The sequence below is a fragment of the Nocardia amikacinitolerans NBRC 108937 genome (genome assembly GCF_001612615.1).
Lineage (GTDB): Bacteria > Actinomycetota > Actinomycetes > Mycobacteriales > Mycobacteriaceae > Nocardia > Nocardia amikacinitolerans.
Map to the genome: position 1 here is coordinate 1 of NZ_BDAU01000023.1, position 42,633 is coordinate 42,633.

The following is a 42,633-nucleotide window of genomic DNA, read 5'->3' on the forward strand; positions in this document are numbered from 1 at the left end:
CCGTCCCGGCGGCACCGTGCCAGGCTGCGCAGGATTCCTCGCCGCGCCCGTCCCGGCGGCACCGTGCCAGGCCGCCCATGGCCACTCGCCGCGCACCCGCTGCCGTTCTGTCGGCGCCGTGCCGGGGCGTCTCGGGCGACTCGCCGTGCACCTGCTCTTGTCCTGTCGGCACCGTGCCGGGGCGTCTCGGGCGACTCGCCGTGCACCTGCTCCCGTCCCGTCGGCACCGTGCCAGGCTGCGCAGGATTCCTCGCCGCGCCCGTCCCGGTGGCACCGTGCCAGGCCGCCTATGGCCACTCGCCGTGCACCCGCTGCCGTCCTGTCGGCACCGTGCGGGGCGTCTCGGGCGACTCGCCGCGCACCTGCTGCGGTCCTGTCGGCACCGTGCCGGGGCGTCTCGGGCGACTCGCCGCGCACGCGCTGCCGTCCTGTCGGCACCGTGCCGGGCCGCCCAGCGCCCACTCGCCGCGCACCCCTGCTGCGGTTCGATCCGATCTCTTCGAGAACCTGGAGGAGGCCGATCAGCTCGCCGATCGGATCGCCGTGCTGGACGGCGGCCGTTGCGCTCGTCGGCTGCCGCGGAGTGCGGCATCGCTGGCGCCTGGCATGGGCTGATCACCTCGCCGGTGTCAGCTCGGCGCGGCCACCGCCTGGGGTCTGCGGCGCTCGGCCGTAGACGGATCGAGCGCGGGCTGTCGACCAGCCGTGGTCCGAGCAACCGGTGAGTCTGTCGAGCCGCCGGGGGCGCGGTGTCCAATGGCAGGAAGGCGGAGTCCGCATTCCGATCGGCGGGCTGGCCGAGCTCGCGTTCCACTGTGCGGCGTGCGGCTCGGCGGGCGAGACGGCCGGATTAGGTGCGCTGTCCCTCGGCCTCTATTGCTCGGGCACGAGGGCGCCGGAAAGTGCCGGGCGTGGCGATGGCACCAGTGGACATCCGCGAAGTGCCGCGAGTTCCGACCGCCGGTGACCGGTTCGCCGAGCGCGGCCCGAGCGGGCGTGGATCGTTCGCACCAGACCCGCGCGCGGGTGTTTCGGATTGGGTGGGACGATTGCGGGATGTCTGTGGTTCGTCGTCCTCCTGTGGTGGCGGATCTGACGTTGGTTACGGCGGGGGCGATGACCGCCAACGTCGCCGGCTATCTGCTGCAACTGTTGGCCGGGCGGTGGCTCGGCGTCACCGGGTACAGCGAGTTCGCGAGTCTGCTGGCGGTGCAGCTGCTGTGTGCCGTGCCCGCGCTGGCGCTGCAGAACGTGGTGGCGCGCGAGCGGGTGCGCGGGGCCGAGGTGTCGGCGCTGCGCGGGTTGCAGTGGCGATGCGCGCTGATCGTCGCGGTGGTGGCGGCCCTCTTGGTCCCGGTGGTGACGGTCGCGCTGGATGTGGGTGTGGTGGCGTGCGCCGGTGCGCTGTGCGCCGCGCCCGCGCTGGTGCTGCTCTCCGGTGAGCAGGGGATTCTGCAGGGCGGCAGGCGCTTCCGCGAGCTCGCGGTGGTCCTCGGTTCGGCGGGTGTGGCGCGGGTGGCGCCCGCGCTTGTCGTGCTCGCGTTCGGCGGCGGGGCCGGGGCGGCGTTGTGGGCGGCGGCGCTCGGGCTGGTCGCGGCGGCGATCTTCGCGCGCGTTCTTGCCGGCGCGCCGACGGCGGAGAGCGAACCCGGCGAACACACCGTCGGCGTGCTCCCGGTGCTGCGGGCCGCGCAGGTGCAGGCCGCGCTGATGGCGCTGTCGTCGGCCGACCTGATCGTGGTGCGGATGGTGCTCGACGAGGTCGACGCCAGCCGCTACGCCCTCGGCGCCATCGCCACCAAGATCGCGTTCTGGCTGCCGCAGGCGGTGGGCGTCGTCCTCTACCCGCGGATGGCCCAGCCGACCCACTCCGCGCGCGCCATCCGCGACGCCCTCGCCGTGCTCTCCGCCATCGGCATCGTCGCGGTGCTCTGCGCCGCCCTCGCCGCCCCGATCGCCCCGCTGCTGGCGGGCCAGGACTACGCGCCGATCCAAGGCCTGCTCTGGCTGTTCGCCCTGCACGGCGCCATCCTCGCGGTGTTGCAAGGCGCCATGCTCTCCGCGATCGCCGTCGACCGCACCGCCCTGGCCGCCGTCACCTGGATCGGCCTCGCCATCGAGGTCACCCTCATGGTCTCCTTCGCCCGCACGGTCCCGTCCCTCATCGTCACCGCCGTCTCCGTCGCCGCCGCCACCACACTCGTCGTCGCAGTCGTCGTCCTGCGCACCGCCGCCCACACCCAACCCGCCGAACCCCAACCCGCAGCGGACTGAGGTCCCTGCGCATCGAGCGCTCGTAGCGCCGCACCGATCGCGCTGCACGCCGCACCGACCCACCATCTGTCGCCGACGGCGAGGCTTGCGGTGGCTGCCGCGCCGACCCGCCGTCCATCCCGGCTGCTGCGTCAGACATGTGGCAGGAGGTCGGACGCGGCCCGAAGCTGATCGAATGCTCGCCGCGACCGGCCTTGGTCGAGGAACTTCTTGATATGCGCGGAGCAGCCCGCGCTGGCGTCGACGCTGGTGTCGACTCCGAGGTCATAGATTGCGTGAGCGTGGACCGATTCAGCCTGTTCGGCCGCGGATCCGACGGGCCGGTCGCCGCGCTGCTGTTCGCGGCGCTGTAGCTCGGCGAGAGAGCAGTGGACGCCGACGAAGACGACATCGATGCCAGCGAAGACGGTCAGGCAGTCGCGTAATCGCCAGGGCTCGCTCAGAACGTGGTCCATGATGATGTCGTTGCCCGCCAGAGCCATCCCGGCGACCGCTCGGTGGAACCCGGCTCGTGTTCGTCGCAAGACATCGGTGAGTGCGGCCGTGTCGAGTTCGTGGGTGCGTATTTCCGAACGCATCGCGCCGATCATGTCGACGCCCATGTGGAAGAAAGGCTGCTCTAGATCGCTGAGCAGTTGACGTGCGAGGCTCGTCTTGCCAGAGCTGGAGACGCCGTTGAGAAGAATGACCTGACCAGGTGCGGTTTCGTGCTCGGCGACTCGCCCAGCGAAACCGGCCGGGATTCGGTGTGCTGGTGGACCGCGAGTTGCTGTATCTCCGCCAACGCTGGGACGGCGACGACGTTCCCGGCGCCGACTATCCGAGCGAGATCACCAACGGCTACCGCACTCGCCAGGTCGAAGTGCGCGATACCGGCGAAGCGGTCCGGACCGGCCTCGACGACTTCCACTCAATCCGCCGATCGACCTATGGGATCCAGATCTGGCCGATCAGCAGATCACGGCGGAGGAGTTCGAGAAGGCTTGGGACAGTGCCGTTCCCGCACCGGAGGCTGGTACAGCTGAGGGCCGTGCTCGGCAGAGACGAAGACGGCTCCCCGACCAATCAGGCCGGGGAGCCGTTTCAGAACCGCTGGAAACTCAGAGGTTCTTCTTCACGTTGATCTGCTCGGTCGGAGCGTCATCCGCACCGCGCGGCGCACCACCACGCGGGGGAGCGGCCGAACCGCTCGGCGGCAGGTTGCCACCGCGGACCGGGCGGGCGGGGGCGGGCGCGTTGCCGCCGCGAACACCGAGGATCACGCCGACGATCGCCAGGATCACGCCGAGCACGCCGAGCACGATCGGCATGATGCGGCCGTACAGGGACAGGCGGTCGATGTTGTCCTGAGCCACCGCCATCTGCGACTCGATGGTGTTCTCGTCGAAGATGATGTTCGACTTCAGCGCGGTGACGTCCGGCTTGTCGCCGCTGCGCGCGTAGAACAGGTGGAGCTGCTCGCCGCCCTTGATGACGGTGCCGGTCTGCGGCTCGACCCACAGGTCGCGGGTGTTGGTGTAGAAGCGGGTCATGGTGACCGGCTCTTCACCCTCGAGGCCCCACTTGGCGGCGGGCAGCGAGAGGCGGTTGGTCGGCGCCTGCACGACGTCCCACAGGTTGGTGACCGGGATGGTCTGCTGGAAGTGGTAGACCTTCATGCTGTTGATCTCGGTCTCTTCGACGAAGTTGATGTCGAAGGTCTTGCGCGCGTTGATGTCGAAGTACGGGTACGACTTCTTCTCGGTGCCGATCGGGAAGCGGTACTGCAGACCGGTGTGCTGCACGGGGTCGGCGATGCTCTCGCCTTCCTTGTTGACCGTGGTCGCGATGGAGCCGTTGGGCTCCTTGTCGACCGGCATGCCGGTCTTGCGGTCGATGGTCACCCGGTCGACGACCGCGGTGAGCAGGCCGGTGTCGCCCTGCTTGTCGATCCGCCGCAGGGTCTGACCTGCCTGAACCGTCATCTCCGTGGCGTTGGAAGGCTCTTCGACCGTGAGGAACCGCTGCGAGATCAGCGGAACGTTGGAGTCCACCTTGGCCGCGCCTTCGGGCGCCGTCAGCGACCGGGAGTCGAGCACCAGGCTCTCCGAGCCCTGCTGACTGTTCGCGATGGTGGTGATCTCGAGATCGAGAGGAGTCTTGGCCAGTTTGTCGACGGTGTACGTCGGGATCATCAGCGCCATCACGATAAGCAACGCGCCGAGACCCACGAGCAGGCAGGCCACCGTCCTTCTGGTACCGGCACTCAGTGCCATGCAAACACTCCTCGTCGTAGAACACAGGTCGGTGCGTAGTACTGCGGGAATCCCGCGGCACTTCGTGAGCCCCGACACTAACAGTCCTTTGGCGTACCATGCGGTGCCGAGGCCGGAATCCGACCAGAAATCGCCCGAGTTTAGCGCGAAAAGTGAAACGAGTAGTTCTCACCTGGAGAATTCCCCGGCAGACTGGAGTTCGATGACCGCCACCCTCGCCGCCCGAACCGCGGCCGCGAACCCCGCGCGGACGCGCGGCTTCGTGCCCGCGTTGGAAGGAATGCGTGGGATGGCTGCGCTGGGCGTCCTGGTCACGCACGTCGCCTTCCAGACCGGCGCGACCGGAATGCCGGTGCTCGGCAGAATCTGGGAACGCTTCGACATGGCCGTCGCGGTGTTCTTCGCGCTCTCCGGATTCCTGCTCTGGCGCCCGCACGCCACGGCGGCCCGCGACCTCGGCGCGGCGCCTTCGGTCGGCTACTACCTGCGACATCGTGCCGCGCGCATCCTGCCCGCCTACTGGGCGGTGGTCTGCTTCGTACTGCTCTTGCTGCCGAGCGCCGCCGATACCGCGGGCTGGCGGGTATGGGCGTCCAACCTGGCGCTGACGCAGGTCTTCGTGCCGCTGACGCTGACGGATGGGCTCACGCAAATGTGGAGCCTCTCGGTCGAGGTGGCGTTCTATTTGGTGCTGCCGCTGTTGGCGTTCGCGATCGTCCGGTTGCGGGGGAAGTCGGCGCGCTGGCGAGCGCCGGCGGTGCTGGCATTGGGGCTGGCGAGCCTGAGTTGGAATTTCATTCCGGTGCCGACTCCGGACGCGATCCACTCCGACAACTGGCTGCCCGCGTATCTGCCGTGGTTCGCGGCGGGCATGCTGCTCGCGGAGCTGGTCGATGATGTGCATCCGCTATCAATCTGGCGGCGCATCGCGGGCAACCAGCTGCTGATGTGGACCGTCGCGCTGATCGCCTTCCTGCTCTCGTCCACCGATTTCGGCGGACCCGCGGGACTCACCCGCGCCGAACCGTGGCAGTACGCCGCGAAGATGGCCCTCGGCGCGATCATCGGCTTCGGCCTGCTCGCGCCGCTGGTGCTCGGCGATCGGAAACATCGCTGGCTGGAGTCTTCCGTCGCGGCAACCCTCGGCCGCTGGTCCTACGGCGTCTTCCTCTGGCACCTCGCGGTGCTCTCGATCGTCTTCCCGGTGTTCGGCATCCTCCCGTTCGCCGGCAACTTCGTCTACGTCCTCGCCCTGACCGTCGCCCTCACCTTGCCCGTGGCCGCGGCCAGTTACGCGCTGGTGGAGGAACCATCGCGGAAGTTGGCTCGGCGGATGGATCGCCGGAAGACCGAGCGGAAAGACGCGGCGGTCGCCGCGGAGGAGCAGCCGATCAGCCCGAAGGGTGTGCCGGACCCGGCGCAGGTCGGAGCGCCCTGAGTCCGGACGATCGGTCCGCGGGGTGTGCTTGACCTGGGCAGGTTGGGGTGCTTCGAGTTCGGCCGATCGGTCTGCGGGGTGTGCTTGGCCCGGGCAGGTCGGGGCGCCTCGAGTCCGGCCGATCAGTCGGCGGTGTGCCGGACCCGGCGCGGGTCGGAGCGCCTGGAGTCCGGCCGGTCAGCTTGTGGGGTGTGCTTGGCTCGCGCAGGTCGGGGCGCCCTGAGTCCGGCGGATCAGTCCACGCTGTGTGCCGGACCCGATGCGGGCCGGGGCGCCTGAGTCGGGCCGATTCACACGATCGGCTGAAACATGACCGACCCTCTGCGGGCGTGTACGCCTCCGCGCAAGTCGCATTCGCTGCCACACAACCTTTGCACGCCTCGCATAGGCACCGGCTATGTGAAGCGTGTGGAACATATGTGGGATCGCGCAGGCGGCGGGACAGCAGGCTGTTTTGCCGGTGCGGTGTGGCTCAGCGGCGGGGTGGGAGGGCGGCGAGGCCGACGGCGATTACCGCGATGAGAGCGGGGAGTTGGACCCAGAGGGAGTGGCCCATGTAGCCGTCGGGGGCGCGCCATGGGCCGGTGGACAGCGCGGCAGCCGAGAGGGCGGTGCCGATACCTGCTGTCGCGGCGAGGAAACGGGTGGTGTGGCGGTCGGCGAACTGGGTCGCGGCCAAGCCCGCTGCCGTCAGCGCGGTTCCGACGGGGCCCGCGATGATCGTTGCGCCTGCCACAAGGCCGACTGCGCCCACGGCACGGTTCCGCCAAGGCCGCGGCGGGGTAGCTGTGTCTGCGAGGGAGTCGACCGAAACCCGGCGCCCCCGAGGCACCGCCAACAACGCCAACGGCACCAACAACAGCAACCCGCCGAAGATCCCCAGCCGGTACCACCGATCCACCGGGAACGAAATCGTGATCGGCCCCGCGGCGTCCGCGGGCAGCAACCACCCCTGCTGCCACCCGTCCACCACGACCGGCTCGAGCGAACGCCCATCGGCGGTGTGCGCCTCCCAGCTGACGTTCGTGCTCAACGGCAACACCAGCAGCCGAAGATCCGTGGCGGGTGCGATTGGCTGGAAGTCGGTGCGGTTCAAACGCAGTCGATCGACGGAGAACAATTCCGTAGGCGCCACAACAACTTCCGCGCGACCCTCCCGCACCGGGAGGACTTCGTCGGAGCACGCCCGAGCGGAAACCGGTGCTCCGGAACGCAACTCGCCCACCGTCGCCGTCACGGAAGTGCGCACCGTGCGTCCGCCGAGAGCGATCGTCGGCCCGGCCTCGCACGGCACGGTCACCTCGCGATCCAGCCCGGCGGGCGCGGGGTAGTCCGGCCCGAGCACCGCGACTTCGGCGATGCCGGGCGGTTGGGTGAGGGCGAAGCCGAGCGCGGTCTTGTCCAGCACCGGCTTCCAGCTCTGCACGCTGAGCTCGATCCGGTCGGTGACCGTCGGATACAACGAGATTCGCGTCGCTTCGCCGGGGTCGACCTCGCGGACCTGCGGACCGTTGCCGAGGTTCACCGACACCGAGGTCGGCGCGGCGGGCAACCCGCCGAGCGACGGGGTGATGTCGAGGCCGGTGACCAGCGCGGGTTCGGGCAGTTCGATGGTGAGAGTCGGCTTGGGGTCGGTGATGTCGCGCACCGAGTCTTCCGGCGCGGTCCAGCTCGTGCGCGGATCGCCGTCGGTCGCGGCGAACGCGGACCCGCGCAGGTCGCCGACATCGGCCTTGCCGCGCGCCACCGGCCTGCTGCGGTCGGTGAGCAGCGCCTCCAACGCGGGACCCTGCCGGGTGCGCACGGTGAGCTCGGGGACGACCGTCATGGGCACGGGCGAGTCGAGGGTGCGGTCGAAGAGTCCGGGCTCCTCCGGCGCAAGCGCCAGCCCTTTGCTGCACCGAACCCGGTCCGGCGCGTCGAAACAAGCGCTGCGACCGGGGAATTCCTGGCCGAGGTCCCAGGCCGTCACCTGCGCGTCCTCGGGAGTGGGCGGCAGTACGGTGTGGTGCCGGATGTCCACGCGGACCGGGGCGTCGCGGACGGTGTAGTCGTCGAGAGTCAACTCGCTGATACCGAATTGGCCACCGCCGGAACCGCCTTCGGTCCGGATGGCGGTGATGGTCAGCCACTCGGTGCGTCCGGCGGGCAACGAAATGGACACCTGCGCACCGGGTTCGGTGATCCGCGCCGAGACGCTGCCGTTGTCGGTGCGCACCTCGACCCACTTCACCGGATCGCCGATCGCCGCCGAACTGGTCGTCAAACGCAGCAGCCCGGAGCTGATCGGCTCGTCCAGATCGAGCCGAAGCCATTGGCCCACAGCACGTTCCGTGCCGTTGCTGATCCATGCGGTCGAGGGATCGCCGTCGACGACCGCGGCGGTAGAACTGCCGGGCGCCGCGCCGCCGAGCTGGGTGGCGTCGGCGGCCGAACTGGACGCGGTCACGGTCGCACCGGACCATTCCCCGCGCACCAGCTCAGCGCCGGGCACCGCGTAGTCGGGCACCAGATTGTGGGTGCGCCGGGCGTCGTCGGGCGCGCGCAGCGCCGAATTGTGGTTGTCGACCTTCCCGAAGTCGGCCTCCCGGTCCATCGGCGTATCGGTGACTGTCACCGGCCCGATCGGCAGACCCGCGCGTGCGGCGTCGGAGGCGAGCAGCGTCGGGCCCGGTGCCGCGCCGTCGCGGTCGAGGCGCTCGAGTACTTCCGGCCCGCCCTGCACCACCGGTACGTCCGCGAGCGGAACCGTGTACGCACCGGGGAACGAGTGGGGAGCCCCGGTGCCGGAACGGATTTCGACGTCGCTTCCCGCGGGCGGACGCGGCTCGACCCGGTAGATCTCGACCGCACGATAAGCCGGTCGCAGATCCCCGTCGGCGACCAAATCGTCGGCGATGACGTTCGTTTCGATCGGCGATCCGAACTCGGCCACCTTCGTCAGCCCGGGCGACCCCTCGATCGCACGGTGCGCGAGCAGCGGCCTGGTCGACCGCGAGGTCTCGGGGTCGAGATCGTTGCGCAGCACCAGAATTCCGATGCCTTGGTCGGCGAGCGTCGTCGCCAACCCCGCCGACGGGCGTCCGTCCGCGATCAGCCGCTGCACCGAGTCCATCGCGCGAATGGTGCCCGGCGGGTTCAGCGGCACGGCGTCGCGCACCGCCCACGGCGTGCTCGCCAGTGCTTGCAGCGGCTCGTCGCGGGTCAGTCCCCAGACTTGGCTGCCGAAGGGCGCACCGGGCACGACCAGCGCGCGGGTGTCGGCGGCGTTCTCGGCCAACCAGTCCGCGGTCTGCTGCCAGTAGGCGGGCACCTCGTCGTAGGCGCCGCGAGGGGCGAGCTTGCCGGTCCAGGCCAGCGAGGTGGAGAGCGCGAGCGCGGTGAGGATCAGTCCGGCGACCGCGACCATCCTGTTGCGTTCCGGATGGGCGAAGGCGTTGCGCCACATCGGAAGCGGCACCGAGGCGGGGAGCGGCACCCGCGCGAGCAGATGCGCGAGACCGAGCACCAGCGGAATGCGGATCAGCGGCTCGAGTTTGTGCACGTTGCGCAGCGGTGCGCCGGTCGAATCCAGGAAGACCCGCACCGAGTCCGCGAACGGGCCGGAGAGCTCGCCCACGTAACCCGCGCAGATCCCGACCAGCCCGACGAGCAGGATCAGCGCCAGCCGCCCGCGATACGGCATCGACCGCATGGCGAGCCCGGCCATGCCCGCGGCGGCGAGCAGACCGGTGGCCAGCACTGCGGCGGGTTGGGTCACCAGGACCGCGCCCGCGATGCGTTCCGGCGAGACGAACGGGGTCCAGCTGTCGGTGCCGCGCAGCACCTCCGCCAGCGACGCCCACTGCGTGGTCACGCCGGAGGATTCGATGTAGTCCAGGAACGGCGGACTGACCCGGCCGAGCAGAAGAAGCGGCACCGCCCACCAGAAGGTGGCCAGGACGAGCAGCGGAATCCAGGCCGCCGTGAAACGCCACCAGCGCTTGTTGGGCTTGTACGAAGCCCACCAGAGCAGCGCGGGCAGGAACGCGGCGACCGTGGCCACGGCGTTCACCGCGCCCATCAACGCGAGCGCGAGCGCACTGCCCGCGGGCGAGGCGGCGCCGCCCCGCTTGCGTCGTCGATACGCGGTGCCGAGCGCGGCGGGAGCCAGCAGCACCCACGGCGCGAGCACCATCGGCAGGGTCTCCGAGGAGATCGAGCCGAGCGTGGTGAGCACGCGCGGGGACAGCGTGTACGCGACCGCCGCGATGATCCGAGACCCGCGGCTGCCGAGACCGAGCGCCTCGCAGAGCCGGACGATCCCCCAGAACCCGGCGAGCAGCAGCAGCGCCCACCAGATCCGCTGCGTCACCCAGGCGGGCAGGCCCAGCAGATCTCCGGCCGAGAAGAACGCGCCGTGCGGGAAGAAGTACCCGTAGGCCTGATTCTGCACTTGGCCCATCGGGGCCTGGCTGCTCCACAGGTGCGCGGCGCGGTCGAGGAAACCCAGCGGATTCTGCGCCAGGTCGTACTTCGTGTCGGCGACCGTGAGTCCGGGCGCCTGCAAGAAGGTGAGCAGGAACGCCACGACCACCGTCGCGGCGAACCATCGTCTACCGAGCGGCGCGGCCTCGGACGGACCCGAGGCCACACCGGAGGAGCCGAGCGAGTCGGCGGGTGAAGCGGAGGTCAGCGGCTCAGCGGCTGCCGTACTCAACGTTGTTGAGCAACGAGGAGTCCGCGTCGCCGCTGCGGTCGATGTCGGGGCGCGTGTTCTGCTGCACCGCCGCGGTGATGACGAACACCGCGATCGCGCCGAGCACGGCACCGGCAACCGCACTCGCAACACCAGGAACAGCAAACTTCATCGCGGCTCTCCAATACATCGGGACAGGCAATTCCGGGTCAACCTACCGCATGATCGGCGCTCAGGGTGAGCAAGGTGACAATCCGGCGTCTCACAATATCGGAAGTAACCGGGATTACTCCGGCACCGCGCACCCGAGGCCGCCGAGGAAGGTGCGCAGCTTCGCGGTGGTCTCGTCCAGTTCGGACCGCGGTTCGGAGGCCGCGACGATGCCGCCGCCCGCGTAGGCGCGCAGCGCTCGGCCGTCTGCCGACAGTTCCGCGCAGCGGATCGCCACCACCCATTCGCCGTCGCCGTGCGCGTCGCACCAGCCGACCGCCCCGCCGTAGAAGCCGCGATCCTCCTCGACGTGGTTGATGGTGTCGAGGGCCAACACGGTTGGCGTGCCGCAGACCGCGGGCGTGGGATGCAGCAGCAGCGCCAGATCGAGCGCGGTGGTCGACGGATCGCGCAGGGTGCCGGTGATCGGCGTGGCCAGATGCCACACATCGTGCGTGTTGACCAGCTGCGGTCCATCCGGGATGGTCAGCTCGGCGCAGACGGGTGTCAGCACCTGCCTGATCCACTCGATGACGAACGCGTGCTCGTCGCGGTTCTTCGTGCTGGTCAGCAGGTTTGCGGCCTGCGCGGCATCCGCGTCCGGATCGGCGCGGCGCGGCAGGGTGCCCGCCAGCGGACGCAGCGTCACGGTCGCGCCGTGCCGTGCCACGAGAACCTCCGGCGTCGCGCCGAGCAGCGTCGCGCCGGTGCGACCGGCGGGCGAGAGATCGACCGCGTAGACGTTGGCGTGCGGGTGCCTGGTCAGCAGCTGCGCGGCGACCAGTTCCGGATCGAGCGCCCGATCCGCCTCGGCGAGCACCGAGCGGGCTGCGACCACCTTGCGCAGCGGTTGGTCTGGATCGTTCAGCTGCTCGACGAATTTCGTCACCCGCGCGATATGTTCTGCGGGACTTGGTATTTCGGTGACCACGCGCACCGAGGGCAGTTCGGGCAGCGCGGCGGGACGCCACGGACCCGCGGTGTGCTCGGCCCGCTCCGGCGCGGCGAGCGCGGCGGGTCGGTTCGGATCGAACGGTAGCGCCCCGACGACGATCTCCGCCGCGCCGTCCCGCAAGGCTTTGCGAGCCCGGTTCGCGTCGTCGAAGGCCGTCCGGATCCCGGTCGCGCGCATCACGCCACCGGGCTGGGCGAGCAGGAATCCGTTCATGACCCCTCGACCATAGCCGCGCGCGACGGCCGCGGGCGCGCGTGAGCGACCGAGATCACGGGTCAGAATTCGCGCTGCGGTTCCTTGCCGGGCGGAACCATCAGCACCGGACGGTGGCAGTGTTTCAACACCGCGTCGGCGACGCTGCTGTGCAGCAGTGCGCGAATGCCCGTGGCGCCGCGGGTGCCCGCGACGATGATGTCGACGTCCAAGTCGTCGGCGCATTCGACGATGGCGTTCCAGATGGTCGTGGTGCATTCCGCGGTGCGTGCCTCGGCGTTCAGTCCGGCGAGCTTGGCCAGGCGCACGCCTTCGGTGTTGATGTTGCGCGCGTCGACGTAGGCGATGTCCTCGATCTCCTCGTCGGGCACCCACTCGGGTTGCATCACACCCGACAACCCCGACAGCCGAGCGGCCTGGCGCACCATGGGTTCCCAGGCCGTCAGCACCACGGCTCTGTTCGCGGAGAGAAACCGACCGGCGTATTCGATGGCACGCTTGGCGTTCTCGGAGCCGTCGTAGGCGATGAGCATCAGATCGCAGGGCACGGTGACCTCCTGGTCAAGTCTCCTGGCTATGGAACCGACACTACCCCCGCGCAACGGCCCCCGGCGGCTGCGGCGCGCAGGGATAATCGGCCCTGAGAGCACGGTTGAGCAGCGGAAACCGGGAGCGCGATGGACCGGACGATCGAAGCGGTGTTCTACGGCAGGCACGAGGCTGATCCGCGGGCGCTGCTGTATTTCGAGTGGCGCGAGCGTCTCGAATCGGGGTATCTGGTCGCGGGGTTCGAGTCGGCGGTTCGGGCGTTGGCGGGGGCTGAGGAAGTGGATGCCGAGGGGTGTTGGAGATTGTTGGGGGAGATCGAGTCCGCGGGGCGGGATCCCGGGTGGGGGTATGAGGAGGGGGAGTTCGGGGCGGCTGGGCTCGTGTCGAGCGGTGCCGCGTCACGCGGTTTCCTCGCGAAGGACGAACTCTTCGACCGCGTCTACGGCGGCTGGCTGGGTCGGTGCGTCGGGTGCGTGCTGGGGAAACCGCTGGAGAACGGGTTCGTGTGGACGCGCGAACACATCCGTGCCTATCTGGAACGGGCAGGCGCGTATCCGCTGACGGACTACGTCCCCGCCCTGCTCCCACCCTCGCCACGCTTCCCGCTCAACCCGACCTGGCCGGTGTCGGCGCGCGGCCGCATCGATGGCGCTCCGCGCGACGACGACATCGACTACACCGTCCTCGGACTCCATCTCCTCGAATCCCGCGGACTCGACTTCACCGCCGACGACGTCGCGCGACTGTGGTTGGAACGCCTCCCCTTCCTCCAGACCTACACCGCCGAACGCGTCGCCTACCGCAACCTCGTCGACGGACTGCGTCCGCCGCGGACAGCCGAAGTCCGCAACCCGTACCGCGAGTGGATCGGCGCCATGATCCGCGCCGACATCTTCGGCTATGTCAGCCCGGGCGACCCGGAGCGCGCCGCTGCCCTCGCCGCTCGCGAAGCGGCCGTATCCCACACGGGGAACGGTGTTTTCGCGGCCATGTGGGCGGCAGCTCTGGTCGCCGCGGCCTTCACGGCGCGGTTTGCTTCCGGCGGTACGTCCGCTCCCCGTGGGCCTGGTGACGGGGCTGTGGACGGTGGCCCCGGCCTGGACATCGCGACCGGCGAGCAGGCGGTTGGGGTCGCAGGGCGTGGTTCCGCCTGGGATAGCGCTGACGAGCAGGACGTGGATCTCCAGGCAGCAGTCCGCGATCACGGGGCGGGACTCGGGGAGGGCTCCCCAGTCCTGCCGGAGGGCCATGCGGGCGCGCTCTTTTCGGACTCTGCCTCCGCCGTCGTATCGGCCCTCACAGCCGCCCAGAACGTCCTGCCACGTCGTTCCCGTCTGGCGATCGCTCTCGCGGAGGTCCGCGCCGATTTCGACCGCGGTCTCTCCTGGGAACAGGCTGTGGACAACATCGACGCCAGGCACGGTGGATACAACTGGGTCCACGCCATACCCAACGCATGTCGGGTCGCCGCCGGGTTACTTTGGGGCGCGGGCGATTTCACGCGAACGATCGCTTTGACCGTTCAGAGCGGGGCCGATACCGATTCCAGTGGAGCTACCGCCGGTTCGGTCGCCGGAATTCTGGTGGGTTCGAACGGAATTCCCGCGCATTGGATCGACCCGCTGCACGACATGTTGCACAGTGCGGTCATGGGTTATGACGGAGCGCGCATTTCGGAACTGGCCCGTCGTACGTGCGCGCTGGTCTGAACGGGGTCGGGTGCGGTCGGATGGCTTGTATCCGAATCGGTGAGCAGCACAAGGTAGACGGGAATTCCGTGCGTTCCGGTCGGATGCTGCGGTTGGTTGACGGTTCCCAATACCGGGGGTGCCCAAGGGGGTGCACCTACTAGTGGTTTCGCCCAATGTTGCGGGTGCCCAAGAGGTTTGCCTACCCAGGTTTTCCTCGGAGCAGTGCTGGGCGCGTCGTGTGCCGTACCCGGCTTACCTCCCGCAGTTCGGTGGGTGGGTTCGGGTTCCGGTGTGGTCATCCGGCTGTGGTTGCGTCTAGGGAGGGCAATCCGGAGGTTGGTCTAGGCAGGGCTTCTGGTCGTCCATAGGCGCAACCACCATTTGACTACCGTCGATAGAGAAATGGCGGTTGCCCCAAATCGACGGTAGTCAAATGGCGGCTATCTGATCTTGAACAGCCACCCTTTGACTACCCTCGATTGTTCAGTCCCCTAGACACCGCACGGGCGGCTGCCGCAGGCGCCCGCAGGTATGCGATCAGCACCCCGCGAAACACCTGCACCCTCCTCGCACTACCGTTGACCTATGCGGAAGACGCCTCTCGTCCTGCTCGCACTCTGCGCCGCGGTCGCTACCGCCTGCTCCAACGGCGAAGCCCCGGCCCCCGCCACGTCGCGCGCCGAAACCCCCGAAACGACGGTGGCCGCCCCGGCCGCTCCGCCCAGTCCGGCACAGCGCGACTGCGGTGCCGAGTACCTCGCGAAGTTCACCCCGAGGCAGAAGCTCGCGCAGCTGCTGACCGTCGGCGTGACGGGGGGCGCCGACGCGGCGAACGTGGTGCGCACCGAGCAGGTCGGCGGCATCTTCATCGGCGGCTGGACCGACCGGTCGCTGATCTCCGGACCCGCGCTGGACGAGGTGAAGGCGGCCGCGATCACGCCGCTGATGGTGACCATCGATGAGGAGGGCGGCCGCGTCTCGCGGGTCCGCGACATCATCGGTGCGGTCCCGTCGGCCCGCGTCACCGCGCAGACCATGACACCCGAGCAGTTCTACGACGCGACCGTCACCCGCGGCCGCGACCTGAAGGAACTCGGCATCACGGTCAATTTCGCCCCGGACGTGGACGTGAGCAGCCAGCCCGACGACACCGTCATCGGCGACCGCTCCTTCTCCGACGACCCCGAGGTGGTCACCCGCTACGCCGACGCCTACATCCGCGCGATGCGCGAGGTCGGCGTCGGCACCGTGATGAAGCACTTCCCCGGCCACGGCTCCGGATCGGGCGACTCGCACACCGGCGCGGTGCGCACGCCGCCGCTGGATCAGCTCCAGACGGTCGACCTGGTGCCGTTCCGCAACCTGATCGGTTCGGGCGCGGCCGTGATGGTCGGCCACCTCGACGTCCCCGGCCTGACCGAGCCGAACGTGCCGGCCAGCATCAGCCCGCAGGTCATGTCGCTGTTGCGCGAGGGCACGGGCTACGGAGCCGCCCCGTTCGACGGCCCGATCTTCACCGACGACCTCGGCGGCATGGCGGCCATCAGCGCGCGCATGACCATCGAGGACGCGGTCGAATCCGCGCTGGTCGCGGGCGCCGACAACGCCTTGTGGATCACCACCGACGCCGTCCCGACGGTGCTCGATCAGCTCGAGCAGGCGGTGGCGAGTGGACGCCTGCCCGCCGCGCAGGTCGACCGCTCGGTGCTTCGGATGGCCGCGTACAAGGGCGCGCTACCGCCCTGCTGAGGTCTGGCGCCCGCACACCTTCGTATGACGTACAGGCGGCCACCCCGCCGCGCCCCGTAGTATCGCTGAGTTTCCGCTGACGGTCCCGCCATCGGCGATGCCGACCGGCCCACCCCCGTCGGACGGCATTCGCCCCGGCGGCTCGCCGTGCAGGCGGGGGGAGGCGCTGGCCCGTTTCACCGCACAGCTGACCGCGGCGACTGGTGAGCAAATCCGTCCGGCGGAACTTACCTTGGAGTAATATAAGAGATTCACCATGCGGTAGGAGAGTGGATGGCGGGCGGAACGAAGCGACTTCCTCGGGCGGTTCGTGAGCAGCAGATGCTCGACGCCGCGGTCGAGGTGTTCGCGCGCAAGGGTTTCCACGATACGTCGATGGACGCGATCGCCGCCGAGGCGAAGATCTCCAAGCCGATGTTGTACCTCTACTACGGCTCCAAGGACGAACTGTTCCGCGCGTGCATCCAGCGCGAGGGCATGCGCTTCATCGAAGCCGTCGCACCCGCGGGCAACCCGCTGCTGACCCCGCATGAGCAGGTCCGCACCGCCCTCGAGGGCTTCCTCGGATTCGTCGACCGCAACCGCAAGTCCTGGCAGGTTCTCTACCGTCAAGCGATCGGGCAGCAAGCCTTCGCCTCCGAAATCGACAACGCCCGAGAGCGGGTCATCGAACTCACCGCGAAGCTGCTCGAATCCAGCGCCAAGCACGCCGAACCCGGCACCAACTTCGATGTCGTCGCGGTCGCCGTCATCGGCGCGGGCGAGGCCATCGCCGACCGGCTCGCCAGCGGCCGCATCGAGGTGGCCGAGGCCGTCGACCTGCTCGACGATCTGGCCTGGCGCGGTCTGGCCGGTCGCAAGAAGCCGGAATAGACCGTCATCCCGTTTGCCAGCCGCGCGCCGCTCTGCCACTCTCGGTCGAGATCACAGCTGGAGGGCCGTCGAGGCTCGGGGACAAACGGGGAAAAGTGTTCGGGATGCTCAGGCCGTGCTCGCACGGCGCCGAAAAGTATGGAATCGACGCGGCCGAATGGCGGGCGCACATGTGCGGGCTGTGTCTCGGCCTGCGCGACGGGCACGGCCAGCTCGCGCGCACAGCGACCAACACCGACGCGATCTTGCTCAGCGTATTGACCGAAGCGCAGCTGCCCGCACCATCGGCGCGCACCACCGCGGGACGCTGCCCGCTGCGCGGCATGCGGCGTGCGGAGGTCGCCGCGGCCGATTCGCCGGGCGTCCTGCTCGCGTCGACCGCGTCGCTGCTGCTCGGCTCGGCCAAACTGCGAGATCACGTCGCGGACGGTGACGCGTCGCGGATCGCCGGGCGGCCCATGGCGCGGATGTCGACGCGCTGGGCGGACAGCGCTCGCAGGCAGGCGGCATTGATCGATTTCGACGTGGAACCGCTTGTCGCCGCGATCGATTCACAGCAACTCGTGGAGAGCCGCGCCGCTGCCCTACGGCCCGCGCCTCGCCCGGCGACGGGTACCGCCGAGCCGAGAGGAATCGGCGGGCGTCGCGACGTACGCGCGGGCATATCCGACCGAAGTCCGTCTGCCGTATTCGATCCCAGCACTGCTTCCGGGGAGCTGCCTGTCTCGCACGATCGCAGTGCTACTTCCGGGGAGCTCCCTGTCTCGCTCGATCGCAGCACTGTTTCCGGGGAGCTGCCCGTCTCGCTCGATCGCAGCACTGTTTCCGGGGAGCTGCCCGTCTCGCTCGATCGCAGCACTGTTTCCGGGGAGCTGCCCGTCTCGCTCGATCGCAGCACTGTTTCCGGGGAGCTGCCCGTCTCGCTCGATCGCAGCGCCGCTTCGGGTGAGCCGCTCGTCACGCTCGATCCCAACGCTGCTTCCGGCGAGCCACTCGTCATGCTCGACCCCGGGGCTGCTTCCATCGAGCCGCCCGTCACGCTCGACGAACTCACGGCCCCGGCCGCCCTGTGCGCGGCCGAACTCTTTGCCCACACGGCGATTCTGGCGAATCGCCCCGAGAACGCCGACCAACTCCGCACCGCGGGAAGGCATTTCGGCCGCATTGCCCACCTATCCGACGCCATCGCGGATTACGACGACGACACCGCGCACGGCCGCTTCAATCCGCTCGCCGCGACCGGCACCACCCTCGCCGAGTCGTACGAGCTGGTGCGCGAATCCGACGCGGAGCTGCGCAGGGCCCTCGCCGCCGCCCGCCTGGCCGACGTCCCCACCATCCGCTGGATGCTGCTGGATCCACTGCATGCGCTGGTGCATCGGCTCGGCAAAGGCATCGGCGCGGTACGAGCCCACGCCTGCAACGTATCTCGCGCAGACGACGCACCGGTCCACCTGTCCGGCACCGGCAGTCGTCCGTCGTCGCCTGGTCGCCCGGAGGTCAGTCAGGGGTCCCGCGCCGACTGCACCTGCGCCCATGAGCCTGGCGCTGACAGCCTTTCGTCGTCGCCTGTTCGCCTCCAGCTTGGTCAGATCTCTCCCGCCGATTACACCTGCGCCCATGAGCCTGGCACTGACAGCCTTTCGTCGTCGCCTGGTCGCCTCGTGCTCGGTCAGAGGCCCCGCGCCGACCACACCTGCGTCCACGAGTCGGGTACCGACGGCCCCTCGTCGTCGCCTGGTCGCCTCGGGCTCGGCCAGATCTCCCACGCCGACCACACGTGCACCTGCGAGCCGCGTACCGGCAGCACGTCAGGCCCGGCCCCCGTCGTGGCGACTCGTCTCGACCACCAGCACACTTCCTTCCTCGGCGCGCCAACTCTCACCGAGCACCCGGACACCCCCGCCCTCGGTACGTCGACGTCTTGCCCCACGTGCTCCGAAACAGCCCACCATCCCCGCGCGCACCGCACCGGCCACCGCCCCCCAACGCGCCGCCCCAACCTCGGCCAAGCCCTCACCATCGTCCTCGGCGTCTACTGCACCGGCTACGCCTGCTGCGCCGACCACACCAGCCCCTGCACCGGCGAGCGCAAGGACGCGTGGTGGAAGAGCTGCGATTGTGGTTCCTGCTGCGACTGCGGCGAGTGCTGCTCCGGCTGCGGCGATTGCTGCAGTTGCGGCGGCTGCTGCGACTGCTGACGAACACGAAAACGCCCCCGAATCACAGCGATTCGGGGGCGTTCGTGAAGCGGGCTCAGCGCAACGTCGCCGTCAGATGCGGGAAACCCTTCTTCGGGTGCAGCAGCGAAAGATCCCAGCCGCCCTCGACCTGGTCCGCGTACACGTTCACCGTGGCGGGCAACAGGATCGGCTTGCCGAACTTCACCGTGTAGGTGGCCTTCTCGGGAATGCGGCCCTCGATATTGCTGAGGACGTTGGCCGCCGACCACATGCCGTGCGCGATCGCCTTCGGGAAGCCGAACGCCTTGGCGCCCAACGCCGAAGTGTGGATCGGGTTGTGGTCACCGGAGGCGTTGGCGTACCGGGTGATCATCTTCTGATCCACCCGCAGCGCCCGCAGCGGCGGCGGGGGCACCTCTTCCGGCTTCGGCTCGCCCTTGGGCTGATCCGACAGCGAGGTGCGCTGCTGGTGCAGAAAGGTGGTTACCTGCCGCCACACCTGCTCGCGACCCACGCTGACCTCGGTAATCGCGTCCACCAGCAGGCCCTTCGGATGCTCCCTCAGGTTCTCGATGTGGGTGCGGAAGTCCAGCGGCTCGCTCACCGAGATCTCGCGGGTGCGCTCGATCACGTTCTGCGCGTGCACCGCGCCCACCGCGACGAACGGGAAGTCGCGCGCCACCACCAGCTGCATGGCCAGCGGGAAGCTCAGGATGAACGGGTAGGTCAGCGGCAGCGAGTCGCCGAAGCGCAGGCCGGTGGCCCGGCAGTAGGCGGCCAGGTGATCAGGATCCACCTTCACGCCGTCGAGCCGAATGACCCGGTCCGGCAGCGTGGACTTGCGCGCCGAAAGCAGCGGCACCGGAACGGCCCCCAGCGCTGCCTTCACGAAAAGGCTGCTGTTCTTGGGCGTTTCGGTGAGCGTGATGGTCTCGGTCATCATGCTCCGATCAAGCTCTGGCCGCAGACCCGAACCACGTTGCCGTTCACCGCGTTCGAGGCCGGGCTCGCGAAGAACGCGATCGTCTCGGCCACGTCGACGGTCTGACCGCCCTGCAGCAGCGAGCTCATCAGGCGACCGGCCTCGCGGGTGCCGAGCGGGATGGCGGCGGTCATCGCGGTCTCGATGAAGCCGGGCGCCACCGCGTTGATGGTGATGCCCTTCTCCGCCAGCTTCGGCGCCTCGGCGTTCACCATGCCGATGACGCCTGCCTTGGAGGCGCCGTAGTTGGTCTGGCCGCGGTTGCCCGCGATGCCCGCGATGGAGGACACGTCGATCACGCGGCCGCCCTCCTTCAGCACGCCCTTGGCCACCAGGCCCTCAGTGATGCGGTGCGGCGCGGCGAGATTCACGTTGATGACCGAGTTCCAGCGGCCCTCGTCCATGTTGGCGAGCAGCTTGTCGCGGGTGATACCCGCGTTGTGCACGATGATGTCGATGCCGCCGAAGCGCTCGGTGGCGAACTCGGCGAGCTTGTCCGCGGCGTCGGGCGCGGTGACGTCCAGCGCGAGCGCGGTGCCGCCGACCTTGTTGGCGGTCTCCGAGAGCGCATCGCCCGCGGCGGGGATGTCGGCGACGATCACCTTCGCGCCGTCACGGGCGAACACCTCGGCGATGGTCGCGCCGATGCCGCGCGCGGCGCCGGTGACCACGGCGACCTTGCCCTCCAGCGGACGGTCCCAGTCGGCGGGGGCGGTGGCGTCGTCCTTGCCGACCCGGATGACCTGGCCGTCGACGAACGCCGACTTGGCCGAGAGCAGGAACCGCAGGGTGGACTCCAGGCCGGTCGCGGCGGCCGAGGCCTCCGGGTGCAGGTACACCAGCTGGGCGGTGGCGCCGCGCAGCAGTTCCTTGGCGACCGAGCGGGTGAAGCCCTCGAGCGCGCGCTGGGCGATCTGCGCGTCGACACTGCCCGCCAGCTCCGGCGTGGTGCCGATGACCACAACGCGGCCCGACTGGGTGATGCTGCGCATCGCGGGCTGGAAGAACTCGAACAGCTGGGAGAGGTCCTCGATCGAGCCGATGCCGGTCGCGTCGAAGACGAGCGCGCCGTACTTGGTGCCCTGGCTCAGCGAGTCGGAGAAGGTGTAGTCGGACAGCAGCGCGCGCACGGGCTCGGCGACGCGGCCCTTGCCGCCGATCAGCACCGGGCCCGCCAGCGGCGGCTCACCCTTGACGTAGCGGCGCAGGTTCGCCGGCTGCGGCAGACCCAGCTTGCTCGCCAGGAACTGGCCGGGGGCGGAGTGGACGAACGATCCGTAGAGGTTGGGTGCACCCTTGCTCTTGGCTGCCACTGTTCCTACCTTTTCTGTCTCGAATTTCGCGGATGTCTGGTTCGCCCCTGGTGTTCCGCACGTTTCCGCGTGGGCCTGGACTGCGTGGCAGGCACCGCGCGGTGGGCGTGTCAGCGCACATTTGCGGGGTACGGTGTCGACAACAAACTTACTCCAGAGTAAGTTTAATGTAAACCAACGCACGGGGCACCGATCTGCGCGAAACATCCGTGCGCCGGACCATCCCACGAGACCCTTGGAGACTCGAGTGACAAACAAAGCCCGTTCAACCAAGAGCACGGCCAAGACCGCGAAGGCCCCGCGTCCGGTCGCGATCGTGGGCGGCAACCGGATCCCGTTCGCTCGCTCCGACAAGGCGTACGCCCACGCGTCCAACCAGGACATGTTCACCGCCGCGCTGGACGGTCTGGTGAGCAGGTTCAACCTGCAGGGCGAGCGGCTCGGCATGGTCGTCGGCGGCGCGGTCCTCAAGCGGGTCGGCGAGCACGGCATGATCCGCGAAAGCGTTCTGGGCAGCAAGCTTTCGCCCTACACCCCGGCGCACGACCTGCAGCTTGCCTGTGGCACCGGCCTGCAGGCGATCGTCACCGTCGGTGACGCGATCGCGGCGGGTCGCATCGACGCGGGCGTCGGCGGCGGCACCGACACCACCTCCGACGCGCCGATCGGCGTCAGCGAAGGCATGCGCGAGTGGATGCTCGACGCCAACCGCGCCAAGACCAACAAGGACCGCCTCAAGCTGGTCGGCCAGTTGCGCCCGAGCATGCTCGGCATCGAGATCCCGCGCAACGCCGAACCGCGCACCGGCCTGTCCATGGGTGAGCACGCCGCCATCACCGCCAAGGAGTTCGGCATCGCGCGCGAGGCGCAGGACGAGCTGGCCTACCTGTCGCACAAGAACATGGCCGCCGCCTACGACCGCGGCTTCTTCGACGACCTGATCACCCCGTTCCTCGGCCTGACCCGCGACGACAACCTGCGCCCGAACTCCTCGATCGAGAAGCTCGCCACCCTCAAGCCGGTCTTCGGCAACAAGCTGGGCGACGCCACCATGACCGCGGGCAACTCCACCCCGCTGACCGACGGCGCGTCCGCGGTACTGCTCTCCAGCGACGAGTGGGCCGCCGAGCGCAACCTGCCGGTGCTCGCCCACCTGGTCGACTCCGAGGTCGCCGCGGTCGACTACATCCACGGCCCCGACGGCCTGCTGATGGCGCCCACCTACGCGGTGCCGCGCATGCTGGCCCGCAACGGCCTGACCCTGCAGGACTTCGACTACTACGAGATCCACGAGGCCTTCGCCTCCGTGGTCCTCGCGACCCTGCAGGCCTGGGAATCCGACCAGTACTGCAAGGAGCGCCTCGGCCTCGACGGCGCGCTCGGCTCGATCGACCGCAGCAAGCTCAACGTCAACGGCTCCTCGCTCGCCGCGGGCCACCCGTTCGCCGCCACCGGCGGCCGCATCGTCGCCTCCACCGCGAAGATGCTCGCCGAAAAGGGCTCCGGCCGCGCCCTCATCTCCATCTGCGCCGCGGGTGGACAGGGCGTCGTCGCCATCCTGGAGCGCTGACGCATACCGCTGAAGGCGGCATCTACCGGGTGCCGCCTTTGGGTTTCTCCTGCGGTGCAGGGTTTTTGATCTCCGCACGACCTGGAATTTCGTGCGGCCGTCGGCGGTGCGGGTGATGGTGGCGGCCAGCCTTGCCCGCTTCGTACACGTCGGCGCGGGCGATTCGGCGGGACCGGTCATTCGGTGACGCCCAAGGTGAGTCCGACCACGTTCGCGACCGTGGCGACAGTCGCGATGCCGGTGCCGCCGCTGCCATGCTCGATCTCGCGAATCGTGCGGGTCGAGGTCCCTGCCAGTTCGGCGAGTTGCTCCTGCGTCAGCCGATGACGGCGCCTCGCGGTTCTGATCGCCTGTCCGATGTCCTCTTTGTGTCTGGCATGCCGTCCTTCCGTCGGCAGGATGCTGCCGAATTGGCGGTTCCGCAGTCAGGCCGAACGGGCGCCGAAGTAAATCGGCAGTATCTCGCCGAAATCAGCCTGAACGGATCCGCCTGCCTGCGCGCTGGGCACAGAACGGCAGCATGCTGCCGATTCGACTTCGACCCGTCGACGCGTCCGCCGCCATGACGACTTGTCGGAGACGCTCCCACACAGCGGTTGCACTCCTCGCATAGGCACCGCCTGTGTGAGGCGTGCGAACGGTTTGTGGCATCGGGCTAGTTCGGGGGCAGCTCGTAGTGCCCGCCGAATGCTTGGCGCATGGCCGACAGGAGCTTGTCCGCGTACAGCGACTCGCCGCGCGAGGCGAAGCGGGCGAAGAGGGCGGCCGAGAGGACCGGGGCGGGGACGCCGATGTCGATCGCGGCGTCCACGGTCCAGCGGCCCTCGCCGGAGTCCGAGACTCGGCCGCCGAACTCGTCGAGGTTCGGGTCCGCGTACAGCGCGCCGGCCGTCAGATCCAGCAACCACGAGGCGACCACAGACCCCCGCCGCCACACTTCTGTGACTTCCGGCACATCGATGTCGTACTGGTAGTACTCGGGGTGTTCCAGCGGCGTCTCCTCGGCGGAGAACTCGCCCTTGTGCGCGGCCCCGTAGTTGGCTTTGTGCAGGATGTTGAGGCCCTCGGCGTAGGCGGCCATGGCGCCGTACTCGATGCCGTTGTGCACCATCTTCACGAAATGGCCAGCCCCGGCGGGGCCGCAGTGCAGGTAGCCCAGCTCGGCGGTGGACGGATCTCCGGTGCGGCCGGGGGTGCGCGGTGCGGCGTCGAGGCCGGGTGCGATGGACTTCAACAGCGGATCCAGGTACTTCACCTGCTCGGCCTCGCCGCCGATCATCAGGCAGAAGCCGCGGCTGAGGCCGAAGACGCCGCCGGAGGTGCCGATGTCCAGGTAGTGGATGCCCTTGGGGGTGAGTTTCTCGGCCCGCTTGATGTCCTCGTGGTAGCGGCTGTTGCCGCCGTCGATGACGATGTCGCCCGGTTCGAGCAGCTCGGCGACCTGATCGATCACGGCGCCCGTCGCGCCCGCCGGGATCATCACCCATACAACCCTGGGTTTCTCCAGCATCGCCACGAATTCCGGCAGGTCGGTGCTGCCCCGGAAATTTTCGCCCAGATCGGCGCGTAGTTCCTCGATGTTGCGGAGCTTGCGCTCGTAGCCGACCGCGGTGTGCCCGTCCCGGACGACGCGGCGGACGATGTTCGCGCCCATCCGCCCGAGGCCGATCATTCCCAACTGCATACCGTCCATCTCCCTCGTGGGTGCGAGCTGTCTGGCGGGTCGTCCTCGATTCTCCACGGAAGGTGTGTAACGCGGGGTGCGCTGCTCCGATAAACAGATCGGCTCCGCGCAGTTGCCAGACCCCCGACCCGGCAACTGCGCGGGGCTCTTCCGCGTTCGAGGCGGTTCATTGCACGAGGTTTGCTGCGCGTCCGAGCTCGAGTTCGGTACCCGGCGCGGACAACTATCGTGGATGACGACCCGCACCGTGCGCGGTCCACAAATACACCTTCATCGGGGAGGGACGGTTCGTGACCAGCGAGTCGAGCACCGGACACCGCGGCCGCAGCCGACAGCAAGATGGCGAGGTCGGCCTCCGTCATCACCTCGAATCGAACCGCGAACCGCTAGATGAGGCGAAGACCACACAACTTCCCGTGACCCAGCCCGGCCAGCAGCCGCCGGCGGACTCCACGCACACCATGCCCTTGCGGGTGCCCGCGCAGGAGGCGGGTGCGGGGAGTGCCGGGGAGGACAGCTATCCCACGCAGGCGATGTACGTCGGGGAGGGGCGTGACGGTGCGCGGGGACACGAGCCTGCGCGTGCGGGTGGTGGTGCGTGGGGGGCCGATGGGGGGCAGGTCAGCTCCGATCAGGCGATGAACGTCGGCCAGGGTGCGTGGGGGCACGAGTCGCCGCGCGGGGGTGATGGTGCGTGGGCGCCCGATGGTGGACAGGCGAGCCGCGCCGATCAGGCGATGAACGTCGGCCTGGGAGGCGATGACGCGTGGGGACACGAGCCGTCGCGCGGGGGTGATGGTGCGTGGGGGGCCGATGGTGGGCAGGTCAGCCCCGACCAGGCGATGAACGTCGGCCAGGGTGCGTGGGGACACGAGCCGTCGCGCGCGGGTAATGGTGCGTGGGCGACCGACTCTGAGCAGGCGAGCCGCCCCGATCAGACGATGAACGTTGGCCAGGGCCGCGATGACGCGTGGGGGCACGAGCCGTTGCGCGGGGGCAATGGTGCGTGGGCGCCCGATGGTGGGCAGGCGAGCCGCCCCGGCCAGGCGATGAACGCCGACCAGGGGCGCGATGACGCGCGGGCGAACAACGCCGCGCAGGCCAGTGGTCGGTGGGGAGCCGATGCGGGGCAGGCGAGCGATGATGCGTGGGGGAGCGACCCTGCGCAAGGTGACAACAGTGTCTGGGGGACCGACGCGAGCGAGGCAGGTGCCGGGCAGGAGGGCCGCGCCGCTCAGTCGAGGAATGCCGCACCCTCCGGGGTGTGGACCGACGCGTGGCAGGAGCACAACCCCACCGAGGCGATGAACGATGGCCAGGCGAGCGGCGGCGCGTGGGCGAGCGATGCCGCGCAGTCGGGCCGCCCTGCTCCGGCCGCGAGCGCTGGGCAGTCCAGCGGTGGTGCGTGGACCGACGCTTGGGAGGAAGGCGGTCCCACCAAGGCTGTGCAGGACGGCCGGGCGAGTGGCGGCGCGTGGGCGAGCGATGCCGGGCAGTCGGGCGGCCCTGCTCCGGCGGCGAACGCTGGGCAGTCCAGCGGTGATGTGTGGACCGAGTGGCAGGAAGGCGGCCCCACCAAGGCTGTGCAGGACGACCGGGCGAGCGGCGGCGCGTGGGCGGCCGAAGGCGGGCAGTCGGGCGGCCCTGCTCCGGCGGCGAGCGCTGGGCAGTCCAGCGGTGGTGCGTGGACCGAGGCTTGGAACGAAGGCGGACCAACCCAGGCTGGAAACGATGGCCCAGCTGGCGGCACGTTGGGCAACGCCGCGCGGACCGCCAACGCTGGGCCGACGAACGACGCCGCATGGGCTGCGCATGGACAGGGCCGCCCCGTCCAAGCAATGGACGACAGTCCTGTGGGTAGTGGGGCGTGGGCAAACGACCAGGCGCAGTCCGCTGCCGGGCAGCCGAGCAAAGCCGCGTGGATGACCGATGGTGCGCAGTCGGGCCGCCCCGCCCAAGGGACCGGCGCCGCGCAGCCGAACGACGTCCCGTGGGCGACCGATGCCGCGCGGGCCGGCCAGCCCGTCCAGGCGACCGGCGCCGCGAAGTCGAACGACCTTCCGTGGGCGACCGATGCCGCGCGGGCCGGCCAGCCCGCCCAAGCGACCAGTGCCGCGCAGCCGAACGACGTTCCGTGGACGACCGATGCCGCGCGGGCCGGCCAGCCCGTCCAAGCGACCAGTGCCGCGCAGCCGAACGACCTTCCGTGGACGACCGATGGCGCGCGGACAATTGATGGTGCGCAGACCGGCCGCCCGGTCCAGGCGACCAGTGCCGCGCAGCCGAGCAACGGCGGATGGGCGGACCATGCCGGGCAGGGGAGCCACTCGGCCCAGGCGACGAATGCCACCGGTAGGGAAAACGTCGCGTGGTCGGTCAACGCCGGGGCGGAGGCCCATCCGGATGCCGGACAGGCGAAGTACCTCGCGTGGTCGGACACCGGGCAGACCGGCAACGCGGCGCCGTCGACCAACCCCGCCTCGGCGCCCCTCGGCGAGCACCCCGCCCACCCAGGTACCGTGGCTTACGGCGAGGACGCGAACGCCGAGCATGCCACCGCCGTCTTCCGCATGACCGATGTCCAGCGCGCACCCCATGGCGCGCACCCGACCGTCAACGAGCACGCGACCGCTGTCGTCCACCGGACCGACGAGCGCGCGCCCCATGCCGAGCACATGACAGAACACACCACAGCAGTCGTCCAAACGACCGACACCGAAAACCGCCAGCGCTGGGACAACGCCCGCAGATCCCGCCCTAGACCGGGCCCCGGCGACTCCGGGCCGTGGTGGCGGAAAACCGCCATCCGTCGCGCCGGAATCGCCGCGGGAGCCGTGATCGCCGTCGGCGGCCTCGGTTACGCCGTGGACGCCGTGCTCTCCTCCGGAGACGTGCCGCGCGGGGTGGTCGTCGCCGGAATCGATGTCGGGGGGATGGACGTCGACGAAGCCGACGCCAAGCTCCGCGCCAGCCTCGACGGCCGGGCCGGCCAGGAACTGCCCTTGCAGATCGGTGACGTGCGGGCCGAGCTCACCCCCTCCGCCGCAGGCCTCGCCGTCGACTGGGAAGGCACCTGGGACCGCATCGGCGGCCAGCCGATCAACCCCTTCGCCCGCGTGGTCTCCTTCTTCGGCACCCGCGAGGTCTCGGTCGTCAGCTCCGTCGACGAAGCCGCGCTGGACCGTCAGCTCGCCGCACTGCGCGTGCACGATCGTCCCACCGTCGAAGGCACCATCCAGTTCCAGAACGGCAAGCCGGTCGCCATCCCGCCCGTGCCCGGCCGCGTACTCGACATGCCCGCCGCGCGAAACGCGTTGATCGACAACTGGACCGAGGGCGGCACCCTCGAATTGCCCGTTGTCCCAGCGCCGCTCACCGTCCGCCCCGAGGCTGTCCAAACCGCACTGCACGACATCGCCGAACCCGCCGTGCGCGGCGACGTGGTGTTCACCGGGAAGGGCGGCGACGCCGTCCTCACCCCCGAGCAGATCGCGACCGTCCTCAGCTTCGCACCAGACGGACAGGGCGGCCTCGCCGCGAACTACGACCTGAACGCCGCGACCGCGATTCTCGCCCCGCAGCTGGCGAAATCCGAGGTGGAAGCCAAGGACGCGACCTTCGCCGTGAGCGGAGGAGCGCCGCGTGTCGTGCCAGCGGTGGTCGGCGACAAGATCAACTGGCCGAAGACCCTCGAACAGCTGCCCACCCTGCTCGCGTCAGCGCAACAGCGCAGCGCGGCAGCGGTTTACGAGAAGATCGAACCCAAACTCACCACCGAGGCCGCGCAGGGTCTCGGCATCGTCGAGCAGATGGGCGCCTTCACCACCAGCGGGTTCAGCGGACCGTCCGGCGTCAACATCCGCACCGTGGCCCAGAAGGTCAACGGCGCGGTGGTGAAACCGGGAGAAACGTTCTCGCTCAACGAGTTCACCGGCCCGCGCGGCACCGCGGAAGGCTACGTCGAATCCGGCATCATCGACCACGGCCGCCCGAGCACCGCCGTCGGCGGCGGCATCAGCCAGTTCGCCACCACCCTCTACAACGCCGCCTACTTCGCCGGTCTCGAAGACGCGGGCCACACCGAACACAGCTACTACATCTCCCGCTACCCCGCCGCCCGCGAAGCCACCGTCTTCGACGGCGCCATCGATCTCAAATTCCGCAACAACACCCAAACCGGCGTCTACATCGAAACTTTCGCCACCGGCTCGGAGATCACCGTCCGTCTCTGGGGCACCAAGACGGTCGACGTCGAATCCATCACCGGCGAAAAGACCAAGCCCACCGAGCCCAACACCATCACCCTGCCGAAGGGCAAGGACTGCATCGCCTCCGAAGGCGCACCGGGCTTCACCATCACCGACACCCGGGTGATCACCGACCGCAAGACCGGCCGTGAGGTCTCCCGCGCGACGCGCACGGTGAAATACGACCCCATCCCGGTGGTCAAGTGCGAATGATGGGTCGTCGCAACGTGGCCTGAGCCGATCAGCCGAGCGCGCTGACATCGAACTTGTCGTGGGAAAAGTTCACCCACGAATCGACTGTCAGCTCGGCCGGAGAACCGATTCGCAGCACCCCACGCAGCACCTCGACCACCTGATCCGCAATAACCTCGTACTCGTTGTGCCGCGCTGCTCGAGTTCAGAAAGGGTGAGCGCTGTGGGGGTTGGTGGCACCTTGCGATTGATGAATCTGGTGACCGCACGGTTGACCGAGGTCATGGTGGATGCGGGCTTTGAGGTGTCCGGGCCGCTCGACGGTCGGCCCGCCGAGGAGTTCACGGGTCGGCATCCAGACTTGCGCCGGCTGTGGTTCGCCGCCCCCGGATAGTGGGGGTGCCGGGGATGGACGCTGCGATTGGGGCTCGCCTGTCGCGCGAACGTGGCCGTCTCGGGATCTACGGTGAGGCATGGGTCGGAACGTCGGCCGTTGGCGAGATGGCGCAGGCATTGGCGCAGCGGGCTTTCGTTGGCAGGCAGATCGAGTCGGTCCCGTTCGGTTACTTCGATGACCCCGATGACTTCAACCGCCCGCTCTATATCGGCGCCGAGGTGAATCTGGAGTACTACGTCGGCAAGTTCATGTCTTACGTTCGCGGTCCAGCTGCACGGTGGTTGGCGGAACGGGATTCGCTGGACAAGCTGTTTGCCCTCGCGCCGAAAGGCAATCCGAGGGCTCTGCTCGACCCGGTGAGCCCTGATCCGACTCGAATGCGCGGGGTTGCGGTGTTGGGAGTTGGCAATGGGCGCCCTGATGAAACGGCCACTTCACTCAGGTGGTACCTGGGTGGCACCCAGTTCGACAACTGGGATTCGGCAGAGCAGGCGGCTCTTTTCGATGGTGCACTGGCGCAACGGTATCCCGACTACGCTGCGGCTCGTTCCCGCGCTGAGACCAGCCCGGTCCCGAACTATTTCTACGGCACCGCCAGGGCCTGAGAGGTAGACAAACGATCGGATGAACCGACACCCCACGGCCCGGCCCCGGTCGATGCTCACGAACCGCATTGCCGGTCGCTGAACCAGGGTGGGGTGGATGACTGGGATCACCTGAGCCTCTACCGCCTGCACGACGGGACCGACTGTCAAGTGCGAGTGAGTTATTCGCGGTGCCACCGCTTGAGCCGCATCTCGATGCCCGAAGCAGCATCGAGATCGTTCACAATGCCACTGACATAACAAAATTACTGTCGTTGCTGACCCTTGCCTGCTGAATCACGGCTTTGATGAAGCCCCGCATAGTCAGGGAAGCGCTGAACCAGTGCAGAATCGAAAGCCGCGGCCCGCTTCGATGAATCCAGGATGTTGAGTCGATCGCGCTGCATGTACCAATCCATCAGTGTGTGAGCATCGCCCACTCGGCCGTTCAAAGCGCAGAACGTTACGATCCCACGGAAGCATCGAGGGCTTATATTGGCGGCGGTCCCGGCGCTGGGAGTTCTGGCGATCTCAATCAGCTTCTCAATCGAATCTCGCGCGGCGAACCAATCGACTGCGGGTCCGAAGCGTTGTCAGATCAATGGTTTCGACTGCACGGTCGAGCCACCATCCGGTGTTCCTGCATATATTCCATCCGCGGCCGTCGCTACCGCTCGAGTAGATCTCGAGTGGCAATCCGCAGGAGTCGCGCAAATGCTGCAGCACCCGGTCAGCGACCCCGTTATCGGGCGTGCCGTCGGTACTGCCGATGGACAGGACACGGTGGCAGAGCGGCCCTTGTCGCGATTCCGAACACCACTAGTTGTGTCGCCGCGATCGCCGCTAGTGCGATGCCTACCTATAGGCGATACCGCGACGACTCGCTGCCAGCAGCCAGCACACCAACGGAATCACAAAGACCAGTCGTTCCACGCGGCCGGCCTAGCCGCATTTAATCGCCCCCACCGACTGATCTTCCTTGTTGCGCGCTGGATTTCGTGCGGAATTGGAAGGATCGCTCGGGCATCTGGCTGATCGGCGCAACGCTGGATTCGCCGGATCAACTTGCCGCGCGGCTGAACTCGTGGCTGAAAGCCGGGGTCCTCGATCCGCGATTCGAGTCTGCGTCCCGCGCAGGGCGCCGTGCCAATTGCTGGTGGCACGGACCCGAACCCGAATAGTCAGGCGACGGTGATAATGGCGATGACTGGGCGACCATCAGCAACTGGGAGCGCGGGCCGACGACACTTTCGCCTGCACGTGCCTGGCCAGGAAGCCCCGGTCATCCGGTACGAAGCGCCGCCCTCTTTACAAGGGAGCTCTGACCGACTCACCGGCCCTCGGTCAACGACCCGGTTCAGCGGATCCGTCCGTAACCTCCAGCGGCGCATGGATATTGGCGGCGGTCGGCGCGGACGGTGTCGCTTTCGATCCAGCCTCGCCGCTGGGCGGGTTTGGTGAACTGTCTCGGTGCGGGATGCGCGAAACGGCCCACACGACAACGCGGTAGGTGAGGACGGCCGGCACGACGACAAGCAGCACTATCCGCAGCGTCACCAGCATGGCGCTGACGGTGAGGAAGCCGAGGCCGAGGCCGTCGGGCGAACCGAAGCCGTGGTGCGCGGACAACGCCGTCAGGACCGGGTGCAGGGCGAGGTACAGCACCACCAGGATCACCGGGATACGGACCAGCCGCCACCCGGCGCGCAGGCGGGAGGTGTTGGGCACTCTCATGGCGCGAGTTCCGGTCCGGAGGTGAGGAAGGCAAGTAGTAGGGCGTTGCCGATCACCCCGCCGGTCGCGAAACGTAAGCGCGGTCCGCTCCGCAGTGGCAGGCCGAAGAGGTCTGTGGCGCGGAACAGGCGGGTGAACATGTCGCGGTGTCCGAAGGCGCGGGCCGGGGCGAGGGCGAAACCGGTGGCGGAGATGGAGATTCCGAGTATCAGGGGGCCGCTGTCCATATCACCGGCGCCGCGGTAGCCGTCGCTGTATTCGTGGATCGCGCTGAAGCCGAGGACTTTTCGCTCCTGGCGGAACAAGACGGTCGCCAGCTCCTCGGCGAGTGCCCGGTCCGCGAAGCCGGCGAAGTAGGCCGCCAGTCCGGTTCCGGAGGCGCGTGGGGCGTCTTGCGCCTTCCCGTCGACACCCATGCGTTGCAGCAGCAGTCCGGTGCCCCGATCGATCTGTACCGCGCGTACCTGCTGCGCCCAGTGTGCGAGAACCGCTTTGTGGTCGATGCCGGTCGCGCGGCCGTGTACCGCGATCGCGGCGGCGATGGCTGCCACGTCGGTGGGGTAGGCCCGGCCGGGAAAGGTGTCCAGCAGCGCAGTTGGCGAGGCGAGTAGTCGCCGCGCCAAGGAGGCGATCAGCGCGTCGTGTCGGTCCGCGAGGTCGGGAGGGAACGCCGGATCGACGAGGCGGGCCATCCCGAGCGCGAGGGCGGGGTAGGAGAGGTAGGCGTGGCCGTTCGGACTGTCGAGTTCCGCCATCCCGTCCTCGCCGTGCCAGGCCGAGGTAAACTCGGTGCGCATCTCGGGCAACAGACTCTTGACTGCCGCGCGAGTCACGATGGGGGCGTAGCGTTCCCGCAATTCGGGGTGCTCCAGACAGACTTGCGCAAGTCCGAGCGCCGTCATTTGATGCGCGAGCAGCCCCCACATTTCGGCGAGACCTTTCTCCGACCCGCTCGTGCGTCGATGATCGTCCTCGGATTCGAAGGCCACCAATTCTTCGGCGAGTCCACGCACCAGTGCCGGATCCCCGCGGTACCACCCGTCGGCGTCACGACCGCACCACCACCTCGGCAGCGAGCCGGCGACCGCCACCGCCACCACGATGCCGAGCACTATCGCGAGCGGACGGCGAAACCTCGGTAACCGACGCACCGGGCCGGTCGGACTCCCCATGACCCGAAGGTACCGGAGCCGCGCACGAATACCCCGGCAGCGGCGAGCAATTCGTACCCATCGCGCGGTCGGCGGGATGAGGCTTTCCGGGAATACGGCCTCGGCGGTCGAATCACTACTCGAGTAGGCGGATTGGGGCGTGCGTGGTGGGGGTACGAAGAAGTGGTGCGGGCGAATCGACGAAAGCCTGCAATTCGAGGATTTCAGGAGGAATTCCTCGATCGAGCCGATGGGTCGGTTCGGCGTTGACTGTCGTAGCGCTGTGATGGACACTCTTGTGTCGGCCACGTGCGGTTGGCCGTGAAAAGATCGTTCCAAGGGGAAGTTGCTCGATGACCAAGATTCGCGCGTTCGGAATTGCCCTCGCTGCTGCGGCGGGGATCTTTGCCGGTTCCGGTGTGGCAAGCGCCGAAGCCGTCCAGCCGGTGCAGCCCGCTGCTCCCGCGGCGCAGCAGGTCGCGGACATGTACCCGATCGACAAGGTGATCATGGACCTGGTGAAGGCGCTGTCCTCCGGTTCGTCGGGTGCTGGCACCCAGTAGGCGTCCGAGTGACGAAGTGCCCCGTCTCCCTTTGGGAGGCGGGGCTTTTTGCGTTCTGTGTCAGGGGCGGCGTTGCGTAGCGGTGTTGTCAGATACTTCCAACTGCAAGTTTCTATGCGAAGCTTGCAGATTGCGAGAGGCGGGCTTTGCGATTTCGCGGGCATTCCTCGGCATTTGCCCAGGTGGAACGTTACGGGTCAATTCTGTGAGATAGATCTCACCGCACGATTCGAGTGGAGGTGAGCCCGTAATAGTCCGGTCTTGCGTATGGGGGAATGTAGGGCCTCCTTACGGCCCCGGGTTAACGAGTGCTGACCGCGACGATGCTGAAAAATCCGGGCCTATCGGCTGGTAGGGCGACTTCTGAAAGTGCCTTTCCACATCGCGCAGCTGCTGTTCGGGCACTCGCTTCAGTCGCGAGGCAGCAAATTGTGAAGGTTTCATCTCGGGCGTCTCGCAAAATTCGAGTTACTTGCGTCCCATTCGAAATGTGCCTCTTCGTCGTTAACGCTCGTAGCCCTGTGATAGAACAATTTCGTCGGCCACCAGCAGGTCGCCGACGGAGGGAAAATCTTCCAAGGGGACTGTTTCAAGATGAAAATCATTCGTTCGTTCGGGTTCGCTTTCGCCGCCGCTGCCGGCATCGTGCTGGCCGGTTCCGGCCTCGCCACCGCGGACGACACGGGCTCGGCCGAGTCGCTGACCACGCTTGCCGAGCTGCTGGCGACGGGTTCGGCTGGCGAGGCCAAGCCGGCGGCGAACGAGACCGGGACCGGTTCGGCCGAGTCGTTGGCGCCGCTGCTCGAGCTGCTGGCGACGGGTTCGGCTGGCGAGACGAAGCCGACGGCGAACGAGACCGGGACCGGTTCGGCGGAGTCGTTGGCGCCGCTGCTCGAGCTGCTGGCGACGGGTTCGGCTGGCGAGACGAAGCCGGCGGCGAACGAGACCGGGACCGGTTCGGCTGAGTCGTTGGCGCCGCTGCTCGAGCTCCTCGCCACCGGTTCCTCGGGTGGCGACGCGACGAAGTAGCCCGGAGCGAGCCGCTCGGTAGTCCTGTCGCCGACGCTGCGCAGTGCACCGGCGTCAATGCGACGCGATAGTCCCGGCACCGCACGGCGCAGGGAAGCTGGTCTGCAATCGACGCGATAACCCTGACGTCAGCGTGACACGGCAATCCGGCGCCAACGCGACGCGGTGGTCCTAGGGCCCCGTCCGCAAAGGCTGGACAAGCACGCCGACCGAGGGTCACCATTGGTCGGCCTACCGTGCTGAGAGTCACCCTCGGTCGGTTCACCGGGGCACGCGGGTCGGGTGAATGAAGGCCGCATCCAGTCGGTCTGCCGGGGTGACGGTGGCCTTCGGTCGGCTACCGGGCCGACCATTCTGGACGCGGCACCAGCGTCAGCGCGTGCGGTAGTTCTGGCGTCAGCGCGTGGGAAATCCCGGTCAACGCGTGCGGCAGCCCTGGCGCCGACTCGACGCGATAATCCCGCGTCAACACGATGCCGGATCCCCGCACCGACCCGACGCGGTCGAGCGGATCGCCAATCGACGCGACAACCCCGCGCGGCAACCGCCGACACAAATTGCCCCGCCTCCTCCGAGGTGGGGCAATTTTTCGTTTCCAGCCGACCCTGCGAGTTCGCCCGAAAAGCCCTACTCGCGAAACCGCTGATTACAACCAATGGAATCAGCGCGATCGGCTGTTGTCATCGCCAAGATTCCGTTCGGAAGAGATGTTTGCCAGAGCCGGTGACGCCGGACACGTAACCCGTCATCGCCCAGCCATCTCCATCACTGCACGTCAGCGCAGAAATCCTGGTAGAACCACACACCACCACGCTTCACTCGGTCGCCCCTGCGCAAGTGAACTACTCGTAACTGATCATTTGCGCTGCGTTCATCATCACGTCGTGGTCCGCAAATCTCGCGTGATAGACATAGGCCCGCGTCGGCGGCAGCGTGTTGCCGGCGAGAGCTTTCGAGGAAGAAAAGAATTCGATGAGCAAGATTCGTGTGCTCGGCATCGCTGTGGTCGCCGCCGGTATCGTCCTTGGTGGTTCCGGCGTGGCGTCGGCGGAGTCTCCGACCGGCTCGGCCGCCGGTTCGTCCAACTTCGCCACCGGCCTGTCCAACCTGCTGACCTCCGGCTCGGGCGGCGTGAAGCCGCTGCTGACCTCGACCGAGGCTCCGACCGGTTCCGCCGCCGGTTCGTCCAACTTCGCCACCGGCCTCTCCCGGCTGCTGTCCACCGGTTCCGGCGGCGTGAAGCCGCTGCCGGTCGCGGACGGCTACCCCAACCCCTGGCTGGACGGCTGGAGCGCCGGTTCCTCCAACCTGCTCACCGGCCTCGGCAACCTGATCGGCACCGGCTCGGCAGGCTGATCGACATCGGCTCGGCGGGCTGATCGGCGCCGGCTCGGCAGGCTGATCGACATCGGCTCGGCAGGCTGATCGGCGCCGGCTCGGCGGGCTGATCGGCGCCGGCTCGGCAGGCTGATCGACATCGGCTCGGCAGGCTGATCGGCGCCGGCTCGGCAGGCTGATCGGCGCCGGCTCGGCAACCTGATCGGCACCGGCTCGGCAATCGACACCGGCTCGGCAATCGGCGCTGGCTCGGCGAGCTTTCGACACCGACTCGCATGGCGCGGGGACCCAGACTCCGGCGCGCAGAAGGTTTTTCGCGTAGGCAGACTGAATCGACACCTCGACCTGACAGGAGCCGCGGCATCTGACCGTAGCCCAAACGCGATGACGGATGTAAGCCACCAGGCAGATCACCTGCCCGCAGACGAGAGCGGCCCGGGAAACCTCCCGGGCCGCTCTTCTCGTCTCAGCCGTTCCTCGGGCGCACCCCTACAGCGGCGTCTTCATCAACACGACGTTGTACTGCGTGTGCACCGTCAGCAGGAAGTACAGATCCGACCCGGTCTGATACGGGAAGATCATCGGCGCGTACGCGGTCGGCAGCGACGCAGCCTCGACCAGCACCCGCGGCGCGCTCCACGGTCCTTCCGGCGACGAAGCCGTGCGCATGACAACGGAATTCGCCGGATCGGTCGTCAGCATGACGAACTGACCGAGGTACTCGTTCCACATCACCGAGAGCTCGGCGACGCCCTCCACGATCGGCGCGGAGGTCTTGGCGTCGTGCGGCTTCCACGCGCCGCCGTCCCAGTACTCGTAGGAGTCGATGTTGGCGATGTCGGCTTCCCTTGTCCGCGAGACGAACCCGGGGTTGTTGCGGCCCGCGGCGGTGCCGTAGCGATAGACGTAGCCGTCGTGCTTCAGAAAGGCGTTCTGCTGGAAACGCTCGTGCCCGTCCACGTTCGCGCGACGGGTGTTGGGCAGCGGCGCCCAGGTCTGGCCGCCGTCACCGGAGACGGCGAGGGTGGCGAAGTTGGTGTGCCACTTGCCGTGATCGCCCCACTCCCGCACCGACATCAGGCTCATGTACTGCACGCCGCCGACCGAAATGCCCGCGGTCGGAATGAGACTGATCTCGATGCCGGGAATCTTGGGGCTCGGCAAGGGATTCGGCACGACGCTGTCGAAGAAGATGCCGCCGGACGGATCTTTGGTCGTGCTGCGGAACAACACGTTCGAAGTCCACGCCCACATGCTGCCCGCGAGCAGGTTCGGCACGCCGAGTCCGGCGCTGTCGCCGAAGGCGGTGATCATCCGGCCGCTGCCGTCGTCCCACATGATGCCGAGGTCGGTGCCGAGCACGTTGACGTTCTGCGTCCGATTCGGACTGTCCATGCCGGTCATCTGGAAGACGGCCTTGGTCGGCCCTGGCAGCTGCGGTAGTCCGCGCCAGCCGTTGAGCACCGGGATCGGGTTGACGTTGTTCGGGTCTGCGGCGGCGGGACCCGCCAGCACGACCGTGCAGGCCGCTGCGACGGCCCCGGCTCTTGCGAAAGCGGACAGCGATCGTTTCATCCGGACGGATCCCTTCTGTTGCGCGCGCGTCTGCCCCGAACATTGTGCCTGCCCGCCGCGGATTCGGGGCAGGAGTGAAGTTGTGGGACCGGACACGCCGCTACCCGAAACGCCGAAGAGCGGCCCGGACGAATCCGGACCGCTCCTCGGTATTTCGAGCTACGAGCCTCAGAAGGCGGCTTCGTCGAGCTCCATGATGTCGTTGTCCAGGTTGGCGAGGATCGCGCGGGTGGCGGTCAGCTCGGGCAGGACGTTGCGGGCGAAGAACTGCGCCACACCGATCTTGCCGTTGTAGAACGCCACGTCCGAGCCGGTGGCACCGGCGTCGAGGGCCGCGATGGCGACCTCGGCCTGGCGCAGCAGCTGCCAACCGATGAGCAGGTCACCGACGGCGAGCAGGAAGCGCACCGAACCCAGGCCGACCTTGTACAGCTCGGACGGCTGCTCCTGAGCGCCCATCAGGTGGCCGGTCAGCGTGGCGGCCATGGCCTGGACGTCCTCGAGCGCGGTGGCCAGCAGCTTGCGCTCGCCCTTCAGGCGGCCGTTGCCCGCCTCCGACTCGATGAACTTCTGGACCTGACCCGCCACGTGGGCCAGCGCAACACCGCGATCGCGAGCGATCTTGCGGAAGAAGAAGTCCTGCGCCTGGATGGCGGTGGTGCCCTCGTACAGCGAGTCGATCTTCGCGTCGCGGATGTACTGCTCGATCGGGTAGTCCTGGAGGAAGCCGGAACCACCGAAGGTCTGCAGCGACTCGGTCAGGTACTGGTAGGCCCGCTCGGAACCGACACCCTTGACGATCGGCAGCAGCAGGTCGTTGACCCGGAAGGCCACGTCCTCGTCGGCGCCGGAGACCAGGTTCGCCACGTCGGCGTTCTGGTGCGCGGCGGTGTAGAGGTACACGGCGCGCAGGCCCTCGGCGTAAGCCTTCTGCAGGGCCAGCGAACGACGCACGTCCGGGTGGTGGGTGATGGTGACGCGCGGCGCGGTCTTGTCGGTCATCTGGGTGAGGTCCGCACCCTGCACGCGCTCCTTGGCGAAGGCAAGGGCGTTCAGGTAACCGGTCGACAGGGTCGCGATGGCCTTGGTGCCGACCATCATGCGGGCGTTCTCGATGACGTCGAACATCTGCGCGATGCCGTTGTGCACCTCGCCGACCAGCCAGCCCTTGGCGGGGATGCCGTGGCCGCCGAAGGTCACCTCACAGGTGGCCGAGACCTTGATGCCCATCTTGTGCTCGACGTTGGTGACGAACACACCGTTGCGGTCGCCCAGGGTCTGGGTCTCGAAGTCGAAGTGGTACTTCGGCACGTAGAACAGCGACAGACCCTTGGTGCCCGGGCCCGCGCCCTCGGGGCGAGCCAGCACCAGGTGCATGATGTTCTCGAACAGGTCGTCGGAGTCACCCGAGGTGATGAAGCGCTTGACGCCCTCGATGTGCCAGGAGCCGTCCTCCTGCTTGATCGCCTTGGTGCGGCCGGCGCCGACGTCCGAACCGGCGTCCGGCTCGGTCAGCACCATGGTGGCGCCCCAGTTGCGCTCGGCGATGATCTGGGCCCACTTCTTCTGCTCGTCGGTGCCGTTGTTGTAGAACACCTGCGCGAAGCCGGCGCCCGCGCCGTACATCTGAGCGGGCGGGTTGGCGCCGAGGATCATCTCGCTCAGTGCCCAGACCACGCTGGAGGGAGCGCCGAGGCCGCCGAGCTCCTCGCGGACGCCGACCTTCATCCACTCACCCTCTTCGAGGGCGCGGTAGGACTTCTTGAACGCTTCCGGCAGGGTGACGGTGTGAGTCTCGGGATCGAAGACCGGCGGGTTGCGGTCGCCCTCGACGAAGGACTCGGCCAGCGGGCCCTCGGCCAGGCGACGCACCTCGTTGAGCATCTCCTTGACGGTGTCGCTGTCCAGGTCGCCGTAGGCGCCCGCGTCGAGGAGGGTGCCCAGTCCGAGGACCTCGAAGAGGTTGAACTCAAGGTCGCGGACGTTGCTCTTGTAGTGACCCATGGTCTGTACTCACTCTCCGTTGAGTTGGTGCGGTCGGTTTGGTTGCCGTTCCCGCCCGTTGTCGCCACCGGGGTAGTGTCCGGTTTTCCGCATGCTACTCGCGGGTAACTTATGCGTCATATTACCGGCCGGTAAGGGGCTGGCAAAGACGGCGGGGCGCAATGTGACGCGATAAACAGCCTCTGAGCGCGGCATCTGTGCTCTCCGCTCGGCGGCGGATACGGTGAGGTGTGCAGATCGAGACGAGCGCGGGCCCCGCGGAGATCGAGCTCGACCGGCCGCGCAAGCCGGCTTTCCTGCTGCTGCTCACCCACGGTTCCGGCGGCGGGGTGGAGGCGAAAGATCTTTTGGTCGTGCGCGATTCGGCGCTCGAGCTGGGCGGCGCGGTGGCCAGGGTGGTGCAGCCCTACCGCGTCGCTGGGCGGCGCGCGCCCGGTTCGGCGGTCAAGCAGGACGAGGCCTGGCTGGAGATCGTCGCCGCGTTGCGCAAGAAGGTGCGCGGGGTTCCCGTGATCCAAGGCGGACGCAGCAACGGAGCCAGGGTCGCCTGTCGGACGGCGGTCGAGGCGGGGGTTCGCGGCGTGCTTGCGCTGTCGTTTCCGCTGCATCCGCCGGGAAAGCCGGAGAAATCGCGGCGCGAGGAGTTGCTCGCGGCGGGGGACGTAGAGGTCGTCGTGATCAACGGGGCCAACGACCCGTTCGGCGTGCCCGATCCCGCCGACGCGGCCGAGGTGCGGGTGATCCCGGGGCAGCCGCATTCGTTCCGGGCGGGGTTCGACACCATCGCGGCGACCGTGCAGCCGTGGTTGCGCCACTGGTCGGAGTAGGGGTTCGCGCCGGTCGGCGATCTAATGCGCTTTCCCGGGCGCTGAGAGCGTCCGCGACGCGTGCGACTGCCGAAGACGGTATCGCCGCGGCCTCAGGGCATGGGCTGCACGGCAGGTGTGACTGCTGAGTTGGGCGCGAACTTTGTCCGCGGTCGGGATCTGCCGCCGGATCAGTTCGGGGAGTTCAGAGCTGGGCTTGCCGCGAGCGCCTGCCGTGCGAGAGGTGCCCGGTTCGGGCCGCGGTGATCGACCCGGTCAGGAGGGGTTGTCCGGCTCGACGGGCTCCGGCGCGGGTTTGGTCGCGATGACCAGCGCGTCGATGGCGTCCCTGTGCTCGGTCGGTCGCAGCACCCGTTCGGCGGTGCGGATCTCCAGGTCGGAGGTCGCAGCGAGATCGGCGACGATGTCGTCGGGAGTGAAGAGGATCGATGGGTCCGGCGGTCCGCCGAAGCCCTCCGTCAGGTTGAGCGTGTCGTGGCCGAGGACGAGCAGCGTGCCCGCCGGGGTGAGTAGTTCGGCGGCGCGACGGAGTACCGCGCGGCGCTGGTCGGCGGGCAGGTGCAGGAAGACCATCAGCACCAGCTCGTACGGGCCGGTGACCCCGGCGGCGTCGAGATCGGTGACGTCGGCGCACTGCCAGGTGATGCGGCCGCGCACCGACCGGGACAACCGCGTCGCCACGGTCCGCCCCTTGTCGATGCCTACCTGCGAATAGTCGACCGCGTGCACCTCCCAGCCGTGGGTGGCGAGCCAGACCGCGTTGCGCCCTTCGCCGCACGCCAGGTCGAGCGCCCGCGGCAGCGTCTCGCCGTCGGCGGTGTCGGGCCGCGGCGGCACGCGCCGATCCAGCCCGTAGACGTGCTCCACCACGGTGCTGTTCGGCGGTGCGCCCCAGACCAATTCACTCTGCGCGTACCGCGCGTCCCAATCGGCCGCATCCATACCCGCGAGTCTAGGAACCCTCGCGCGCGGGCGGATGGTTGGCACTTCCGCCCGCACCGGATGGGGGACTCCGCCAGGGTCCGCCACGGCCACGGCCACGGCCACGGCCACGGCCACGGCCACCGCCCCGGCCGCCGCTGCGACCACCGGCCGCCGCCCGTCGTCGCTGCCGCCGCGACCCCTCGCCGCTGCTGCCGCCGCCGCTGCCGCCGCGACCCCTCGCCGCTGCTGCCGCCGCCGCTGCTGTTGTCGTCGTCAGCATCGCCGTCGTCGCCACCACCTCCGGCCACCACCGGTCACCACCCCGGCCGCCGCCGTCGTTGCTGCCGTTGCCGCCGCCGTCGCTGCCGCCGTCATCGCCGCCGCTGCCGTTGCGACCACCGGCCCCCGCCCGCCGTCGCCGTCACGGCCGCTGCTTCCGCCAGCACTCGCCGCTGCCCCGGGGCCGTCGCCTTCGCCGCTGCCGCGACCCCGGCCGTCGCTGCTGCTGCTGCCGTCGCCGTCGCGCTATCGCCACCACCCCCGCCACCGCCGGTCACCACTCGGCCGCCTCTGTCGTCGTCGCTGCCGTCGCCGCCGTCGCTACCGTCGTCGTCGCTGCCGCTGGCCGCCGTCGCTGCCGCCGTTGCCGCCGCCGCCGTCATCGCCGCCGCTGCCGTTGCGACCACCTGCCCCCGCCGCCGTCGCCGTCACCGCCGCTGCTTCCGCCAGCCCTCGCCGCTGCCCCTGGGCCGTTGCCTTCGCCGCTGCCGCGACCCCGGCCGTCGCCGTCGCTGCTGGCCGTCGCGCTGCTGCCGTCGCCGCCGTCGCTGCCGCCGTCGCCGTCGCCGTCGCGCTATCGCCACCACTCCCGGTCACCACCGGTCACCACTCGGCCGCCGTCGCCGTCGCTGCCGTCGCTGCTGTCGTCGTCGCTGCCGCTGGCCGCCGTTGCCGCCGCCGTCACCGCCGCTGCCCGTGGGGGCCGACCGCGCCGACTCTCGGCCATGCCGTGTACGCGGTGGGGACAGTCCGATGCGGTCGCGCGTGCCCGACGGCGCGCTTGGGCGAGCCCGCGAAATCGGCGGTAGTCAAATGGTGGCTGTTTGATCTTGAAGAGCCACCATTTGACTACCGTCGAATCCATTTCTCTATCGACGGTAGTCAAATGGTGGTCAGGCCCTTGACAGGTCAGAGCTCGCTTTCGCTTTGCCCACTCTCTGGACGCAACCACGGCCGGATGACCACGCCGGAAGCCGAACCCCGTGTCCACCGACTGCGGGAGGTAAGCCGGGTACGGCAGGCGACGCGCCCAGCACCGTTGGATGGATACTTGGGACCGAGTGCGTGCCCGAGCGGGCGTGCCCTCGGAACCCGTCGCCCACCCGAGCCCCGGAAAGCCGGCCGCCATCCGACATGCGCCCACCGCACCCCGTAATGGAAGCCGAGCACCG

General features: G+C 68.7%; 31 protein-coding genes. 16 read left to right on the forward strand and 15 right to left on the reverse strand.

From position 1 onward, the window contains the following. Positions 1–228 precede the first annotated feature (228 nt). Positions 229–615 (forward strand): hypothetical protein, encoded by a 387-nt coding sequence (locus NAM01S_RS18720; protein WP_157107789.1) that lies wholly within the window; start codon positions 229–231, stop codon positions 613–615. A gap of 501 nt (positions 616–1,116) precedes the next feature. After that, on the forward strand, positions 1,117–2,274 hold the full coding sequence (locus NAM01S_RS18725; protein WP_253799110.1) for a polysaccharide biosynthesis protein: 1,158 nt from the start codon (positions 1,117–1,119) through the stop codon (positions 2,272–2,274). A 131-nt stretch (positions 2,275–2,405) separates the two neighbouring features. Here the strand turns inward: NAM01S_RS18725 and NAM01S_RS18730 are convergent, their stop codons facing one another. Further along, on the reverse strand, positions 2,406–3,017 hold the full coding sequence (locus NAM01S_RS18730) for a chloramphenicol phosphotransferase CPT family protein (protein WP_067787029.1): 612 nt from the start codon (positions 3,015–3,017) through the stop codon (positions 2,406–2,408). An 11-nt stretch (positions 3,018–3,028) separates the two neighbouring features. Here NAM01S_RS18730 and NAM01S_RS35100 point away from each other — a divergent pair, with 11 nt between their 5' ends. Next, positions 3,029–3,397, forward strand: a complete 369-nt coding sequence (locus tag NAM01S_RS35100; protein WP_157107790.1) for a hypothetical protein — start codon at positions 3,029–3,031, stop codon at positions 3,395–3,397. Here the strand turns inward: NAM01S_RS35100 and pgfA are convergent. Further along, positions 3,375–4,529, reverse strand: a complete 1,155-nt coding sequence (gene pgfA / locus NAM01S_RS18735) for a cell envelope lipid trafficking protein PgfA (protein WP_067787031.1) — start codon at positions 4,527–4,529, stop codon at positions 3,375–3,377. The two genes, NAM01S_RS35100 and pgfA, sit on opposite strands and share 23 nt — an antisense overlap. A 202-nt stretch (positions 4,530–4,731) precedes the next feature. On the opposite strand from pgfA, the gene NAM01S_RS18740 reads away from it, so the two are divergent. Continuing rightward, positions 4,732–5,967 (forward strand): acyltransferase family protein, encoded by a 1,236-nt coding sequence (locus tag NAM01S_RS18740; protein ID WP_067787033.1) that lies wholly within the window; start codon positions 4,732–4,734, stop codon positions 5,965–5,967. 472 nt (positions 5,968–6,439) lie between these two features. Here NAM01S_RS18740 and NAM01S_RS18745 read toward each other — a convergent pair whose 3' ends face one another. The 4 genes from NAM01S_RS18745 to NAM01S_RS18755 all read right to left on the reverse strand — a co-directional run bounded on the left by NAM01S_RS18745 (position 6,440) and on the right by NAM01S_RS18755 (position 12,571). After that, positions 6,440–10,600 carry an alpha-(1->3)-arabinofuranosyltransferase gene (locus NAM01S_RS18745; RefSeq protein ID WP_157107795.1) on the reverse strand — a complete coding sequence of 1,387 codons (4,161 nt, stop codon included), beginning with the start codon at positions 10,598–10,600 and terminating at the stop codon, positions 6,440–6,442. 46 nt (positions 10,601–10,646) lie between these two features. Further along, on the reverse strand, positions 10,647–10,817 hold the full coding sequence (locus tag NAM01S_RS34130) for a DUF2613 domain-containing protein (RefSeq protein WP_084483063.1): 171 nt from the start codon (positions 10,815–10,817) through the stop codon (positions 10,647–10,649). Positions 10,818–10,931: 114 nt separating this feature from the next. Next, positions 10,932–12,023: an isochorismate synthase gene (locus tag NAM01S_RS18750; protein ID WP_067787035.1), complete on the reverse strand. Its 1,092-nt coding sequence runs from the start codon at positions 12,021–12,023 to the stop codon at positions 10,932–10,934. 62 nt (positions 12,024–12,085) lie between these two features. After that, on the reverse strand, positions 12,086–12,571 hold the full coding sequence (locus NAM01S_RS18755; protein WP_097246494.1) for a universal stress protein: 486 nt from the start codon (positions 12,569–12,571) through the stop codon (positions 12,086–12,088). A 129-nt stretch (positions 12,572–12,700) separates the two neighbouring features. Between NAM01S_RS18755 and NAM01S_RS18760 the strand changes: the two genes are divergently transcribed. From NAM01S_RS18760 to NAM01S_RS36640, 4 genes are all read left to right on the forward strand, one after another. Further along, complete coding sequence (locus NAM01S_RS18760) at positions 12,701–14,281, forward strand: ADP-ribosylglycohydrolase family protein (RefSeq protein WP_067787037.1); 1,581 nt, start codon at positions 12,701–12,703, stop codon at positions 14,279–14,281. A gap of 567 nt (positions 14,282–14,848) precedes the next feature. Further along, on the forward strand, positions 14,849–16,012 hold the full coding sequence (locus NAM01S_RS18765) for a glycoside hydrolase family 3 N-terminal domain-containing protein (protein WP_067787039.1): 1,164 nt from the start codon (positions 14,849–14,851) through the stop codon (positions 16,010–16,012). A 273-nt stretch (positions 16,013–16,285) separates the two neighbouring features. Continuing rightward, positions 16,286–16,885, forward strand: a complete 600-nt coding sequence (locus NAM01S_RS18770; RefSeq protein WP_067787041.1) for a TetR/AcrR family transcriptional regulator — start codon at positions 16,286–16,288, stop codon at positions 16,883–16,885. A 104-nt stretch (positions 16,886–16,989) separates the two neighbouring features. Continuing rightward, positions 16,990–19,086, forward strand: a complete 2,097-nt coding sequence (locus tag NAM01S_RS36640; RefSeq protein WP_255284319.1) for a DUF5685 family protein — start codon at positions 16,990–16,992, stop codon at positions 19,084–19,086. A gap of 55 nt (positions 19,087–19,141) precedes the next feature. Here NAM01S_RS36640 and NAM01S_RS18780 read toward each other — a convergent pair whose 3' ends face one another. After that, the gene (locus NAM01S_RS18780; RefSeq protein WP_084483065.1) at positions 19,142–20,008 is read right to left on the reverse strand and encodes a MaoC/PaaZ C-terminal domain-containing protein; all 867 of its coding nucleotides are present in this window, start codon (positions 20,006–20,008) and stop codon (positions 19,142–19,144) included. Next, the gene (locus NAM01S_RS18785; protein WP_067787045.1) at positions 20,008–21,363 is read right to left on the reverse strand and encodes a 3-oxoacyl-ACP reductase; all 1,356 of its coding nucleotides are present in this window, start codon (positions 21,361–21,363) and stop codon (positions 20,008–20,010) included. Before NAM01S_RS18785 ends, NAM01S_RS18780 begins: the two co-directional genes overlap by 1 nt. A 247-nt stretch (positions 21,364–21,610) precedes the next feature. Between NAM01S_RS18785 and NAM01S_RS18790 the strand changes: the two genes are divergently transcribed. Beyond that, positions 21,611–22,933, forward strand: a complete 1,323-nt coding sequence (locus NAM01S_RS18790; protein ID WP_067787047.1) for an acetyl-CoA C-acetyltransferase — start codon at positions 21,611–21,613, stop codon at positions 22,931–22,933. A 176-nt stretch (positions 22,934–23,109) separates the two neighbouring features. On the opposite strand, the gene NAM01S_RS34135 is transcribed toward NAM01S_RS18790, so the two are convergent. After that, positions 23,110–23,358, reverse strand: a complete 249-nt coding sequence (locus tag NAM01S_RS34135) for a helix-turn-helix domain-containing protein (RefSeq protein WP_307188688.1) — start codon at positions 23,356–23,358, stop codon at positions 23,110–23,112. A gap of 230 nt (positions 23,359–23,588) precedes the next feature. Continuing rightward, positions 23,589–24,617 carry a phosphogluconate dehydrogenase (NAD(+)-dependent, decarboxylating) gene (gene gnd, locus NAM01S_RS18795; RefSeq protein ID WP_067787075.1) on the reverse strand — a complete coding sequence of 343 codons (1,029 nt, stop codon included), beginning with the start codon at positions 24,615–24,617 and terminating at the stop codon, positions 23,589–23,591. A gap of 416 nt (positions 24,618–25,033) precedes the next feature. Here gnd and NAM01S_RS36645 point away from each other — a divergent pair, with 416 nt between their 5' ends. From NAM01S_RS36645 to NAM01S_RS18805, 3 genes are all read left to right on the forward strand, one after another. Further along, on the forward strand, positions 25,034–29,077 hold the full coding sequence (locus tag NAM01S_RS36645; protein WP_255284320.1) for a VanW family protein: 4,044 nt from the start codon (positions 25,034–25,036) through the stop codon (positions 29,075–29,077). Positions 29,078–29,306: 229 nt separating this feature from the next. After that, positions 29,307–29,450 (forward strand): hypothetical protein, encoded by a 144-nt coding sequence (locus NAM01S_RS35110; RefSeq protein WP_157107791.1) that lies wholly within the window; start codon positions 29,307–29,309, stop codon positions 29,448–29,450. A 14-nt stretch (positions 29,451–29,464) separates the two neighbouring features. After that, complete coding sequence (locus NAM01S_RS18805) at positions 29,465–30,058, forward strand: hypothetical protein (protein ID WP_157107792.1); 594 nt, start codon at positions 29,465–29,467, stop codon at positions 30,056–30,058. Positions 30,059–31,381: 1,323 nt separating this feature from the next. Here NAM01S_RS18805 and NAM01S_RS18815 read toward each other — a convergent pair. Together NAM01S_RS18815 and NAM01S_RS18820 are read right to left on the reverse strand one after the other, a co-directional pair. Beyond that, positions 31,382–31,771 (reverse strand): hypothetical protein, encoded by a 390-nt coding sequence (locus NAM01S_RS18815; RefSeq protein ID WP_157107793.1) that lies wholly within the window; start codon positions 31,769–31,771, stop codon positions 31,382–31,384. Further along, positions 31,768–32,943 carry a hypothetical protein gene (locus NAM01S_RS18820; RefSeq protein WP_157107794.1) on the reverse strand — a complete coding sequence of 392 codons (1,176 nt, stop codon included), beginning with the start codon at positions 32,941–32,943 and terminating at the stop codon, positions 31,768–31,770. Before NAM01S_RS18820 ends, NAM01S_RS18815 begins: the two co-directional genes overlap by 4 nt. A gap of 332 nt (positions 32,944–33,275) precedes the next feature. Here NAM01S_RS18820 and NAM01S_RS18825 point away from each other — a divergent pair, with 332 nt between their 5' ends. From NAM01S_RS18825 to NAM01S_RS18840, 3 genes are all read left to right on the forward strand, one after another. Then, the gene (locus NAM01S_RS18825; protein WP_067787055.1) at positions 33,276–33,485 is read left to right on the forward strand and encodes a hypothetical protein; all 210 of its coding nucleotides are present in this window, start codon (positions 33,276–33,278) and stop codon (positions 33,483–33,485) included. A 594-nt stretch (positions 33,486–34,079) separates the two neighbouring features. After that, positions 34,080–34,514, forward strand: a complete 435-nt coding sequence (locus NAM01S_RS18830; protein WP_067787057.1) for a hypothetical protein — start codon at positions 34,080–34,082, stop codon at positions 34,512–34,514. A 972-nt stretch (positions 34,515–35,486) separates the two neighbouring features. Continuing rightward, positions 35,487–35,870, forward strand: coding sequence for a hypothetical protein (locus NAM01S_RS18840; RefSeq protein WP_067787061.1), 384 nt, complete (start codon positions 35,487–35,489; stop codon positions 35,868–35,870). Between the two features lie 471 nt (positions 35,871–36,341). On the opposite strand, the gene NAM01S_RS18845 is transcribed toward NAM01S_RS18840, so the two are convergent. Together NAM01S_RS18845 and NAM01S_RS18850 are read right to left on the reverse strand one after the other, a co-directional pair. Next, positions 36,342–37,427 (reverse strand): glycoside hydrolase family 183 protein, encoded by a 1,086-nt coding sequence (locus tag NAM01S_RS18845; RefSeq protein ID WP_067787063.1) that lies wholly within the window; start codon positions 37,425–37,427, stop codon positions 36,342–36,344. 168 nt (positions 37,428–37,595) lie between these two features. After that, on the reverse strand, positions 37,596–39,431 hold the full coding sequence (locus tag NAM01S_RS18850) for an acyl-CoA dehydrogenase (protein ID WP_067787065.1): 1,836 nt from the start codon (positions 39,429–39,431) through the stop codon (positions 37,596–37,598). Between the two features lie 230 nt (positions 39,432–39,661). On the opposite strand from NAM01S_RS18850, the gene NAM01S_RS18855 reads away from it, so the two are divergent. Then, the gene (locus NAM01S_RS18855) at positions 39,662–40,258 is read left to right on the forward strand and encodes an alpha/beta hydrolase family protein (RefSeq protein WP_067787067.1); all 597 of its coding nucleotides are present in this window, start codon (positions 39,662–39,664) and stop codon (positions 40,256–40,258) included. A gap of 255 nt (positions 40,259–40,513) precedes the next feature. Here the strand turns inward: NAM01S_RS18855 and NAM01S_RS18860 are convergent, their stop codons facing one another. Next, entirely contained in the window at positions 40,514–41,200 is a 687-nt protein-coding gene (locus NAM01S_RS18860) for a class I SAM-dependent methyltransferase (protein ID WP_067787069.1), read from the reverse strand. Between the last annotated feature and the right edge of the window lie 1,433 nt (positions 41,201–42,633).

Bases quoted from the DNA above. Each gene is read 5' to 3' on its own strand.
- NAM01S_RS18820 (WP_157107794.1), bottom strand. From the start codon at position 32,943: ATGGGGAGTCCGACCGGCCCGGTGCGTCGGTTACCGAGGTTTCGCCGT.
- NAM01S_RS18725 (WP_253799110.1), top strand. From the start codon at position 1,117: ATGACCGCCAACGTCGCCGGCTATCTGCTGCAACTGTTGGCCGGGCGG.
- NAM01S_RS18770 (WP_067787041.1), top strand. From the start codon at position 16,286: ATGGCGGGCGGAACGAAGCGACTTCCTCGGGCGGTTCGTGAGCAGCAG.
- NAM01S_RS18740 (WP_067787033.1), top strand. From the start codon at position 4,732: ATGACCGCCACCCTCGCCGCCCGAACCGCGGCCGCGAACCCCGCGCGG.
- NAM01S_RS18760 (WP_067787037.1), top strand. From the start codon at position 12,701: ATGGACCGGACGATCGAAGCGGTGTTCTACGGCAGGCACGAGGCTGAT.
- NAM01S_RS18830 (WP_067787057.1), top strand. From the start codon at position 34,080: ATGAAAATCATTCGTTCGTTCGGGTTCGCTTTCGCCGCCGCTGCCGGC.
- NAM01S_RS18765 (WP_067787039.1), top strand. From the start codon at position 14,849: ATGCGGAAGACGCCTCTCGTCCTGCTCGCACTCTGCGCCGCGGTCGCT.
- NAM01S_RS18750 (WP_067787035.1), bottom strand. From the start codon at position 12,023: ATGAACGGATTCCTGCTCGCCCAGCCCGGTGGCGTGATGCGCGCGACC.
- NAM01S_RS18825 (WP_067787055.1), top strand. From the start codon at position 33,276: ATGACCAAGATTCGCGCGTTCGGAATTGCCCTCGCTGCTGCGGCGGGG.
- NAM01S_RS18860 (WP_067787069.1), bottom strand. From the start codon at position 41,200: ATGGATGCGGCCGATTGGGACGCGCGGTACGCGCAGAGTGAATTGGTC.
- NAM01S_RS18815 (WP_157107793.1), bottom strand. From the start codon at position 31,771: ATGAGAGTGCCCAACACCTCCCGCCTGCGCGCCGGGTGGCGGCTGGTC.
- NAM01S_RS36640 (WP_255284319.1), top strand. From the start codon at position 16,990: ATGCTCAGGCCGTGCTCGCACGGCGCCGAAAAGTATGGAATCGACGCG.
- NAM01S_RS18850 (WP_067787065.1), bottom strand. From the start codon at position 39,431: ATGGGTCACTACAAGAGCAACGTCCGCGACCTTGAGTTCAACCTCTTC.
- NAM01S_RS34130 (WP_084483063.1), bottom strand. From the start codon at position 10,817: ATGAAGTTTGCTGTTCCTGGTGTTGCGAGTGCGGTTGCCGGTGCCGTG.
- NAM01S_RS18805 (WP_157107792.1), top strand. From the start codon at position 29,465: ATGGACGCTGCGATTGGGGCTCGCCTGTCGCGCGAACGTGGCCGTCTC.
- NAM01S_RS18840 (WP_067787061.1), top strand. From the start codon at position 35,487: ATGAGCAAGATTCGTGTGCTCGGCATCGCTGTGGTCGCCGCCGGTATC.
- NAM01S_RS18845 (WP_067787063.1), bottom strand. From the start codon at position 37,427: ATGAAACGATCGCTGTCCGCTTTCGCAAGAGCCGGGGCCGTCGCAGCG.
- pgfA (WP_067787031.1), bottom strand. From the start codon at position 4,529: ATGGCACTGAGTGCCGGTACCAGAAGGACGGTGGCCTGCCTGCTCGTG.
- NAM01S_RS35110 (WP_157107791.1), top strand. From the start codon at position 29,307: ATGAATCTGGTGACCGCACGGTTGACCGAGGTCATGGTGGATGCGGGC.
- gnd (WP_067787075.1), bottom strand. From the start codon at position 24,617: ATGCAGTTGGGAATGATCGGCCTCGGGCGGATGGGCGCGAACATCGTC.
- NAM01S_RS18780 (WP_084483065.1), bottom strand. From the start codon at position 20,008: ATGACCGAGACCATCACGCTCACCGAAACGCCCAAGAACAGCAGCCTT.